The organism is Candidatus Poriferisocius sp. (assembly GCF_965204015.1).
In the GTDB taxonomy this organism is placed as follows: Bacteria; Actinomycetota; Acidimicrobiia; order Acidimicrobiales; family Bin134; genus Poriferisocius.
In genome coordinates, this window is the sequence record NZ_OZ241965.1 from 457,865 (window position 1) to 513,614 (window position 55,750).

The window sequence follows — 55,750 nt, forward strand, 5'->3', positions numbered from 1 at the left end:
AACATCGAGTTGGCCCTCATCTCCTGTGAGGACGACAGCGGCCAGCGGGCGCTGAAGGACTACCCCGAGCGGTTCATCCCCTCCATGAGCGTCGACCCTAACGATGTGATGGGCGAAGTGCGCCGCATAGATCAGCTCCACCGGGAGTGGGGCGTCAAGGCTGTCGGAGCGTTCCCCGCGGGCTGCTTTCCCCAGGTGCCCATCGACGACGCCAAGTTCTATCCGATCTACGCCAAGTGCGTGGAGCTCGACTTGCCCATCTTCGTGTGTGCCGGCGTGCCCGGCCCCCGGTTCCCGTTCTCGCCCCAGCACGTGGAGCGCATCGACCGGGTGATGTACGACTTCCCCGAGTTGACGTTCGTCACCCGCCACGGCTGCGAGCCCTGGGAGGACCTCGCCGTGAAGCTCATGTTGAAGTGGCCCGGCCTGCACTACTCCACCTCGGCGTTCGCCCCCAAGCACTACCCCGAGGCCATCATCCGCTACGCCAACACCCGGGGCGCTGAGAAAGTGATCTACGCGGGCTACTTCCCGATGGGATTGTCGCTGGAGCGGATCATGACCGACATGAAAGACGTTCCATTCCGGGACAAGGTATGGCCCAGCTTTCTGCGGGAGAATTCCCGCCGAGTGCTGAAGCTGGACTGACGATCCCGCCTGAACAACAAATAGGAGACAACCCGTGAGCGATCAGAGAGTCGAGCAGACCTGGGAGACGCCCTCATTGGAGGAGATCCCGGTCATCACCAAGATGCACGTGGAGGCCATGGAGTCCAGCGACGACCCCATGGTGTGGAGCCAGGCGGGTATGCACCACGTTCTGATCCGCACCGTCGGCCGCCGCTCGGGCAACGAGCACAAGGTGGCCCTGCCCTATTGGCGCGATCCCGACGGCCATCGCATCGTGGTGGCGTCGTTCGCCGGGGCCAAGGCCCATCCTTCGTGGTACTTCAACATCGCCGACAAGGAGGCCAACCCCGAGCTGCTGATCACCGAGGAGGGCCAGCAGTTCTGGGCGGTGGCCGACATCTGCGAGGGCGACGACTATCAGGCCACCTGGGACGGCTTAGTGGCCGACCGGGCCTGGTATGCCGACTACCAGGCCAAAGCCCCCCACCGCCAGATCCCCTTGGTGCGGCTCGTCGAGCAGCGCCCTGCTTAGGAGCAACCGCCATGCCAAACCAACCTGTCCGCACCCTGCCGCCCGCGGGGGCCATCCAAGACGAGCGCGAAATCGAAGCCGTGCTCGAGGTGCTGCGCTCGGGCGACCTCAACATCGGCGAGAACGTGGCCCGCTTCGAAGACGAGGTGTCCACGATATTGGGCAAGGAGCGGGGGGTGATGGTCAACTCGGGCTCCTCGGCGCTTCTGCTGGCCATCGGACTGCTCGACTTGGAGCCCGGTGACGAGGTCATCACCTCGGTGCTCACCTTCTCCACCGACGTTTCCTCTATCGTCCAATGCGGGCTGGTACCCGTGTTCGTCGACGTGGAGCCCGACACCTTCCAGATCGACGTGAACCGGATCCCCGAGATGATCGGCCCCCGCACCAAGGCCATCATGACCCCCAACCTGATGGGCAACTGCCCCGACTGGGACGTGATCCGGTCCATCGCCGATGAGCATGGCCTCAAGGTGATCGAGGATTCCTGCGACGTACTGGACACCCGGCTGCGGGGCACCCGCATCGGTGCCCGCAGCGACATCAGCCTCACCAGCTTCGCCATCTCCCACTCGCTCACCTGTGCGGGCAACGGGGGCATGGTGGCCATGGACGACGCCGAGATGCATGACAAGTGCCTGACCCGCCGGCGCTGGGGGCGGCGCTCGGAGTCGTACCTGTACGGCTCCCGTAAGGGCGAGGACACCCGCTGGGGCCCGCTGGACGACGGCACCATGTACGACCAGATCTTCATCTTCGACGATCTGGGCTACAACTTCGAGCCTTCCGAACTAGGCGCGGCCTACGGACTGGTGCAGCTCTCCAAACTCGAAGAGTTCAACGCCCGCCGGCGCCACGCCTTCGACCGCTATAACGACTTACTGGTCAACCACACCGACAAGGTGATCCTGCCTCGCACGACCCCTGAGCTGGACACCACCTGGATGCGCTATGGCTTCATCCTCCGTCCCGAGGCGGGGCACGACCGCACCGAGGTGCAGAACTTCCTGGAAGACCGCAACGTGCAGTCCCGCATGGTCTGGACCGGCAACATCTTGCGCCAGCCCGGCTTCTCGGGCATCGAGCACCGGGCCCCGGCCGACGGTTTCCCCAACGCCGACCTGGTGATGGACCACGCGCTGTGCATCCCCACCCACCACGGCCTGGGGTCAGACGACATCGGCTACGTGGTCGACACCCTGTCCGATTTGTTCGGCGGCTGAGCCACCCCCTTTGGGGCGCCGCGCTCAGCCGCCGGCGAACTGTCCCATGTCGAAGTAGTCCGACCAGCGGGCAATGCGCCCGTCGCGCACCTCGAACACTCCGCATACCGGCAAGGCAATTTGTCCGTCGCCAGTGTTGATGTAGTCGGTCCGCTCATTCAAGACCACGTTGCCGTTGGCTGCTTGATGGTGGGTCTCGAACACAATGCCCCCAGAAGCGGGGAAGAACCCCTCCAAGAACGCCCGGATGGCCTCTGCCCCCTCCAAGGGGTCCATCGGGACGTTGTGATAGACGGCGTCGTCAGTGAAGTAGGCCATCAGCTCGTCGGCATCGCCGTTGGCCCACGCGGCGCAAAACTGGCTCACCAGTTCGTTGGGATCGGTCGGCAGATCGGCCATCGCTCTCTCCTGTCGTCGGGAAGGTCCAGCATGGCCCGCCCCGCGCCTGCTCTGCCAAATGCGAAGAGGCTCTAGCGCACGGCTGAGCGATGTGCTATGTTACAAAACAGTCCAGTTAGCCTGTTTTTGGCAATCGACTTTAAGGGGGATCCCATGCGGACAGACACGATCAAATCGCTACGAGGCTGGAGGGTCATCGCCTTGCTCCTGGCTGTACTGGCACTCGTTGCCGTCAGCTGCGGAAATGACGATGACGACTCCCGAGGCTCGCAAACGACGATCACGATTGCAGTCAACGGATGGAACGGGGCTGCGGCGAACTCCGCAGTAGCCGCCCAACTGCTTGAGAATGAACTCGGATATGACGTTGTCCGCGTGGACATCGACGAGAACGCCCAGTGGCCAGCCATCAACACCGGCGACATCGACGTATCACTCGAAATCTGGCCTTCTGGACACGCCCAAGACGTCGTTGACTTCATCGACAACCCAGATGCAAACATCGATAACGCTGGACTGCTCGGACCCGTCGGCAAGATCGGCTGGTTCATCCCCACCTACATGGTGGATCAGCACCCAGAACTAGCTACATGGGAAGGGTTTGCCAACCCTGAGTTGGCGGGCATGTTCGCCACTGCGGAAACCGGCGACCTCGGACAGTTCCTGGGCGGCGACCCCAGCTTCGTGCAGTTCGACGAGGCGATCATCAACAACTTGGGCCTGCCTCTCCAGGTGGTCTACGCCGGTTCCGAGGCCGCAATCCTGGCCGCGGTTGATTCGGCCTACAGCCGTCAAGACCCGATCCTGGTCTACCTGTGGACGCCGCACTCGGCATTCAACAACTACGACCTCACCAATGTGCTCCTTCCCGAGTACACCGACGCATGCGGCGAGGCAGCGGCGAGCGCGCCCGAGGATGTTGACTGCGACTACCCGGCAGACGTGCTGTTCAAGATCATCAACACCGACCTGGCTGAGAACGCCCCTGATGCAGACGCATTCCTGAGGGCCATGAACTACACCAGCGCCGACCAGATCGCGATGCTGGCCGCCATCGAAAACGATGGCCTGTCAGTGGACGACGCGGCAGCCGCGTGGATCGAGGCCAACGAAAACGTCTGGAGCGCTTGGCTCCCCTCCTAGGCTCCAGCTGAGAACCGGTGCCGGCGGCTTGCGGGAGCTGCCGGCACCGGTTCTCTTTTCCTCTCTTTAGGAGCAGTCGTTGTACGACTTCATCATTGTCGGAGGCGGCTCTGCTGGCTGTGCGTTGGCCAACCGACTGAGTGCGGAGGCCGACAACAGCGTTCTGGTGCTGGAAGCAGGGCGGCGGGATTACAAGTGGGATGTGTTCATTCACATGCCCGCGGCCCTGGCTTTTCCCATCGGCAGTCGCTTCTACGACTGGAAGTACGAGAGCGAGCCCGAGCCCCACATGGGAGGCCGACGGGTCTATCACGCCCGGGGCAAGGTGCTGGGCGGCTCAAGCTCGATCAACGGCATGATCTTCCAGCGGGGAAACCCCGCCGACTACAACAAGTGGGCCGCCGAACCCGGCATGGAGAACTGGGACTACCGCCACTGCCTGCCGTACTTCAAGCGCATGGAAACCTGCCTGGCCGGTGGCGACCAATGGCGGGGTGAGGAAGGGCCGCTGGTGTTGGAGCGGGGGCCGGCCGACAGCCCCCTGTTCACCGCCTTCTTCAAGGCAGTGCAGGAGGCCGGGTACGAACTGACCGACGACGTCAACGGGTACCGCCAGGAGGGCTTTGCCGCGTTCGACCGCAACGTCCACCGGGGACGGCGGCTCTCGGCGTCGCGGGCCTACCTGCACCCGGTGATGCACCGCAAGAACCTCGAGGTGGAGACCGGCACTCTCATCAGCCGGGTGCTGTTCGAGGGCAACCGAGCGGTCGGCGTTGAGTACCGCCGACGGGGACGCCAGCACACCGCCCGGGGGGGGCAGATCCTGTTGTGCGCGGGGGCATTCGGCTCAGCCCAACTGCTTCAGCTCTCCGGAGTCGGGCAGGCTGGCCTGCTGGAGTCCTTGGAAATCCCGGTGGTGGCTGACCGGCCCGGGGTGGGAGAGAACCTCCAAGACCACCTGGAGGTGTACGTCCAGTACGCCTCCAGCCAACCGGTTTCCATGCAGCCCCATCTCAAGCTGTGGCGCCGGCCCTGGATCGGCCTGCAATGGCTGGCCCGAAAAGGGCCCGGGGCCACCAACCACTTCGAGGGCGGCGGTTTTGTCCGCTCCAACCCCGACGAGTCCTACCCGAACCTCATGCTCCACTTCCTGCCGTTGGCCATCCGCTACGACGGCTCGTCGCCGAGCAGCGGACACGGCTACCAAGTTCACGTCGGGCCCATGTACTCAGACGCCCGGGGCCATCTGCGAATCAAGTCGCTCGACCCCCGGGTGAAGCCGGCGATTCAGTTCAACTACCTCTCCACAGAGCAGGACCGGCGCGAGTGGGTGGAGACCATCAGAGTTACCCGCAGCATCATGAGCCAACCGGCGTTCGCCGCCTACAACGCGGGCGAGCTGTCACCAGGCCTCGAAGTCGCCACCGATGACCAAATCATGGACTGGGTCGCCCGCGACGCCGAGACCGCGCTGCATCCCGCGGGGACGGCTCGCATGGGGTGTGATGAACAGTCAGTCGTGGATCCCGCAACGATGCAGGTTCACGGAACCGAGGGCCTGGCGGTGGTGGACGCCTCGGTGATGCCCACCGTGACCAACGGCAACATCTACGCCCCGGTGATGATGATCGCCGAGAAGGCGGCCGACCTCATCTTGGGCAGCCAACCCCTAGCGCCCCAGGATGCCCCGGTCTACTCAGCCGAGTCGATCAAATCCCGGGCCGCTCCATGATCGGAAATCAGGCTGGAGACCAGGTCGATCACCTTGCTGCGTTCCTCCCCGGTGGGCGGCGCCAAACCGAACAGGTCGATGAGCCAGAGCCCGTCGCCGACGATCCGGGCCAGCAGGGCCCCAACCTCATCGAGCCCGTCGTCATGGCACAGCCGGTCCTGCCAACGCCGAAAAGTGGCCCGAGTGCTGTCCAGCAGGTCGTCGTCCACGGCGGCCGCGGCCAGAATCGACACCGCTGTGTCGGTGGCCGCCTTGGTCGGCTCCCGCACATAGTCGAGATAGGCCAGCGCGAACGCTCCCTGGCTGGCCTCGATGCCGTCGGCCAGCACGTTGAGCTCGTGGTCGAGCACTCCCATCACCTGATTGAGCAACCCGACAATCAGAGCGTCTTTGGAGCCGAAGTGATACAGGAATCCGCCCTTGCTGACACCGGCTCGGGCCGCCACCTTGTCAAGAGTCAGCGACGAGACTCCCTCTTGCTTGATGACGTCGGTGGCCGCTTGCAGTATCCGGTCGCGGGTCAGCACGGCCCGCTCTTGAACCGGCTGATTTCTGGGCCGCCCGGCAGCTTCTCCCATTGCCGGGTCAGGGTACCCCAAACCAATACCCGTCTGTTCGGACGGTAAAGTCTGGTCCGGGGGGCGGCGATGGACACAGCCAGCGAGACAGCCCAAGTCAAGGTCGAAGGCGTGTGGAAGGTCTTCGGGCGAAAGGCCCGCGAGGCTAGGGCAATGGCCAAGACCGGTGCCTCCCGGGAGGAGATCCAGACCGCCACGGGCAGCGTGGTGGCCGTTCGCGACATCACCTTCGAGGTGGCCCCGGGTGAGACGTTCGTGGTCATGGGCTTGTCGGGCTCGGGCAAGTCCACCCTCATCCGGTGCGTCTCCCATTTGGTGAAGCCCACCGAGGGAAGGGTCAGGCTGTGCGGCACCGAGCTCACCCGGGCCGACAGCGCCACCCTGCGAAACCTGCGCCGCCAGAAGATGGCGATGGTGTTCCAGCACTTCGGGCTGTTCCCCCATCGCAAGGTAGTGGACAACGTGGCCTACGGGCTCGAAGTCCAAGGAGTGGATCGCCAAGATCGCCAAGATCGGGCCCGGGAACTGCTGGAAACCGTCGGCTTGGACGGCTGGGGCGACCATTACCCCCAACAGCTCAGCGGCGGCATGCAGCAGCGGGTGGGATTGGCCCGAGCCCTGGCTGTAGACCCCGAGGTGCTGTTCTTCGACGAGCCGTTCTCGGCCCTCGACCCCCTCATTCGCCGGGACATGCAAGATGAGCTGATCGACCTCCAGATGAAGCTCCAACGGACCCTTGTGTTCATAACCCATGACTTTGCCGAGGCGCTGAAGCTGGCCGACCGCATCGCCATCATGAACGACGGCACCTTCGTGCAGGTCGGCACCCCGGTGGAGATCCTGACCAATCCGGCAGACGACTACGTGCGGGCGTTCACCCAGGATGCCCCAGTGGCCAAGGTCTTGCAGGCCTGTTCGCTGATGCGACCCCTCGACGGGACCGCAATCGAACCGGGATGGCCGCAGGTGTCGTTGACCACGCCGTTGGAGACTGCGCTCCCCCACTTGCTCGGGTCGACCCACCCCGTGGTGGTTTGCGATGAGCACAACACGCCGGTGGGCCTGCTCCACGGAGACGATGTCGCGGGTGTGATTTCTGAGAACCACCCATGACGGCAGTCGATGAGGCCCGTCGCATGGTCGGCGGGCTTCGAACCGGGACTGACAGTCGCCTGGCGCGCTTCATCCTGGCCGTCGGCACCATAATCGTGCTGGTACTGGTGTTTCGTCTGTCCACCAATTTCGGCGTCTTCCCCGACGACTGGGACATCGGACTGGCCGATCCCATCGATCGGGCACGGCGGTGGCTGATCAACAACCAGACCTCCCATTGGCTGTACACCGCGTTCTTGAACCCCATTACCGACGCCATCGACTGGGGGATCCGCCGTTTGGAATCCATTCTCAAGTGGTTTCCGTGGTACTCCTACCCGCTGTTCACCGGCCTCGGGCTGTGGTGGACCCGAGGGCGAGTGGCCGGAGTGCTGGGCTTGGCCAGCGTGGCTCTGATCGGAGTGGTGGACCTCTGGGAGGAGTCCTTCGCAACTCTCGCCCTGATGGGAGTGTCGGTGCTCATCTCCGTGGTCATCGGCATTCCGTTGGGTATAGCGGCTTGGCGCAGTGACGCGATGGCCAGAGTGGTACGTCCCACCCTGGACGCCATGCAGACCATGCCGGGGTTCGTCTACCTCATCCCGTTCGTGCTGCTGTTCGGGTTTGGGCGGGTCCCGGCCTTGATCTCCACGGTGATCTTCGCTTTGGCGCCGGTGGTACGGCTCACCGAGGTGGGGTTGCGCACTGTCCCTCAGGTAACCGTCGAAGCCTCGGAGATGTTCGGCGCCACCGAACGGCAGACCTTGCGGCTCGTTCGCCTCCCCCAAGCCCGGCCGGCCATTTTCGCGGGGATGAACCAAACCACGATGCTGGCCATGAGCATGGTGGTCATCGCCGCATTCATCGGCGCTGGTGGCCTGGGTCAAGTGGTGCTGCGGTCCATGCAGAGCATCAACGTGGGCAAGGCGTCGGAGGCTGGCATCGCCATTGTGATCATGGCCATCATTCTGGACCGCTTCTCCACCGGAATCGCCACCGCGGACCCGGGTCGCGATGCCCAGACCATTCGGTGGCTGGCCACCGCGGTGTCCGTGGTGGCCGTTGTCGGGGGCTTGCTGGGTCAAAACGAGTTCCCCGAATCACTGAACTGGCAATTCGCCCCCTATGTGAATGACGCTACCGATTGGGCTCGGGACAACCTTTACGACATCGGCGGATCGGGAATCGGGACCGGCCCGTTCAGCGACTTCGTGACCCTCGAATTCGTTACCCCGCTTCGCGAACTGCTCTCGAGCGACATCCCGTGGCCGGCCATGATCGGGATCGGAGTCGTCCTTGGCCTGTGGGCCCGGGGCATCCGTCTGGCCATCGGCATCGGAGCGGCTTTGTTCGCCATCGGGTTCTTGGGCATGTGGGCGCTGTCCATGGATACCTTGGCCCAGACCATCGTGGGGGTGGCCATCACCTTGGCCATCGGGGTGCCGGTGGGGATCATGACCTCGCACAACGATCTGCTGCGGACCGCCCTCAAACCGGTGTTGGACTTCTTCCAGACCATTCCCAGTTTCGTGCTGCTGGTGCCGGTGATCACCCTCTTCCACGTGGGCCGCATTCCCGGCATCATCGCCTCGGTGATCTACGCCCTTCCCGCCGCGGTCCACTACACCGACCTGGGGCTGCGCCGGGTGCCCTCGGAGATCCACGAGGCGGCCGAGAGCTTCGGCGCCACCCGCAGCCAGCGCCTCCGACGGGTGGAAATGCCGCTGGCCGCCCCCGAGCTGATGGTGGCCGTGAACCAGGTGATCATGCTGATCCTGGCCATGGTGGTTATCGCCGGCCTGGTCGGCGGGGGCGGCTTGGGTTTGGAGGCTGTTCGAGGGCTGCGGCGCAGCGATGCGGTCGGCCGGGGATTCGAAGCCGGCATCGCCATCGTGCTGCTGGCCAGCATCCTTGACCGGCTTACCCGGGCCATCGCCGACCGTCTCCGCCCTCCCGCCGCGGTCTAGAGGGCTACCGCTCCGCCAGCAGGCATCAGCTGCTTTCCTCAATCCACGCCGCGGTGGCCACCTCCTGTTTGGTCCCGTCAAAGGAGATGCGCTGGGTGGGCTCCACCTCGAGGATGACCCGTCGCGGGGAGTCCAAGAACCGGGCGAAATGCGCCCGCATCTCTTCATCCCGGTGCAGGGCGGCAGCCAGTTCCGGGTAGAACCAGGCCTTGGTCTCGTCGTCGTCGTGCAGACGGCAGATGCCCTTGTAGGTCACCGTCTGCCTGCGGGGCACCCCGGCTGCCCCGGTGCTGGTCACCACGACGCATACCCGGTGGTCGCGGCGCACCGCGCCGATGCGGGCCCGCTGGCCGCTGGCGGTGAGCCAGAACCGCCCCTGGCGCCAGATGAAGCTCATGATGACCCCCACTGGCCACCCCTCCTTGTTGGCCCAGATGAAGGTGCACTCGGTTTGGGCGGCCAGCATGGCCTCCTCGGCGTCGGTCTCCAACCCCCACCCCGTCACATCTTCGTAGTCGGCCACCGTCTCGGATTGGTGTTCGTCGCTCATCGGTGCCTCCGCCCGCTCAGCCTGTGGCCATTGTTTGTACTTGGGATCGGGCGATCTTGCCCAGAGGACTGCGGGGAAATGCCTCTACGAAGCAGATCTCGCTCGGAACCTTGAACGAGGCCAGATTGGCCCGGCACAGGTCGAGCAGGTCTTCTGCCGCCACTTCTACGCCGTTGGCCGACTGCACGAAGGCCACCACCACCTCGCCGAGGCGGTCGTCGGGCCGACCCACCACACAGCACTCCGCCACCCGGCTGTCGGCCCCCAACACCCGCTCGATCTCGGCGGGATAGATGTTGTTGCCGCCCCGGATGATCAGCTGGCTGCGTCGCTCCACGATGTACAGCTCGCCGCCGGAGTCGAACCGGCCCAGGTCGCCGGAGTGGACCATGCCGCCCCGCAACGTCTCGGCTGACAGTTCGGGGAGTCCCCAATAGCCCAGCATGGTGCGGTACACCCCGGCCCACGGACCGTCTCGACGGGGGCCGAAACAGATCTCCCCCACCTCGCCCACCGGCACGGGTTGGTCTTCGTCGTCGAGCACCTGCACCTCCACGTGGGGCAGCGGTCGCCCGCAACTTCCCTCGATGATGGGGCGGCCGAGGTCTTGGCGGGCCACCAGTGTCGGCCCCTCGGTGAGGGCATAGCTGGTGGCGGGCTTGGCCCCGAACCGCTCCTCGAACAGCAGCTTCACAGATTCGGGCATCCCCGCTCCCCCCACTCGGGGCTTGGTGACGGTAGCCAGGTCGTCGGGATGAACGTCGGGATGGGTCAGCAGGTCGTAGGCCACCGTTGGCACCACCGCAAAGTGGGTCACACCCTCCTGTTTGATCCACCGGGCCAGCGATACGGGGTCGTGGCGATCGGCAACGGCGCACGTGGCCAACGCCTGCACGGTTGTCAGCGGATTGAGGACTTGAAGGTTCAATATCGTCAGCGGCTGGACGCACAGAAACACGTCGTCGGCGTCGTAGCTGCCCCGGACCACGGCTACCGCCCCCGGCAACAGGGCATTGTGCTGGCTGTGCATCACCCCTTTGGGATTGCCAGTGGTACCTGAGGTGTAGGCGATTGCCGCTACCGCCAGCGGATCGACTTCAGGCCAGTGGTCGATGGGAGCGGTGGTGGCCAACAGTGACCGCCATTCGTCCAACCCGATGACGCGCCGCGCGCCGACTTCCTCTGAGGGATCGGCAGTCAGAAAGAGCCTAGGGTCGCAATCGTCGATCAAATGGCGCTTCTCGGGCGGGGCCAGAACAGTGTGGACTCCTACGAACACCGCGCCCCGGGCCCAGATGCCCATAAGCACAACCACGACGTCGATGTCGTTGGGCAAGCACACGGCCACCCGGTCGCCAGCCCGCACCCCCAGCTCGGCCAGCACAGCGGCGGTTCGGAAGACCTCGTCGGCCAACTCTGCGTACGTAAACCGCCCGCTGGCGCCCACGAGCGCGGTCTTCTGGGGTGCCGCGGCCACGGCCCGGTCCAACAACGGGCCCAGCGACAGGGGCTGGCTCAAATCGATCGGTGGGGCATCCGGCACCGGCAAGATGGTAGGCGCACAGCGTTCCATGCGAGCGACCTCTAATGTCGGGATATGAGCCTCTCTATCTCATTCGGCACCGGAAAGGTCCCCGAAGACCTGTCGACCTACGGAGCTTGGGCCCGCCTGGCGGAGGATTGCGGGTTCTCCATGGTCGTCGCCGGCGATTCTCAGTCGTTGTGGGCCGATCCGTTTATGACCCTCACTGTGGCGGCCAATAACACCGAGAACGCCCTGTTGGCCACCACCGTCACCAACCCGGTCACCCGTCACCCCGCGGCGGCTGCATCCACCGCCATGGCGCTCCAACAGATCTCCGGGGGGCGGTTCCGCTACGGGATCGCCTCGGGCGACAGCGCGCTGCTCAACATCGGCGAACGGCCGGCAACAGTGGACTATCTCCGGGACTACACCGCGGCGGTCAAGGCACTCAGCAACGGAGAGACGGCCCGATGGCAGGGCAGGGACCTGCACATGCGCTGGGGTCCGGCCCCCGTCCCGGTGTGGATCGCCGCTGAGGGCCCCCGCACCCAGTACATGGCCGGACAGATCGCCGACGGCGTGATCTTGTCCAACAGCCTGCCCGCCGACGTGTGCGAGATCGTACTGGGCAATATCGCCGACGGGGCCCGCTCGGTGGGCCGAGACCCAGACGAGATCGAGGTGTGGTGGTTTGCCAATCTGCTGTTCGCCGAATCAGAAGAGGCCGGCCTGGAGCAGATCAAGTTCCTGATCGCGGGTACCGCCAACCATGTGTACCGATTCCACATGGACGGCAAGGGCCTGCCCGAGGACATCAAGCCCAAGGTGGCCGCCATGATGGCCGAGTACGACAGCCGCCATCATGCCTTCGCCGACGGGGCCAACGTGAACGCCGGACTGGCCGACAAGCACGGCCTGACCGAGTTCCTGGCCAGCCGGGGCACCATCGCCGGCCCTCCTGAATACTGCGTCGACCGATTGACCGAGCTAGCCGAGCGGGGCGTGAATCGAATGGTGTTGGCCCAGTTCATGGACGACAAGGAAACCTGGATGCGGGCGTTTGCCCAGCACATCGCCCCCGTATTCTGCTGAGAACTACCCCAAGTTGAGCAAGTGGCCGAGGCGCTGTTCTTTGGTGCGGAGATAGTCCACGTTCTCGCTTCTGGGGGGCACTACCAGAGGAACCCGGCGGGCGATCTCCAAGCCGAAGGAGGCCAAGCTGTCGAGTTTGGCGGGGTTGTTGGTCATCAGCGCCGCTCGCGTGACCCCCAGCTCGGCCAGGATGGCCGCTCCGACGCCGTAGTTACGGTCGTCCACCGGCAGGCCGAGCTCCAAGTTGGCGTCCACCGTGTCACGCCCCTGGTCTTGAAGGGCATAGGCCTGCAATTTGTGCCCGATGCCGATGCCCCTTCCCTCATGGCCCCGCATGTACACCAGCACGCCGGTGCCGCAGGCCGCGATGGCGTCCATGGCCGCGTGCAACTGAGCCCCGCAGTCGCAGCGAAACGAGCCGAACACATCCCCAGTGAGGCATTCGCTGTGCACCCGCACCAAGACCTCATCGGTGCCCGTTATATCGCCGAGGGTGAACGCCACATGCTCCACACCGTCGTCCATCGACTCGAAGGCGTGGCAGGCGAATCGCCCCCATTTCATAGGCACCTCGGTGGTGGCTACCAGCCTGATCTTTGGTTGTTGTCTCATTAGCTGGCCCTGACAGTACCCCTGCCAGCAGCGAAACTGGCAGCCCAAGCGACATACGCTTTGGCCATGAGGTTCGGGGTGATGATGCAGACCACCGACCGATCGATGTCGCCGGTGAGGCTGGCTCAGGAGGCAGAGGCCCGAGGCTACGCCTGCATCTACCTGCCCGAGCACACCCATATCCCCACCAGCAGGCGCACGCCGCCTCCCACGGGCGAGGACGAACTGTCGGAGACCTACTTCCGGACCCTTGACCCCTACATTGCGCTAGCCGCCTGCGCCCAAGCCACCACAACTGTCGGGCTGGGAGTGGGAGTGGCGCTGCCCGCTCAACATGATCCCATCACCTACGCCAAGCAGTGCGCCACCCTCGACTGGATGAGCGGAGGCCGTCTGGTGCTGGGAATCGGCTACGGCTGGAACCACGAGGAAATGGAGAACCACGGCATCGATGTCCGCCGACGGCGGGCTCTGGTCAGAGAGCACATGCTCTGTGCTCAGGCGCTTTGGGGACAGGAAATAGCCGAGTTCCACGGGGAGTTCGTGACCATGGAGCCCTCGTGGAGCTGGCCCAAGCCCATTCAGCAGCCCCGCATCCGCACCATCATCGGCGCCGCTCCCGGTCCAACGACCTTCGCCCACATCGCCGAGTTCGGCGACGGCTGGATGCCCATCGGCGGCGCCGGCATGCGAGCCGCACTGGCCGACTTGGCCCAGGCCATGGCGGCAGTCGGGCGTAGCCTCGACGAACTGGAGCTCATCACCTACGGAACTCATCCCGACCCCGGCAAGCTGGCCTACTACCGAGACATCGGCATCACCGAAGTGGTGCTGCGGTTCCCCCACGGCGGCTCAGCCGACGAGGTGCTGCCGGTGCTGGACGACTACACCCGCTGGATCGAAGAGTTCGGGTAAAGAGGCTGTGCCTGATGGCCCGGCGATAATCCGCCAGGCTATTCCTCGCTGATGTCCAGCACTGTGCGGACCACGCCGCCGGTGTCTAGCTCGTCGAGGGCGGCGGTGACGTCGTCGAGGGGGCGATGCTGAGTGATCAGCTCGTCCAACAGGAGTTCGCCGGAGCGGTAGAGGTCGAAGATCCACGGGAAGTCCCGGGCCGGCGAGGAGTTGCCGTACATACTGCCGGTCAGCGCTTTGCCGAAGTAGATCTCGGTGGCATCGATGTGGAACGGGGTCCCGGCCGGCGGTCCGCCGACCATCACCGCCAACCCGCCCATGCCGATCGAATGCCAGGCGTTCATGTAGGTGGCTCCGGTGCCGATCACCTCGAAGGCGTAGTCGGCGCCTCGGCCCCCAGTTATCTCCATCACCGCGGCCACCGGATCGTCGTCGGATGCGTTCACGGTGTGGGTGGCCCCGAACCGCTCGGCCAACGCCAGCTTGTCGGCCAGCAGATCCACCGCCACAATCTCGGCCGCCCCCATGAGGCGGCAGCCCTGGATTACGTTGAGACCCACTCCGCCGCAGCCGTAGACCACACACGTGCTGCCCCGGCGCACCTGGGCGGTATTGACCGCCGAGCCCACTCCGGTGGGCACCCCGCAGCCCACCAGGCAGGCAACGTCCAGCCCCACGTCGTCGGGCACCGCCACTGCCTTGGAGAAGTGGACCACAGCGTGCTCGGCAAAAGAGCCCACCGTGCAGAACGAGTGGTGGATCTCGCCGTCTTTCTCGAAGCGATGGCCACCGTCGTAGTAGGTGCCGATGGGGAAGGCGGGCAGCACCTGACAGCGGTTGGCGAAGCCCATGGCACAAGACCGGCAGCGGCCGCAACTGGCCACCAACGACAGCACTACCCGGTCGCCGGGTTTGATCCCGGTGACACCCTCCCCCACATGCTCCACCACCCCGGCTCCTTCGTGGCCCAGGATCATGGGGGTCTCCCAGTCGCGGTTGCCGTGGTACACGTGAAGGTCGCTGTGGCAAACGCCGCTGTGGGTGATCTTCACCAGCACGTCTTGGGGGGCCAAGTTGCAGATGTCCAACTCGACGATGTCCAGCGGTGCATTCGGCTCCCGATACACCGCAGCCCGCGTCTTCATGGCTCTTCCTCCTCTTGGTGCGTCCTATTGGTTGGCGGCCAGCCACTCCCGCAGCTCCCGGACACCCCAGTGCCAGCGGTATTCCCCTATGCCCGGCTCGCCCTCATAGTCCCAGTCCACAAAGCCGTTGCACGAGAATGCGTTGGTGGACACCTTCTCGATGGTGCGGGCCACCCGGCCTTCAAAGCGGTGGTGGCGGCCTCGTTCGTCGGCGATCTCATACACCAGTGCGGTGGTGTGGTAGCCGTCCAGCTCAAATCGTCCGGTCCCCTCGGTGATGCGGACGATATCTCCCCCGTCCAGTAGGTAGCCGTGGGTGATGACGCAAGACTCGGGCGAGTCATTGCGGGTTTGCACGAGAAAATGAAAATCGTCTCCCCAGTGGCCGTCGTCGAAGTTGCCGCATCCCAAACGGGCCACTGATTCCCGGCGGGGTCCCCAGGAATGGTCCCGGTTCACCGCACAGTCCACTTCGAACCGCTCGCCGTTCACTACGACCTCCCCTGAAACGTGGAGAGTCTGATCGATATGGCCGTGGGCCAATTTGGCGTCGGCGCGCTGGATCGACCCGAACCCCTGTCCTGCCCCGGCAACCTTGGTCTCCCCCACCTCTACCGGCGGCATCAGCGCGGTGTACTCCAGGTCGAACACCGTGCCGTCGATGCCGTCGTAACGGACTTCCCAGCGTTGGAATGCCTCGGTCTGGCGCACCGAGATGCCGTTGTCCAGGTGGTAGTCGTCCAAGTTGTGAGGGGGCATCGGCATGGCGAAGCGATCTTCGTGCATGTCGTTGGCCAATGCCCCGGTGGCATCCAGCCCCCGGTTGGAGTACACGAACACGTTGGCCCCCACGATGCCCAGCGTGGGCCGCCACATAGAGCGCAAGTGCCCGACCATGGCCTCAGCGGGAACGAAGAAGCAGAACCAGTTGGTTTCCACCCAATTCCAATCACGAAACCGAGGCTCGTGCAAAAACCGGTCCCGCCGGCTCAACCGCGTTCCCGGCGCTTGGCTGCTCTCTCCCATAGCCCTTCGACCGTACTCCGCGAGCGAGCCCCGACGTTGCTGGGTGAGAAATCCGATGGTTAGTCGGGGCCCAGATCTAGGCCGGCAAAGCCGTTGGATCGGATCACCGTGATGGCCCAGAAGACAGCCAGCAGCCCGCCATACAGCAGCAACACGAATCGCATCGACACCAGGTCACCCAGGAAGCCGCCGATCAGCGAGCCGATCGGCAGCCCGGACAGCACCGACATCAGCCACACCGACATCACCCGGCCTCGATACTGCTCATCGACCTGCACTTGCAGGGCGCTGTTCACCGTGACCCCGTGGGCCATGTGGGCCGCACCGAACACGAAGTAGCCCAGCAATCCGAATGCCAACCACGGAGTGACCCCCACCACCAGCACTCCCAAGGCGTACACCCCGACGGCAGCCATCTCGACCCGGGAGCGAAGGTGGCGGTCGCCGAAACGGGTGACGTACAAGCCCACCACCAGCGATCCGAATCCGAAGGTGGCGGTGAGCCAGCCCAAACCGCCATCGCCGAGAGAGAACACGTCGTCGGCCACGCTGGCCACCAGGGCAAAAGCGAAGACCGCTCCGACGCAGGCCACAATGAACGAGGTGAACATCACCAAGCGCATGGCGGGACGGCGCCTGACGTATTCCAAACCGTGGCGGAACTGCAACCAGAACGGTTCTTGCTCGACCGGTTCCGCGGCCCGCAGCCTCATCGGAGCCATCAAGGCCAGACCCAGGGCGAAGCCGACAATCGTCACCGCGAAGGCCGGTCCCGGGCCCCAATACAGCAAGGTGATCCCGGCCATTGCCGGGCCCAGCGCCCGCCCGGCGGTGAACGACAGCGACACGAAGCGCACCGCCGACAGAAGATCCTCGGGCGGCACCAACAGCGCGGTCATCGCCTGGGTGGGCGCCCACTGGAACCCCGAGGCCACCCCCACCACCACCTGGAGGCCGATCATCAGCCAAGGGGTGAGGAGATCGGCGGCGAACAGCGCCAAAAACACCGCCGAGCAGGCCAACTGAGTGAAGAACGACCCGAACAAGATGGCCTTGCGGCTGATCCGGTCGCTCCAGATGCCGGCCACCGGGGTCATGAACAGCGAGGGGATCAGCACCGCGAACGCCGAGCTGCCCACCCACCAATTCGAGTCGGTCAGCTCGTTCATGTAGAAGGGCACGGCCAGCGACTGCATGAACTGGCCGGTTGTGGCGATGGATACCCCGATGAAGAACAGCAGGAACGAACGATGGGACAGAGCGCGAAGCGCAGAAGGCGGGGCTGGCACGATCTGCCGACAGTACTTGCCCCGACGATAAATCTGGTCGTCCGATCCCGGTGTGAGAACATCAGCCAGTGCCCCAGGATGAACGACAGCCTGAGCTGGTTCGCAACCGCCACGGCAGCGGTGCCTTCCGCCGCCGGCTGCGGATGATCGCCCCCGATGACAAGACAGTGGTGGTCGGCCTTGAGGACGACATGCACCACTACGAAGCGGCACTCACCCATGACGGCCAGCGCATCACCGAGGCGTCCGCCGCCGGACCCCGGATGCCCTGGGAACCGTGCTCGGGGGCACTCGACCAGCTCCAGGCCCTGGTGGGCTGCCCGCTGACCACCGCCGCATCGGAGGTGTTCTTCTGGACCGACATCCGTCAGCAATGCACCCACCTCTACGACGCCGCCGTGCTCGGGGTGCTCCACGCCGCCCGGGGGCGAGTCGGCACTCGCCAGTACGACGCCACCGTGCCCGATTGGGACCAGCCCCCGTTCGACGCCTGGATCGAGCGCGACGGGATCGAGGTCTACCGCTGGCGGATGGCTGCGACCCTGGAGATCGAGTCACCTGAGCCGTTCGGCGGTCGTCCACTCAAGGGTGGGTTCGTCCGCTGGTGCGAGCAGGTGCTCGATCCTGAGGCCGCCGAGGCCGCCTGGGTGCTCCAGCGCACCGTGTGGCTGTCGGGTGCCCGCCGGGTAGAGCTGGAGGACTGCGACAACGCCATCATCTCCGGGCTAGTCCCAAACGTCTGCTGGACTTCCCAACCCGAGCGCTATGACCTGGCGATCCGGCGCCGGGGCACGTTGCGCGACCACGGCCCCAGTCCCGACGGAATGCTCGTTGACATGCCCGCGCGCTGGCCGCAACTCCGCGCTACCTGAGAGACTCAGCGATATGGCAATGAGCAGAGCAGAAGAAAATCTGTTCGCCGAGCAGTTCCAATCCATCACCGCCAACATCGGCCGGGCCATCCTGGGAAAGCCCAATGTGCTGGATCTGGCTGTGACCTGTCTGCTAGCCGAGGGGCATCTGCTGATCGAGGACGCCCCCGGCGTCGGCAAGACCAGCCTGGCCAAGGCGCTGGCCATAACCGTGCAGGCCGAATTCGGCCGCATCCAGTTCACCCCCGATCTGCTCCCCTCCGATGTGGTGGGGGCCACTATCTGGAACCGGACGGCCAATACCCTGGATTTTCAGCCTGGACCGGTGTTCTCCGGCATTGTGGTGGCCGACGAGATCAATCGAGCCTCCCCGAAGACCCAATCAGCGCTATTGGAGGCTATGGCTGAGCGGCAGGTCACCGTGGACGGCACCACCCATGGCCTCCCCCGACCGTTCATGGTGATCGCCACCCAGAACCCGCTGGAGCACGAGGGCACCTACCCGCTGCCCGAAAGCCAGCTCGACCGATTCTTGATGCGTATCGAGGTGGGCTACCCCTCCAAACAGGCAGAGTTGGACATTCTCGAAGCCCATGGCGCCGACGGCCCGTTGGACACTCTTCGCCCCGTGGTGGACTCTCAAGCCGTCAGCGCGCTGGCCGACCACGCCAGCGCGATATTCACGGCCCCGGGGATCAAGCGGTATCTGGTGCAGATCGCCAACACCACCAGAGACCACCCCAGCCTCATCTTGGGGATGTCCACCCGGGCTACCCTCGCGTTGCAGCGGGCCAGCCGGGTGCGGGCGGCGTCTCAGGGGCGGGATTACGTGCTCCCCGACGATGTGAAGCAGCTGGCTGTGCCGGTCTTGGCCCATCGGCTGCTGCTGAACCCCCAAGCTCGGGCCCAGGGCACACCGCCCGCTCAAATCGTGGACGAAATCATGAGCTCGGTCCCGGCCCCGGTCGACTGACTGCCCACGCCCGATGGCAGATCGCCCCCCTACCTCGCCAGGGACGACCTCCCCGGTCGACTAGCAAGCCCCCGACCATGCTCACTCCAACGGGCTGGCTGCTTTTGGTCTTTTCCGCGCTTCTGGTGGGGGCGGGGCGGGTGTTCGGCACCAGCGAACTGCTGGCCGTGGGCATCGCCAGCATCTCGGTAGTCATCCTCTCAGTGGCCTATGTCCGAGTCCGCCAGCCCCTGCGGATAACGGCCCGATCGGTCAAACCCCAGCAAGTGCACGTCGGCGACGACTGCCACGCTCGCATTGAACTGACCAACCCCAGCCGCCTGCGGAGCCCGGTGCTGCGACTCGCCGACAGCCAGTCTTTCTCCACCGAGACCTCTACCGACCACTTCCTGTCGCTCGACATGCTGGCGGCCCCCATCCCGAGCCGAGACAAGCTGACGGTCTCCTACCGATTGCCCACAGTGAAGCGCGGGCAGCTCAAGACCGGACCGCTCACCCTGACGCTGACCGATCCGCTGGGCATTTCGACTCGGCACTTCGAGATCGGCGAGCCTGCTGAGGCCCTGGTCTATCCCGCTGTGGTCCCCATCAGACCGCCTCCCCGCCTGCCCGGCAATACCTTCGATGCAGTGCGGCGCAGCCCCATGGCCCAAAGCGGCGACGAGCTGTACGGACTGCGCCCATTCCAGCGGGGCGATGACCCGCGGCGCATCCACTGGCGGTCGTCGGCCCACCACGACGAGCTGATCGTCCGCCAATTCGAGGAGTTCTCCCACACCCACACCACCGTTCTTCTGGACACCAGGGCTGTCCTGCTGGATTTCCATTCGAAGGTAGGAGACGGGGAGCGATTCGAGGCCATGGTGTCGGCCGCGGCCAGCATCTGTCGGGCCAGCCAGCGCCGGGGAGACCAGGTTCGTCTGGTGACCACGGCGGATTTCGACAGCGGTTATGGGTCGGACTCTGCCCACTTGCACAAGATCTATCGGCATCTGACCTTGGTCAGCCCCGATTTCGGCAGCCTGTTCGGTGCCGTCGAATGGCTCAGTCGAGGCCAGGGCGGCGGACTCGTGGTATTGGTGGCGGCTGCGGTGGACGGAACCGAACCGGGGTCGCTGATGTCGTTGGGCTCGCACTTCAGCTCCAAGACGGTGGTGCTGTTCGCTAGTGCCGAGCCAGCCTCACCGGAGCAGACGCCCCCGGCGTTCATCCCCGACTCGACACTGCTGGTGGTGGACGAACCCTTGGGATTCGCCAACGTATGGACTGCCCATGCGGCCTCCAGCGAAGATCCCTCGACCTTGCCCAACCCGGCCGAGTCAACCACTCCCCATCCCCGTCCATGACCGCCCCTGCCAGATCGAACGGCCGATGGCCGACCGGGTGGGAATCCGCCATGGAAATCGCCGGACCGGTTCTGACCGCGGCCACCGCCTTCAGCCTCATCCGAGTCTTCGAAGGAGACGCCTGGATACTGCCCGTATTCGGGGCCGCCGCGATCAGCCATCTGTTGGCGCTGGCCATTCGTCGCATCGGCTGGGGATTGCTGATCTCATCTTTGGCCACCGCGGTCGGGTTGATCCTGACGGTTGCATGGTCCCACTACTGGGCCACCACCTTCTGGGGTTTGCCCGTCGGTGACACTTGGACTGCACTAGCCGACGACGTAGAGCAAGCCTGGACCTCCTTCGGCGACCTCAGTCCTCCAGTGGAGCCGGTGGACGGCTTCATCGTGAGCGCCATGGCCGCATTGTGGCTGCTGGCCTTCCTCAATGACTGGACTGCGATGCGAACGCGGACCTTGTTCGAGCCCATGGTGCTGCCGATTGCCGCCTTCGGCTTCGTGGGGCTGGTGGGCGACGACCAGAACCGGATTCTGACCATCGGGGTGTTCACTGCGGCCCTGCTGGTGTTCACCTCAGTGCACCGGGTGGCTGCCCGCACCGCGGATGCCGTTTGGCTGGGGGGTGAGGGCCGGGCGGCAACCGGGCGCCGGGCGCTATTGGCCGGGAGTGCGGCAATAGCCGCAGTGGCGTTGGCCGCAGGGGTCGCCGCCGGACCGGTGCTGGGCAGCGACGAAGACCCGATCATCGACCTTACCGAGACCATTGAGCGGGGCAGGAGGAGTGCAGGGAGGGTGGTGATCAGCCCTTTGGTGGACATCAGGGGCCGACTGGTAAGCCAGGCCGAGACGGTGATGTTCCGCGTCAGGGCCGATGAGCGGTCTTACTGGCGCCTCACTTCGCTGGACCAGTTCGACGGACGGGTGTGGACTTCCCGGGCCGACTACGCGGCTCGGCCCACGCAGTTGCCGTCGCTGTTCCAGTCGGGCTCCAGCGTGGAGGAATCCGTCCAGGAGTACAGCATCGAACGGCTGGGCGCGGTGTGGTTGCCCGCCGCGTTCGAACCCCGATCCTTGGTGGCGACCACCGGCGCCACCAGCGAAGCCGAAGTCACCAGCAACGACATCAGCAGCAACGGCAGCATGGGCACTGGCAACACCAGTAGTAGCGACATCAGCTATGAGCCCTCATCTTCCACACTCATCGTGGGCCCCTCACTGGCCAGCTCCAACGGACTCACCTACACCGTCTCGTCGGCGCTGCCCCGATTCGACCCCGAGGTTCTCAAGGCTATCCCCCTCGATGCGACCACCATCACCGAGGTGGCTTCCTATACCGCGCTGCCGTCCGACTTCAGCCCCCGGGTGAAAGCCCTGGCCAACCAGCTGACGACGGGGGCCGGATCAGGCTACGAGCAGGCTCTGGCTCTTCAGAACTTTTTCCGCAACGGTGGCTTCGTCTACGACGCCAATGTGGCCCCCGGCCACTCCGGAAACCGGATCGAAGAGTTTTTGGACACCCGAAGGGGTTATTGCGAGCAATTTGCCGGGACCTTTGCCGCCATGGCCCGGTCGCTGGGACTGCCGGCTCGGGTGGCGGTGGGCTTCACTGTGGGCGAGGCCGACCCGGCCGATCCCAACCTTTATGTGGTGCGGGGAAGGCACGCCCACGCCTGGCCCGAGGTCTATCTATCCGGTGTTGGCTGGGTCGCCTTCGAGCCCACACCGGGTCGGGGAGCCCCCGGCGCTCAGAACTACACCGGTTTGGCCGAAAACCAAGCCGTCAGCGGGTCCGATCTGGCGATGCTCGAGGAGGATTCGGCGACCGACCAGCCCGACGCCGTCGAACCCCCGATCGACTTCGAGAGCCTTATCCCCTCCGAGTTGGAGGATCTTGGCGGTGCGCCACCACCGGCCAGTAGCGGCCGCGGCGGGTTGACCTGGAAGACATGGATCTCCATCGCCGCCCCCCTTCTGTTCGTCTTGCTGATATTGCTCATTCCTTGGTTCAAGCGAATCCGGAATCAGCGGAGATTCCTGGGGGTGCAGGGCAATCGGGGGAAGATACGGCTGCTCTGGGAGGAGACGGTGGAGTCACTGGCCCTCATTAATATGGCCCCTCGGCTCGATGAGACATACGCCGAGTTCGCCCGCCGGGCCATCGAGCAAGTCCCGCTCCACAGTCCTGACTTGCGCCAACTGGGAGAGCTGGCCGCGGCCGCCACCTTCGCTCCCACCGAGCCCACCGACCGCAACCAGTGGCTAGCCCGGACTTGGTCGCTGTCGGTGCGAGCCGAAGTCAATTTCAGGGTAAGTCGCCGGCAGAAGCTGAGGGCCGCCTTCAATCCTCGACCGCTCATCGGTTCGCCGCGGCGGGATTGGCGCGGGCAAACCCCCTGATCTAGTAGTTCCTGTGCGTAGAGCTCGGGTTAGTCGCGCCCAGTTTGCTCGGCACCGCCGCGGCGCAAGCGGTTGACGATGCGACGGCCCGGCGACCGCAGATAGCTGCTCACTTCGCCCCGGCTGATGCTGTCGCTGATCTGCTGAAGCCCGAACCGTCCGAGCTGCCGCAGGTTGCTCCAGCCCCAAAGCGATGCGGCCAGCATGACCAGGAACCCCAGGAACGACAGCCAAAACGATGTGGAGAGCGTCAGAATCATGTACACCAGCCCGGCGATGAAGGCCAGGATGGCCAGCCGCAGATTGCGGGCCGGGTGGGTGAAGACCGTGGTCCGGCCGACCTCACGGGCCAGTGCCGGGTCGGTTTCATAAAGCTGTTCCTCTATTTCGCTGAGGATGCGTTGCTCGTCCTCGGAAAGTGGCACCCGTTTAGTGTCTCACAGGCCGGCTCTCCAGACAATGCCAGTTGTCTCCCCCAATCTTCTTACGCAGTTCCCTTGGATCGGGTATCAACAGCACCTCCAGGGCGAATGGCCCCCGATCCGAATCTGTCTCGAATGCGGTCGATTGCCAAGTCAACATCATGCCAAGAAGGGGCAGATGAGTCGGCAAAGTCTTCAAAAGAGAGCTGTCGTTGGTCGGAATCCTCCAACTCGGAAACGCCCACCCCGATCAAGCGCACGCCCGGAGCCACATCCACTGACTTCAGCAATTGTTTGGCCTCTCGAGCGAGTACCACCCCAGAATCGACTGCGCTGGCCAGAGTGTGCGACCGGGTGATGGTGCGAAAATCCCTGAAGCGGATCTTGACCGTGACCGTCTTCCCGGCCTTTCCCGCGGCCCGCAGCCGGGAGGCCACCGAATCGCTCAAGGCCACCAGTTCCACTCCGAGGTCCTCGTGAGTGTGCAGATCGCGGGCGAAGGTCTCCTCCCGGCTCATGGACTTGGCTGCCGTCTCGGGAATCACCGGACGGGGGTCCACCGCGTTGGCCAAGTTGTGCAGATGCTGGCCGTGGGCCTTGCCGATTGCCTCCTCCAGCCTCTCAAGTGGGAACTCAGCCAACTCCCCGATGGTGGCGATCCCAATCCGGTCGAGGTGGGCCAGTGTGGCTGGACCCACCCCCCAGATCTCGGTGACCGGGCGAGGGGCCAAGAAGGCCCGCTCCTGGCCAACCGGAACCTCGAACACCCCGACCCCCTCCGACGGCCCCGCGGGCGTGGGGGTGGGCTTGGCCAGCTTGGAGCCCAGTTTGGCCAAGAACTTGACGGCAGCCACCCCCACCGCGCAGTGGATGCCTTCCTCGTCGAGCACCTGCTTCCGGATCAGATGGCCGATCTCCACCGGGGAGTGATGGGCACCGGCAACGTCAAGGAAGGCCTCGTCCACCGAAAGGGGCTCGACCAGCGGGGTAAACGACCGCAGGATGCCCATGATGCGCCCGCTCACCTCCTGATAGAGCGGGTGGTCACCGGGCAAGAACACGATGTCGGGGCACAGACGGCGGGCCCGGGTGGCGGGCATCGCTGAGTGAACACCGTAAGCCCGGGCCTCGTAGGACGCCGATGCCACCACCCCTCGGCTGCCGGTACCGCCCACTGCCACCGGCAGGCCTCGCAGCTCGGGGCGTCGGAGTACTTCCACCGATACGAAGAAGGCGTCCATGTCCACATGCAGGATCGAACCCGACTGCGGACGAGGGCTTTCGCTCTGAGCCTTCCTCGTCATCGCCGACACGATCTACAACCGAGTCACCGTGAGGCCATCAATCTCAGCGCCGGTCACTTCGTAGCGGTAGCTCAGCATCTGCTCAGGGCGCCGACGCCACCATTCCAACAGCGGCTCGCGCACCCAGCGGGGACTCTGCACCAGGCGGGCTTCGCAATCGTCGGAGTCATAGAAGTCAGCGTGCTCCACGATGCCGTCAGGATCCTCCAGGACGATCTCGCCGTTCCAATCCACCGCCCGATGGGCTTCCACTCTGAGCCGCCACCTCAAGTCGGTGAAGTCCACGGTGATCTCATACAGCGGCCCTTCCCAAACGCTGACTTGGATCCCGGTCTCCTCCAGCACCTCCCGGCCCAACGCCTCGAGCATCGTCTCCCCTGGATCTACCACCCCGCCAGGAGTACTCCACTCCACTGAGTCATTCCGGCGCCGATTGCGCACCAAAAGCAACTGCTCCCCCCGCTGAACAACTCCCCCGGCCACCGCCCAATCCCGAACTCGCCCCGACACTGCCTCCGCCACTTCACCAGTATGGCCCGACCCAGCGACAGCACGCCCTGAGTTCAACTCAGCAACACAGGCTCAACGTTGCGGGGCCGATGGTTGCTCACTCCTACATCGGGAAATGGCTCGGACTCGTGGGGAGGCGAATTGGACTTGGATTTCCAGATTGGGAGATCGGCGCAAGGCTCGGGTGGCGGTCGTAACTCGTAGGTGCCGTTCTTGTTTCGATGCACAACCCAGCCGTCGTCGTGGATGCTGTGGTGGCAACTGGGGCAGACCAGCACCAGATTGTCGATATCGGTGAGCCCGCCTCGGAACCATTCGACGATGTGATGCACCTCGCACCAAGCAGCCGAACGGCCGCATCCGATGCAGTGCTTGTCCCTCACGATGAGAGCATCCCGCTGGGCGTCGGTAGCCGAGCGGTACTTGCGCCCCACCCACAGTTCCTGCCCCTGAGTGTCGAATATGGCAGGCAGGATGTCGGCGTTGCAGCCCAGCCGCAGAGCCTCAGACAGAGGCAGCGGCGTACCGTCGAGCAGGCGGGCATTGGCCAGTTTCTGGTTCAGCGAGTCCCAATCGGCCGTCACCACCAGGGTGGTGCCCTGCGGCTTGCGATCACCAGACTCGGCGCAGACCAGGTTCTCCAGGGCATCGGCTAGGCGCTGGTTGAACGTAGCCTGATCGGCCGCCGCTTGGTCGCTCTTGTCGTTGCGCAGACGTCGCTCCTCATCGGCCAACGCAGCCTCAATGCGATTCCCGGCTACAGGGTCGAACCGGCCGTTCAGAATGAACATTCCGTCGTCGGGCGACTTGAAGAAGCTCAAGTTGCGGCGCTCCCGTTGCTTGGCCATCAGCGACTTGCCGTCGTCGCCCGATTGCTCGTGCTGGTGGTCGCGCAACGTCCGAGAGAAGGTGCCGAAGTCTTGATGTCGGGCCGCTTCCACCAGCACGGTCTCATCAACAGGCCCCTGGGAAGCGGCCTTGGCGATCTGCTTGGCATGAGCCTCGGGAATCTCCCCCGCCCCCAACGCGTCCAGCGTCTCGGGAACCTGCGAAAACTGGGAGGCCGTCTCCACCTCCCGGCGGGCCTGCTGCTTGGAGGTCTGAAGCTCCTCCAAAGCCACCCGGCGGGCCAACCCCTCGCCTCCCCGGCTGGCATACTCCCCCAAAGCGGCCGTCTTCATCGCAGCCAGCCGAGCCTCGGCCCTCTTGATCAGCCCCAGCCGCTCCCGCAACTCCAACAGCGACAGCCCGGCAACGTCAACCGCCTCCGGCCAAACCGGCACCGACGGCCCACAACCGTTTTGAACATAAGCAACATGGCTCACATTTCGTCCAAAGTTCACTGTCGCGCCCCCAATAAGACGGCACGCAATCCCGGCGTACACCGCAGGGGCCAATGGAGAAGGTCGCCGCACTTGCGCAAGGCGGACTCCGACGCAGGGCTCGTGGGGGTCGTGATAGCGGGGGCAGGTGAGCCCTAACGCTGCCGATCAGCCTTGTCCTGCCTCGCATACTCAAAGACGAGTACGGCGACTGCGGTTGCCAGGGCGATGCTGGCGACCAGCACCGTGTACAGGCCGAACTGCACGCTCGCCTCACGCGGCTCGGGCCAGTCGCCCACCAGCCGCCGCAGCGACACCATGTCCACGACCGCGGTGGTGGTGATCGCCAGCGAGGACAGGGACGCCAGGACGAGCGACCACAACCTCTCGGTGTTCTTGTACACGGCGACGGCAACGACGGTGACAAATCCCAGGACGAACACCCATACACCATCGGCGGTCTCGTAACCCTCCACAGAACTCGCTGACGCCTCCCCGCGGACTCTGATCCACGGGAATACCACGCCCAACAGGACTACCAGAGCAGAGATCCTGGCCGTCTGGCACACAGCGGTGAAGGCGGTCTCGGTCATCTGCGATCTGGCATCCAGCGCATCGGCCCCCGCGGTGCTGTGGTCGGCTGCACGGGGCCCAGGCATGGGACAAGCATGCCATGCAGCGGATCCACACCCGGCCAGCCGGCTAGTCAGCGATTGCTGAGAAGGTTTTCCGAAGAAGACAGTTCGTCGAAGGTTTGACCGGTGATGTCGAGATGGAGGCTTAGCGGATAGGCGTCGACTTCAGTGCCGTCACCCCACGCCACCGCACCGGAATCGGCCACGATGTGCGCTGAGCGCCAAAAGTCCTGGTCAGACCCATGCATCAAAAACACCGCCAATCCCAAACGCCCTCTGTTCGCCCCTAGCACGAGGCCGAGAAATCCGAAGTGAGAATGGCCGGCTTCCTGACCGGGCACTGTGGATCTCCATTCCTTACCGCACCAGCTACTACAACAACGGAGAGTCGGTTTACAGCCAATCGCCCCGTAACATGGGCGGATGGTCGATCCGGGTTCGCCTGAGGAGCGCTCGGCGCTGCCTCCCAAGGGGGCGAGGTGGCTGGCGTTTGCGGCGATATTGCTTGGGGGGCTTTGCGGGGGGCTGATTGGGTTCGCTTACATCGACCTCCAGTGCGATGGCAACTGCGGCCTGTGGACTGGGCTCGGCGCTCTGGTGGGGGCGGTGGCCGGGGCGGTGGGACTGGCGGTGGTGGCCATCTTGACTCTGCGGGCTATGGACGAGTGGCGCCGCTTCGGCGGCCGCCGCCAAGACCGGGACACCTACTAGACGCAATCCCAGACTATTCAGGAGCAGACGACAGGGCGGCGACGGTTCGGTCGATGTCGCTGTCGTCCACGTCGAGATGGGTGACGAAGCGCACGATACCGGGAGCCAGTAGCCCGGCTCGGATTCCGGCCTGATGGAGATGGTCCAACAGGGCCAGCGCGTCGGGATGGCGAAACGCCACAACGTTGGTGTGGGGGCGCCCGCAGGCAGACTCGGCCTCGCCCAAGCGAGTACCGGGCCACCGCTCGGCAACCACGTCGCCCAACCGCTGGGCACGGGCGTGGTCGTCGGCCAGCCGATCGATGTGATGCTCTAGGGCGAATAGCCCGCCGGCGGCGATCACCCCGGCCTGCCGCATGGCTCCGCCCAGCCGCCGCCGGTGCAGACGAGCTTCGGTGACCAGATCGGCGGGCCCGGCTAGCAGCGAGCCCACCGGTGCCCCCAATCCCTTGGACACGCAAGACATGACTGTGGTCGCCACTTTGGCCAGTTCCTGAGCCGGAGTTCCCAACGCGATGGCGGCGTTGAACAGGCGGGCGCCGTCCAGATGCACGGGCGGCCCCAGTGCGGCAGCCGCGACCATTTCCCCAGCCCCCACGGCCAGACCACCAGAGGCGAGATGGGTGTTCTCGAGGCAGATCAGCGACACCGGAGGCCAAAAGCCGCCGTTTCCAGCCGCCACTGCCTCGGCCGCCGCATCGGCATCCAGTACTCCGCCGACATCGTCCACGGCGTAGATCTGAAAGGCGTTGTTCATGCCAGCAGCACCGCTCTCATAGGACATCAAGTGCTGCCGCCGGCCCACCACCACGTTGCTTCCCGCCACTCCGTGCAGCCGAAGGGCGATCTGGTTGCCCATCGTGCCCGACGGCACATAGACCGCGGCGGGCTTGTCGACCAGTTCGGCGAACCGCTCCTCCAAGCGATTGACCGTCGGGTCCTCCCCGTAGCGGTCATCCCCAACGGGCGCGGTGGCCATGGCCTGCCTCATGGGCTCCGTCGGCTGGGTCAGCGTGTCCGACCGAAGATCAACCACTCCGCGAGAAACCATCCCCATCAGCGTAGAGTTCATCTGTGCCAGAACCTGAACCATCTCCAATGCCAGGGACTCCTGCCTGGGACTACCTGGAGAAGCTGGCCGCCGACGCCGCCGAAGTGGCGGCATCGCTGCTGCGAGCCGAGACCGGTGCCCAACGCCAGATCACGGCCAAGTCTTCCCGCACCGACTTGGTAACCGACATGGACCTGGCCTGCGAGGCCGCCATTGTCGACTTCCTGACCGCTCATCGGCCCGATGACGGGGTTATGGGAGAAGAGGGCTCGGGTCGCGACGGCACCAGCGGGGTGCGCTGGATCATCGACCCCATCGACGGAACGGTGAACTTCGTCCACGGCCATGTGGGCTTCGGGGTGTCGGTGGCCGCCGAGACCGACGGCCAGGTGGTGGCCGGCGCAGTGATCGATCCAATGCTCGACGAGACCTTCACCGCCCACCGAGGTGGCGGGGCCCGCTGCAACGGAAGTCCCATCACCGTCCGCCCCGACGGCGACCCTGCTCTGGCCCTGGTGGCCACCGGGTTCTCCTACGCCCACGAACGGCGACCGCGCCAAGCCGAGGTGCTGGGGGAGCTGCTGCCCCTCATCGGCGACATCCGGCGAGTGGGTGGGGCGGCGGTCGACCTCTGCACGGTGGCCTGCGGCCGAGTGGACGCCTTCTTCGAGGTGGGGCTGAATCCGTGGGACTACGCCGCCGGAGCCCTCATAGCCGAAGAGGCCGGCGCGGTTGTCCAAGACCTGAAAGGCGGCCCTCCGAGCAGCGATTTCGTGTTTGCGGCTTCGCCGGGAGTGGCCGACACCCTGCTGAAACTGCTGCGGGAGGCCGAGGCCGACCAAATATAGGCCTTCCTGCCACGCATTTGGGCCGAAAATCGGGCACCATTCAAGGGTGGAAACCCGCATCTTGGCCATTGAGGACGACGAGAGGATTCGTACCGCGGTCCGTCTGGCTCTCGAAGACGAGGGCTGGGACGTTCTAGAGGCGGCCAACGGTCAGGAGGCGTTCGCCGCGTTCTCCGAGACGCCCGCCGATGTGGTGCTCATCGACATCATGCTTCCCGACATCGACGGGTTCGAGGTGTGCCGCACGCTGCGCCGGACCAGCGACGTGCCCATCATCATGGTGACCGCCCGAGCCGACACCCATGACGTGGTGGCCGGATTGGAGGCCGGGGCCGACGACTACCTGACCAAGCCCTTCGCTCCCAAGGAGCTCTCCGCCCGCATCCGCGCCCTGCTGCGCCGAGTGCGAATCACCGACACCGCCATGAGCGATCTCCGATTCGGCCAACTGGAGATCATGCCCGAGCAGGGGATGGTGACCGTCAGCGGCGAAGAGGCCCATCTCACCAAGACTGAGTTCCGACTTTTGGTCGAGTTGGCTACCAATTCCGGCAAGGTACTCAGCCGAGAAGTGCTCCTCGAGCGGGTGTGGGATCTCGGGTACTTCGGCGACGGCCGTTTGGTGGACGTGCACATCCGGCGGCTGCGCACCAAGATCGAGACCGACCCGGCCAACCCGCGCTACGTGGTCACCGTCCGCGGTTTGGGGTACAAGCTCCAGGCATAGGGACGAAGCTGATGCCGACGCGGCCGGGACCCCGCTCCCGCATTTGGCACCGAGCGGGCTCCCGGGCCCGGCGACTTGGGCTTCGCACTCGCATCATCTTGGCCTTCGTGTTCACCACCCTTCTGCTGTCGGCACTGCTCAGCGTGACCGTGTTTGCGCTGACCCGCCAAAACTTGCTCAACGGGCGCGAGAACGATGCCCTGGCCACGGTGGGGTTCAACGCCTCCACGGTCAGCCGCCGCCTCAATCCCGACATCGAGTCGGAAGCCCTCCAGAACCTGATCAGCACGCTGGCCACACCGGAAGGCTCCCGCCCGGTTCTTCGGGTGGGGGGCGACTGGTTCCAGCAGTCTTTCGAGTTCGAGTCGGGCGACATCGACGAGAGCCTGCGCCGCACGGTAGAGGGCGGGAGGCCGGCCCAGATGCGCTACCGGGTCAGGGGCGAGCCCTTCCTGGTGGTGGGCATCCCCATCCCCGACCGCAACGCCTCCTACTACGAGGCCACCCCGCTGGACGAGATTGAGGACACCCTGGGCTCACTGGGAATCATCCTGGCCAGCGCGGGCGCGGGTGTGACCCTGGCATCGGCCGGAGTCGGCTTTTGGGCCAGCCGCCGCCTGCTGCGCCCATTGGTAAGCATCGGCGAAGCCGCTCAGTCCATCGCCCAAGGCGATCTCAGCACTCGTCTGGAGGCCGGGGCCGCCCGAGAGCTGGCCGCGCTCACCGACTCGTTCAACGACATGGTGGGCGCCCTCCAAAACCGGATCGCCCAGGACGAGCGGTTCGCCTCTGAGGTGAGCCATGAACTGCGGTCGCCCCTCATGACCCTCTCCGCGTCGGTGGAGGTCATGAACACTCGGCGGGCCGAACTGCCCGAGCGGGCTCGAACCGCGCTAGACCTGCTGACCGAGGATGTCAACCGATTCGAGCACCTCGTAGAGGACCTGCTGGAGATCTCCCGATTCGATGTGGGCACCGCCGAACTGGACCTCGACACATTTAACCTGCTCGAGTTCGTTGAGAACGCGGTAGCGGCCACCAGCCCGGTGAACATCCCCATCCACTGCGATCCGGCCACCGCCCTTGTGCGGGTCCAAGCCGACAAGCGCCGGCTGATGCAGGTCATCGACAATCTCTTGACCAATGCTCAAAAGTACGCCCGGGGCGCCACCGGCATCGTCCTCCAGCATCAAGGACAGAACATTGAGATCGTCGTGGAAGACGCCGGGCCGGGCGTTTCCGCCGACGAGCAGGAACATATTTTCGACCGGTTCTCCCGAGGCCGGGAAGCAGGCGAGCGGGGGGTCAGCACTGGTGTGGGCTTGGGCTTAGCGCTGGTAGCCGAGCACGTGCGCCTTCACCAGGGTCGGGTCTGGTGTGAAGACCGGTTCGACGGCCTCCCAGGTGCTCGCTTCGTCGTCCACCTGCCCATCGCAGTCCTATGACCCGGCCAGCAGCACTCTGGCGCATCTGGGCGGGCCTGGCCGCAGCCCTGCTCTTGGCCGCAGCCTGCTCGGTGCCCGAGGACAGCCGACCCCGAGCGCTGGACTACTCGCTACTCCCCGATGACCTGGTGGCGGCTACCGCCACTCCAGAGCCGACTCCGCTGGTCACCCAGGAGGTGCTCATCTACCTGATCGACGAGAACAACCTGCTGTCTGCGGTAGCCCGCGACGTGGCCAGCCCGGCCCGCCCCATCACGGTGCTGGAGGCCCTGTTCTCCGCGCCCAACGAAGAGGAGTCCGAACAAGCCCTGTCCACGGCCCTACCGGCCGACGTCGAAGTGGTCGCCGTTGACATCGACCAAGCCAGCGACCTCGTCACCGTGGCCCTGGAATCAGAGGTCTTCGAAGAGCGCATCGAAGGCGAGAACCGCCAGCTGGCGGTGGCGCAGTTGGTGTTCACCGCCACCGAGACCACCGGAACCGCCCGCTTCTCCCTGCTGCTGAACGGCAACCCCGTGCCGCTTCCCACCGACAACGGCGAAAGCGACGTTCCGGTGACCCGCGGCGGTTTCCAGTCGGTCGACCCCGACTACCAGCCCGAACCCACGCCTGAACCCACACCGACCGAGACCCCCACACCCACCGAGACCCCCACGCCCACCGCGCCGCCCGAAACGCCCACCCCGACACCGACACCCACCGTCGCGGCAACTCCTACCCCCGAGCCCGGGCCCACCCTGCCGCCCGGGCTGCCCCCAGATTTCACCCTTGACTTCTCCTGAGACCGCGACCCTGAAGGTGAACGCTGGCTAGGGAAAGAAGGCCTTGGCCACGTCATAGAGAGCGGGGCTGACCGGCTTCAGCTCGGCCACCGCATCGGCCAATCGCACCCGGGCCATTTCCCCGCCTCTGAAGGCCACCATCGATCCCCAGTCCCCGTCGTGGACGGCGTCGATGGCCGCGATGCCGTACCGCGAGCACAGAACCCGATCCAATGCGGAGGGGGTGCCACCCCGCTGGACGTGGCCCAATACCGTCACCCGGGTGTCGAAACCGGTGCGAGCCTCAATCTCCGTGGCGACCAACTGGCCGATTCCCCCCAGCCGGGCATGACCGAACTGGTCGATCTCGGGCTCGGGCATCTCCAGGGTCCCCTCTATGGGCCGGGCACCCTCGGCCACCACCACAATGGACGCCCACCGGCCCCGCTGATGGCGCCGGGTGATGGCCTCGGCCACCGCGTCGATGTCGAAGGGCTCCTCGGGAATCAGGGTGAGCGTGGCGCCTCCGGCGATACCCGCCCAGGTGGCGATGTGCCCCACATGGCGGCCCATCACCTCCACCACCATCACCCGATCGTGCGACTCGGCGGTGGTGTGCAGTCGGTCGATGGCCGCGGTGGCCACCCCCACCGCGGTGTCGAATCCGAAGGTGAGCTCGGTGAGTCCGATGTCGTTGTCGATGGTCTTGGGAACACCGACGACGTTGGCCGCTCCGGCTTCATTGACTCCGACGCCCGCCGACAAGGTGCCTTCACCTCCGATGACGATCAAAGCGTCGGTGCCCGTCGCCCCGATGGTCGACCGCACCCGCTCGATCCCGTCCTCGTACATCCGGGGCGACATCCGAGAAGTGCCCAAAACGGTGCCCCCTCGGGGCAGAGTGCCCCGCATCCGCTCCACATCCAACTCGATGAAGTCGCCTTCGAGAACTCCCCGCCAGCCGTCAAGGAAGCCAAGCACGGTGTCGCCGTAATGGCGCTCGGCCTTGCGCACGATGGCCCGTATCACCGCATTCAGTCCGGGGCAGTCGCCGCCTCCGGTCAGCACGCCGACTCTCATGGGGGGCTAGCCCGCTAACCCAGCTTGGTCAGCGATTGGCGGAGCTGGCGGACGGCCTGTGCCGTTCGCTGCTCATTCTCGATGAGGGCGAACCGCACATGGCCCTCACCACCGGGGCCGAAACCAACGCCGGGAGACACCGCCACCCGGGCATCGCGAACCAGCCAGGAGGCGAATTCCACCGAACCCATCTCCCGGTAGGGCTCGGGGATTTTGGCCCACACGAACATTGTCCCCTTGGGAGGCTCCACCTCCCAGCCCATGCGGTTCAGCCCCGAGCAAAGGGCGTCTCGGCGGCTCTGGTAGATGTCGCACACCTCTTTGGGAAAACCGGGGGCCTCATTCAGGGTCACCGTGGCGGCAATTTGAATGGGCTGGAAGGTGCCGTAGTCCAGATACGACTTGAGCTTGGCCAACGCCGCCACCACCTGGGGATTTCCCACCATGAACGCCACCCGCCAGCCAGCCATGGAGAAGGACTTGGTCATGGAGTAGAGCTCTACCGCCACATCCTTGGCCCCCTCAACCTGCATGATTGACGGCGGCAAATAGCCGTCGTACCCCAGGTCGGCGTAGGCGAAATCGTGGACCAGCAACACATCGTGCTCTTTGGCAAAGGCCACGACGCCGGCCATGAACTCCAGGTCCACGCAGGCAGTGGTGGGATTGTGGGGGAACGACAGCACAATGATGCGGGGCTTGGGCCAGGAGTACTGCCACCGCTCCTGCATGGTGCCGAAGAAATCGGTTCCGGTGCTGAGCGGAATCTCCCGCACCTCGGCGCCGGTGAACAGCGGGGCATACAGATGTATCGGATAAGACGGCGACGGGACCAGGGCAGCGTCTCCCGGTTGCAGCAGGGTCCACATGAGGTGGGAGAACCCCTCTTTGGCCCCGATGGTGTTGATCACCTCGGTGTCGGGATCGAGATACACCCCGAACCGCCGGGCGTAGTACCCGGCAACGGCCTCGCGCAGCTTGGGGATGCCCCGGCTGGCCGAGTAGCGGTGATTGCGGGGGTTGTGGGCGGCTTCCGCCAGCTTTTCCACCGCAATATCGGGCGATGGAAGGTCGGGGTTGCCAAACCCCAGGTCGATGATGTCGTGACCGGCTCGTCGGCCCTCCACCTTCAGGTCGTTGATGATGGTGAAGACATACGGGGGCAGGTTGTTGATGCGGCGGAACTCCACGGGTTCAATCTACTTTCCAAAAGGTGGATTTAACTGGGTTTCTCTAGCTGAGTTTCCCGGCGCCGGATTCGGCTCGGCGGCGAAGGTTGTCCAGCGCGGTTCGCATGACGCGAGCCTCGGCTCGGCGCTTCACAAAGCCGGGCAGGGGCATCACCATCTGGACGGCGAGGTGGTAGGTGACCTCGGTGCGATCCGGCTCGCCGGCAACCGGGTTGAAGCAGTACTCCCCGTCGAGGCGCCGGGTCAGATCGCCTTGCACCAGGCGCCAGGACACCCGCAGCGGGTTGGACCCGTAGTAGTACTCCAGCAGGTAGTTGGTGCTGCGGCCCATGGCCGCGGCCCGAAACGACACCAAACCGCCCCGGCCGTCGTCGTCTCGCCGGATCACCTCGACCTGCTTCACCTCGGTGGCCCATTCCGGATAGGCCTCGAAGTCGCACACCACCTCAAAGCAGCGCTCTGGCGATGCTTCAATCGCAATGCTCTTGGTGGCCTGGTCAAACATCGTCACCGTTCCTGCTGGGATCGCTGCGTCCTTGAATTGTGCTGTCGGAGGGCCGGGGCGGGAAGGTCCCATGCCTGGCTCCCCATGCGCCAGACAAGCCCAGCGCATAGACGGGAACCAGGATACCGAACGCGGAGGCGGTAAAGGGACGCACCGAAGCGGCGGCCAGCGCCACGATCACCTCGACACCCAGCGCGGCCATCATCGAGAACCGCACCGAGCGGGGAGCGCAGCCAGCCAAAAAATACAGGCCGCCCACGCCGATCAGCTCGTAGCGGCTGCGCTGCAATGCCCGCTGAAAGGCCCACAGCATGGCCCAGCAGCCCAGCGCCAGCAGCGCGAGCGACACCACGGCAATGGGAACAGCCATTGGGTCGGGGAAGACAGTGGTGGCAACGGCCATCGCAGTGAACACCCAAGTCCCCGCCCAGCAGGCCCGGAGGAGGTCCCGGCCCTCGACTCCCGGTGGCACCAAGCGATGGCGCCATGCCATCAGCGGCCCTTCCCGCGGGCGATAACCTCGGCGATCACGGTTCGAAGTCGCTCGGCCATGTGGTCGTAGGAGAATTCGGCCACCGCCCTCAGCCGGCTGTCCAGCCCCATCTGGCGAAGGCGAACCCGATCCGACAGCAGGGCGTCCAACGAGGCGATCACCGCATCACGATGGCTGGGCCTGTCTACCACCAGGCCGGTCCTTCCGTGTTCCACCGCCTCGGCCGCTCCCCCGCTGTCTCCGGCCAGCTGCGGCACTCCAGCCGCGGCTGCCTCCAAGAACACGATGCCGAAGCCTTCCTGCTCCAAGCCTCCCCAGCGCTGGCGGCACATCATGGCAAACACGTCGGCGCAGCCGTAGAGGTCGGGCAAATCCGAGTCGGCCACCCGGTCGAGGAGGCGGGCGGGTGCGCCAGTGCGCCCGATGAGGCGGTCCAGCCGGGCCCGGTCGCGCCCCGCCCCGGCCACGGCCACAGTGAGCCCCGGATGCCGATCGGCCAAGCGGGCCGACGCGGCGATCAGCACATCCATGCCCTTGCGAGGCACCAAACGGCTGATCGACACCACGACCGGGGCGTCAACGGGTAGTCCGAATCGAAGGCGGGCTTGTCGCCGCTGGGCCGCATTCAGGGGTTTGAAGCGCTCGATGTCCACCCCCGGGGGCACGATGACTGCGGGCAGCGGTCGCCCTGCGGCCCTTTCGGCCTCAGCCACCGAGTACCGGCCGGCAGTGACAACCACTCGCGCGCCGCGCAGCACCTGAGCCAAGAGCTGCTTGGTGCCCGGCAGGCGTCCCGGAACGGTCACCTCAGCACCGTGGAGGATTACGCCATAGGGGTGGGGCAGGCGGGGGGCCAGCGCTCCCAAGGGAACGGCGGGGTCGTAGAGAACCAGTTCAGCGCCGATTTCGTCGGCTAACTCGGTGATCTCTTCGCCCATTTCGGGGGTGGGAAGAAGGAACTGGCGGGCAGATCGGATCACCTGGTGATTCTGCTGGGCATCCCATGCCGCGTCTCCGGGATGGGAGCGGGTCAGCACACAGACATCGTCAGGAGGCAGCCGGCGCCACAGCTCCCACAGGTAGTTCTGAATGCCCCCGAGTTTGGGGGGATAGTCGTTGGTGACCAGCAGGTGCCGGGCCATTGCTCAAACCGGCGTCACTGCGCCCGCACCCAGGCGGCGGGCGGCCCATTCTGCGTGGCGCGCCAGCATCGGATCAGGATCCGATAGATAGCGGTGCACTATGTCAATCACTTCAGGGTCGACCACTTCAGGATCGGCCCCCCGTCCGGAGTTGCCCAGTGCAATCAACGCGTTGCGCCGCACATAGCGAGGCTCCCGCCGGGGGATGTACCAGCGGCCGTAGCGGGCCATCAGCTCGTCGTCATCCAGCTCCAGCAGGTCCACCAGGTCGACCCAGGCAGCGTCATCATTGAGCCCTTCTCCCGCACCGGGGCCGTTCGACTCGGCTAGTCGGTTGGGCGGGCACACCTCCTGGCAGTCGTCGCAGCCGTAGATCCGATCGCCCAGCGCTTCGCGGAACTCGAGGGGGAAGTCTCCGTCAGCCTGCACCAGCCACGCCAAGCACCGCCGGGCGTCGACCACGCCCGGGGCCACAATGGCGCCGGTCGGGCAGCCGTCCAAGCAGCGGCGACACGGCCCGCACTGATCGGGAACCGGGGTCGAGGGTTCGAGCGCGGCGGTGGTGATCACCGTACCCAGCACGAACCAGCTCCCCAGTCCGGGCAGCAGGATATTGCTGTTCTTGCCGTACCATCCCAGCCCGGCCCGCCGAGCCGCCTCCCGATCGACCAGCGCATTGTCGTCGGCCACCACCACGGCCTTGTGCCCACCGCCCCGCAGCATCTCGGCAATGTGGCCCAGCAATGCTCGCAGTTTGGCGTAGTGGTCGCTTCGCGCGTAGGCAGCCACCCGCCCCGCGGCCCGGTCAGGCGCGGCCGGAGCAGAGCTGCGATAGCCGAGCGCGCCCACCACCAGGGACTGGGCACCAGGCACGGTTCTCGCGGCGTCGGTGGAACGGTCGGGGTTGCGGTAGGTGAAGGCCATTCCCCCGTGCAGTCCTCGCTCCCGCCGCTCCAAGAGCGTGACCCGGGTGGACTCGAACGGCTCCGCCGACGCCACCCCAACGGCGTCGAGTCCGGCGGCCAAACCAGCCGCGATCACCTCGTCGGCGTTGAGAACGCTCACCGGCTCATGAACCCGAAGGAATCGCCATCGGCTTCTACCTCAATCCCCATCAGCTTGAGCAACTTGCTGGGTTGCACGACGTTGGCCTTGAGGTTCCGAGCACCTTCTCGGACCCGGCCGTCATGGGAGACCACTACCAACGGCTGCGACAGCGGATAGTCGCGGCACCATTTGATGATGACGTCGTCGGCTTCTGTCCCTGGAGGCGAGAACCGGGGAGTCACCCCCAGTGAGCGGGCCGTGGTGGGGATGTAGTCGTAGTCGGTCTCGGTGCCGTCGAAGACCACCACAATCTCGGCCTCGGAGAAGCGGGCGCTCAACTCCTCCAGCTTCTGAAGCAACCGCACCCGCTGCTCTCGCACCGGCATGTCATGCCAGTTCTTGAAGGTCACGTTGTAGCCGTCCACCAGCATCACCACTTTGGGCGTCCGCAGCAGGTGCTCGGCGGCTTCCACCGTTTCTTTGAGTATGCCCGGAGGCAAGGGGATTGGCCTCTGAGAAGAGATCGGGGGCGGCGGCTCAGGCTCCAGCTCGGACGGGAGCTCGAACCCCGCCTCCCGAGCCATCGCCACTTCTTCCTCTGCGGCCGCCAACCGCTTCTTGAGGCTGCTGACTTCCTCTTCGTGCTGGATGCGCGAGTCCTTTAGCTCCTTGTTGACCCGGTCGATCTCCCTCTGTGCTTTTTTGAGCCTGTCGTCGGTTCGAGACTCTTTCCGCTGGATGCGCTCCAGGTTCTTTTGGATGGCGTCCCGATCCCCTCGAGTCTGGGCCAATTCGGCAGCCAGCCTGCGGGATTGCTCTTGGGATTGACGGGCCTCGGCACGGGCTTGGGTGGCCTCCAACCGGGCCCCATCGCGGTCGCGAACGGCCTTGTCCCGCTGACGCTCGGCCTTTTCCGAGGCTGCCTCGGCCTTTCGCAACTTCTGCTCCAGCACTTGGTGGCTCTGAGCGTCGGCGGCCATTTCCGACTGCTGCTCGGCAGCCGCGGACAGTTCGGCGCACTCCTGCTCCCAACCGTCCGGGCGGGCCAGCCACAGCCACCCGAGCCGGCCCACCTTTTCCTCGTTGACCGCCTCCACCACTCGCGCTCGGAATTCCTCGTCGTCTTCCACCACCTCCCGCACTTGCCCTAAGGCCCGCTCTGAGAACTTCTTGAACGTCAAGAGCTGCTTCAACCGGGCCGGCGGGTCAATCGAAGGCTTCTCCTTCTGTCCTTCCCGAGCCACCTCCACTGCGGCAATCAACGCTTCCCTCAATACTCCATTGGCAGGACTATCTCCCGTTCTCATCCTCATTCCTCCTCGGCCCGGGCTTGAATGGAGACTGAGACGAAGTCCTCTAGGACCTGCCCAGCCAGGCCGTCGTCTATCGACGCTGCGGCAGCCTCCAGCCCCTCGGCCAATGTGCCGGAGACCTCGGCTACCACCAGGGCGGCAGCCGCGTTGAGCGTCACGATATCCCGGTGCGCTCCCCTTTGGCCGTCGAACACCCGGCGCAGGCAGTCGGCGTTGACCGACGCATTCCCTCCCCTCAGGTCATCCAGGGATGCCGGTGCCAAACCAAGCTCTGCCGGGTCCGCTGTGTGGCGGCTCGTATCGCCTTCCCTCAGCTCCCAGATGTCGGTCGGGCCGGTAGTGGACAGCTCATCCAAACCGTCATGGCTGTGCACAATCATGGCCCGCTCCGAGCCGGTGGCGGCCAGCACCTCCAGCATGATCTCGGCCATCGCCCGGTCGCTGGTTCCCACCAGCTGGCGTCTGACACCGGCCGGATTGGCCAGCGGTCCCAGGAAATTGAATACCGTGCCCACCCCCAATTCCCGGCGGGGTGGACCGGCGTGGCGCATGGCCGGGTGAAATCGTGGGGCCAAGCAGAAACCGAAGCCGGTTTCGGTCACGCAGCGGGCCACCCCAGCGGGGCCGAGGTCGATGACCGCACCCAGCTCTTCCAGCACATCGGCTGAGCCGCACAGCGACGACGCCGACCGATTGCCGTGTTTGCACACCCTGGCCCCCGCCCCCACGGCCACCAGCGCCGCCGCGGTGGACACGTTAATACTGCCGCTGTGATCGCCGCCGGTGCCGCACGTGTCGATGAGGCCGGCGGCATCCAATGGGACTGCTTCCGAAGCGGCCCGCATCGCTGACAGCAGGCCGACAAGTTCCTCGGCGGTCTCCCCCTTGGTGCGCAGGGCCATCACGAACCCGCCGATCTGCGCCGGGGTCGCCTCTCCGTTCAGTATTTCGGTCATGGCGGCATTGGCTGCGTCGGTGGAGAGGTGGCCGCCTTCCGTCAACTGGCGGAATAACCCGGCCCACCCTCCGTGTTCGTCCAGGTTCACCGTCTTAGTGTGGACCATCATCCCCGCCCTGCCACAATCTCTTTCATGAACTTCTGCGTCATCGATGTGGGCACCAGCAGCATCCGCTCGGCAGTGACCGATGGGCATCGGGTGGTCTGCTTCCGCCAGCAGCGCACGCCGCCCGACATGCCTGAGCTCGGACTGGTGGAGTTTGACGCCAACGAGATGGCATCGGTGATTCTGCAAACCGCCACCGAGGTAGTGGAGGAGGTGGGCGGCGTGGAGGCCGTGGCCGTCACCAATCAACGGGGATCGGCGGTGGTGTGGGACCGCGAAACCGGTGAGCCAGTGGGCCCGGGCCTGGGCTGGCAGGACCTGCGCACGGTGGGCGAGTGCCTGGCCTGGCAAGCCGAGGGTCTTCGGCTGGTACCCAATGAGTCGGCCACCAAGCTGGTATGGCTGCTCGACCAGCATGACCCTGATCGGACCCGAGACCTGTGCTTCGGCACGGTGGACACCTGGGCGGTGTGGTGCTTGTCGCAAGGCGCCAGTCATGTGGTGGATCCCTCCAATGCGGCCATGAGCGGAATGTTGAGCGACGACGGAAGCCGCTGGTCCGACGAGATCACCGAGCAAATCAGGGTGCCCTCTAGCTGCCTACCCCGAATCGTGGACTCCACCGGGGTGGTGGGTGCAGCCACCGCTCTACCGGGTGCCCCTCCCATCGCCGGGATCATCGGCGACCAGCAGTCGTCGCTGATCGGACAGCGCTGCGTGCTCGAGGGTCTGGCCAAGCTCACCTTCGGCACCGGCGCCTTTCTGGACGTGTGTACCGGCCCCGACCGGCCGATCGCCGACAAGCGCAGCGACCGGGGAACGTTTCCCATCGTGGCCTGGCAGGAGGACGGGGCGATCGTCTGGGGCGTGGAGGCCATGATGATCGCCGCCGGCTCCAACCTGAGCTGGCTGATCGACGACGTGGGCCTGCTGGACGACGCTGCCCAGTCGACTGAGCTGGCCGGAAGCGTGGCCGATTCCGGCGGGGTGGTGTATGTACCGGCCCTCTACGGCCTGGGCACCCCGCACTGGGACTTCGGGGCTCGGGCCGCGCTGTTCGGCATCACCGGGGGAACCACCGCAGCCCACATCGTGCGGGCGGTGTTCGAGGGCGTGGCCCACCGGGCCGCCGATTTGCTGGAAGCCGCCGAGGCCGACAGCGGCCATCAGATCGAGCGGATCCGAGTGGACGGAGGGATGTCACAGAACCCGGTGTTCAACCAGATCCTGGCCGACACTCTCAGCCGCACGGTGGAGCTGTGCCCGGTGCCTGAGGGAACCGCGCTGGGCGCCGCGGTGTTGGCCGGGAAGGCTCTGGGCCAATGGTCGAGCTGGCCGGAGGTGGCCGATTCGTGGTCGCCTCGAGCGGTGATCGAGCCGGAGGCGGCCATCGACCGCGACCGCTGGCACGACGCGGTAGGGCGCGCCGCCCGCTGGTATCCCGAGCTTTCCGACATCGGTCTGTAAGGCCCGCAGCGCCCCAGCATCACTGGCGGGTTCACGAAAACCCTCTCGCCCCCGCGTGATCGGGCTGGCAGACTAGGGCAACGGTGAGTCGGCCGGGTGGCCGCGGCATTGAGGCCTGGGGTTCCGGGAAGCGATGTCGAGGAAGGTCGGGACTCCGCAGGGCAACGGTGCTGGCTAACGGCCAGTCGGGGCGACTCGAAGGAAAGTGCCACAGAAAACAGACCGCCGATGGCCCGGACTTTCGGGAACGGTGATCCGGCAACGGTGATCCAGACCCGGATTTCCGGGCACAGGCAAGGGTGAAACGGTGCGGTAAGAGCGCACCAGGGGCCGGGGCGACCCGGCTCGCTCGGCAAACCCCACCGGGAGCAAGGCCAAGCAGGGGACATGGTGGCCCGCCGCCCCACCAGGGGCAGTCCCCGGGTAGGCCGCGTAGATGGATGGCCGCCTACGGTCCGAAAGGACCCGGACAGAATCCCGCCTACAGGCCGACTCACCGTGCAGTCTCATCTCGAATTGGCGCATCTGGAATTGGCGCATCAGAGCCGCCGCGGCCGGGTGCTGCCCATCTGGCCTCGATCCAGGCGGCCCTGGGTGCAGAGCAGGCGCAACCGCTCCCGGTCGCTAAGGCCGTAGCGGCGAACTGCCCACGCCCCGACGGCCAGCCCGATCAGCTCTAGCACGATTAGCGCGGCCCAGGGCTTGAAGTCGGGCAAGTCGGCGCTATCCACCCGAACCCCGAAAACCGGCCACCAGAAAAGCTCGGTGCGCAACCAGGCCCCATCCAGCACCAGGTACAAGAACAGTCCGATGGGCAGTCCCAGCCACCGGCGTCGAGCCAGACGGCGTCCTCGGGTGACCAGCATCACCACCACCAGCACCGCCAGCGGGGCCAGCAGGGTGTGCAGCGCCCACGGACCACCGGCCAACAGCTCCACCATCGGCAACACCGATCCCAGCATCACCATCCGGTAGTCCAGCGCCGGGCTGTCGAACACCAAGGCCACCAGCACGAAGCTGAGAGCCAAGAACCAGAAGAACACCGGGCCTTCCCGATCAGGTCCGCACCAGAATGCGGCCGCACTCCTCGCAGTAGCACACCTCGTCGGCCGGTGCGTGGCGAATGCGGTCCAACTCCATGGCCGACAGGCCGAGGTGGCAGCCCTCGCAGGTGCCATTGCGGAGTCGGGCCACCGCCACCCCGCCCATCCGTTTCCGCAGGTCCTCGTAGCTGGCCAGAGCCGTTTCGGGAATGTCGACGGCCTCCGTTGAGCGGGCGGAGTTCTCCTGGTCGATCTCGACCTGGACGACAGCTTCAGCCTCGGCGAGCTGCTCTCGCGAGCCAGCCACCTCCGCCTCGGCGGCCACCGAGCCAGCAGCCAGGGCCTCCACCTCGGCATCGACCTCCTCGATCGCTTCCATCAACTCCAAGGCATCGTTCTCCATGTCGGAGCGTCGGGTTCGCAATCCGTCCACCTCTTCTTGAAGGGTCAGCAGCTCCCGGGTTCCGGTCACCTCCCCCGAGTACAGCCGGTCGTTCTCCCGCTTGATCCGCTCCTCCAAGACGGCCAACTCGTCCTCGTTGCGCTTGAGATTCCGCTGCAACTCCAGGCGGCGAACCTGCACCGCCTCCCGCTGGTCGTCGATCTGCTGACGGGCCCGTTGGCTGGCAGCCAACCCAGCCCGCTCGGGAAGGGTCTCAAAGCGATGGCGGAGCTGGTCGATCCGGGTGTCGTGGTCTTGCACTGACAGCAACCGCTGGAATTGATCGTCGCTCACGGTGCGATCCTAGTAATCAGGCTTCGGGATCAGTCGCCGTGGCCGGATCGGGGCCGTCGACGGATTCGGACCCCACGTCGGAGCCGGGGTCGCCCGGCGAGTCCGAGCCGGATCCGGGACCCACGCAGGTATCGGCGACACCGTCATCGTTTGAGTCCAAGGGGAACTGACCGTCGAGGCACTCCACTTCGATGGGCGTGGGGGTTCCGCAGTACAGCGGGATGGGTTCTCCGCCCTCCACCGCGAACTCGCTGAACCCGCAGGGCTCGACTCCCTCGGTGACCAACAGGTCCACGCAGGCGTCGTGGGTGCCGTCGTCGTCGGTGTCCACCGGCACGATGATGGGCACGATCACCTCCGGGTCTTCGGGCTCAAGTGGCGTCGCGCAGGGAACGCCCACGGTGAACACGTCCTCCAGCTCTATCAGCTCGCTGATCCGGATCTCGTTGGGACAGCTGGGGAAGTCCACCACCTCCAGGCCCTCGTGATGGCTGGTCATAAACCGCCCCCACGCCACCGCGGGATAGGAGCTGCCGGTCACCTTGCGCATAGGAATGCGCTCGTTGGGGTTCCCCAGCCACACCGCAGTGGCCAGATGGGGGGTGAACCCCACGAACCAGGCGTCGGCCGACTCCTCGGTGGTGCCGGTTTTGCCGGCGGCAACCTGGAGCGGCAACTGGGCCCGTCGCCCGGTGCCGTTGACCATGTTGTTCTCCAGCACGTCGGTGGCCCAGCACGCCGAGCGCTCCGACACCACCCGCTCGCCCGACAGCTCATGGGCATAGAGCACGTTGCCCTGGCGGTCGACGATCCGCTCGATGAAATAGGGCTCGTAGCGGATCCCACCGGTGGCCATCACCCCGTAGGCCGACGCCATATCGATGGGGTGGACTTCCTCGGAGCCCAACGGAAGCGACGCCACCGGCTCCAACTCAGTGGTGATTCCCATCTTCGATGCGGTTTCGATGACCGGCTCAATGCCCGCCACCCGGCCCAGCCGCAAGAACGCGCAGTTGGAGGAGACCCTGATCTGATCAGTAATGGTCTGTACATCACCGGGCGAGCTGGCGAAGTTGTTGGCCACATAGGGGTCGGGCACGCCGCCGGGATTGGGAATCTGGCAGGGTCCCCGCCCGCTGATCCGGTCGCTGGGCTGGTAGCCCTGTTCGAACAGGGTCATCATCACAAACGTCTTGAACGCCGACCCCGGCTGGCGGGAGCCCTGGGTGGCCAGGTTGAACTCCTCTTCATCTTGGGCGAATCCCGGTCCGCCCACCACCGCTCGCACCGCCCCGGTATCGGGCTCAAGGGCGGCCAGCGCCATGGTGGCCTCCACGCCGCCGTGTTCTCCCTCGTTGTACTCAACCAACGTGGCCGCAACCGCGTCCTCCGCCTGTCGCTGGGCGACCGGGTCAAAGGTGGTGTAAATGCTGAGGCCGCCGTTGAACACCAGGTTGAAGCGATCCTCAGGACTCCCGCCCAAATACTTGGGGTCGTCGAGGAGCTGCTGCTTCACCTCCTCCACGAAATAGCTCTTGGGAGGCAGCTCGATCTCGTTGACCGCGGTGGGCAGCGGCTGGAGGTGGAACAGGTCGGCCTGCTCTTCGGTGATGTAGCCCAGCACAGCGAGCCGGTTGAGCACGATCCGCCGCTGGCGCAATGCCCGCAGGGGGTTGTTGATGGGGTCGTAGCTGCTGGGATTGCTGATGAGCGCGGCCAGCAGCGCAGACTCCCCCCAGCCCAGATCGGCGGCGTCCAGCCCCCAGTACACCTCGGCAGCGGCCTGCACGCCGTAGGCACCCTGGCCGAAGTACACCGTGTTCAGGTACAGGTTGAGGATCTCGTCTTTGCCCATCTCCCGCTCTAAACGCTTGGCCATGGCCATCTCCTGGAGCTTGCGCTCGGCTTCCACCTTGTTGCCCACCACCAGGTTCTTGATGAGCTGCTGGGTGATGGTGGACCCGCCCTGGGTGATGCCCCCGGCCCCGACGTTCTCCAGGCCGGCCCGGAATACCGCGCTGAGGTCGATGCCGGTGTGCAGATAGAAGTTCTCGTCCTCGATGGCGATAACCGTGTGCTTCACCTCTTCGGAGATGTCGTCGAGGTCCACCAACACCCGATTTTCCACGTAACTGAACACGTCGATGATCTGACGGTTGGCGTCGTAGACGTAGGAACGAATGGCCAGTTCGTTCAGACTGACATCCTCGGTCAGGTTGACCTCCACCGGGGTGGACTCCCACGACCTCAGCACGTCGGTGGTCGGGGGCCAGACCACGAACAAGGTGGCGGCCAAGGCCAGCGCCAGCATGGGCATGAGCACAGCGAGCCGGAGCAGGTGGGACAGCCACCTCAACAAGTCCTTCACCTGACCCCAAACGCTATCGGTTGCGAAACGGGGTCTGGGGCGCGCTCAGTAGCTGCCGCCCAATTTGGTGTGGTCCCAGCTGATGGTCTTCTCGGCCTTGACCACCACGGCGGTGCGCTTCAAGGCCATGTGTTCGGCTGCTTTGGACAGCATCTCCCGGTCGACGCCGGGGTTGTTGCGGACCATCACCTCCAAGGCATAGCCGTGCACCACTTCGGGGTCGGTGTGCAGCTCGGCGTGCCCGTTGATGGCCACGCCGCGGAGCTTGTCGTATTCGAGGCCGTCCTCCATCAAGAGGGCGATGCGGCTGTCCCGCTCCAGGTTCTTGATCTTCTGCGACTTGGTGTAGGTCTCGAACACGATTTCACCGTCCACCACCGCGAACCACAGAGTGCTCAGATGGGGCGTCCCGTCTTGGTTGATGGTGGCTACCTGGAGGCTCTTCTGCTCCTCGATGAAAACCTCGAGCTCTTCGGGGTTGAGGCGGATCTTGTCGCGTCGGTTTGCCATGTTCTCAGCTTCGCATACTGTCCGGGCTTAACGCATGAGCATGGGGATCCCGGCCGACATGCCGGGGTCAATGGCCATCTCAGTCCCGGTGAAGTACGCCGCTGCCCGGCTTGCCAGAAAGACAGTGGTCGGCGATATGTCTTCGACTCTTCTACAGCGGGGGATCGCGGCCCAATTCGGTGAGGACAACCACGTTGCCTTCCAGGTGAAACAGCCGAACGCCCTCGAAGCTTTGGCCCCGCGCCGTCCCAGTGATCACTACAACCTGTCCGTCGAATTGGGAGGTCACTAATCGAACCTGCCTAGGGGCTCCGGCGAATAGACCTCCTAGATCAGCTTGGGCGGATCACGGTCGAGCCGTCCCTCGCCGACCAACTCGGTGAAGCTGAGCCAGGCGTAGCCCTCATCGGAAGTCTCACACTGGCTGGCGAACAGCGCCAAAATCCGACCGTCGGCCTGCCTCGCTTTGGCGAGATCAACTCGCGCGATGTGCTGCATGTAGACCAGCGAATCGTTGTCGGTCTCGAACATGGCGCGAACCTCCACGTCGGTCACACCGGCAATTGCCACATAGCAGCCATTGGCCCACTTCGAGCGCGCATTGACACCCTCGCCCTGCCAGACGATCCCGCGAAGGGTCGAGACCGACCGTGTTCCTTCCGGTTCGCCATCGAAGCTGAACAGCCCGTCGGGGAAGGCGTCGACAATCAGAGCGCCGAGCGGTCGGAGTTGCAAACAAATCCTGATTCTCCTCTCATCACCGAGACCGGCCGGCAGTAGTACGGCTAGCGAGCCGTCCGGAGAACATTGCTCGCCCCACGGAAACAACTGCCTCAACCAGCAGTTCGGCCGCCCGACGCTTGGCTCGTCGGCACTCCTCCTGGCACTAGTTGTAATGCCCATAGAGGTTGTGGACGCGTGAGGCGGGTGTGCCGCCGATGGCGGTGTGGTGGCGGTGGAGATTGTAGTGGTGGATCCAGGTTTGGAGTCGGCGTCGGCGGTCGGGTTCTGATCTGAATGTGTAGTTGTAGAGGAACTCGTCTGCGATGGTGTGGTTGAAGCGCTCGGCTTTGCCGTTTGTCTGGGGCCTGTAGGGGCGGGTGAAGGTGTGGTCGATGGCTTGTCGGGCGAGGTGGGCGGCGAATTTCTTGGACCGGAAGTTCGCCCCGTTGTCGGTGATGATCTCGTCTACGGCCACGCCGATGGAGCGGAACCAGATGCGGGCCCGCTCGAAGAAACCGCACAGGGTGTCGGCGGTCTCGTCGTCGAGGGCCTCGACGTAGGCGAGGCGGCTGTGGTCGTCGACGGCGACGTGGAGGTAGCTGTAGCCGACCCTGGGGCGGCGGCGGGCTCCGCGGGCCGGGGTGTTGGCCCTGCCGTGGGCTCTCCACCCGCCGCCGGGCGGCACCTTGTCGACTTTTTTGACGTCCAGATGGACCAGGTCGCCCGGATGGGGGCGCTCATAGCGGCGTATCACCTTGCCGGTGGGCCGGTCGATCCAGCTGAGCCGGTTGAGCCCGTTTCGCACCAGGATCTTGTGCACCGTCGACGCCGGCACCCCCAACCGGGCGCCGATGCGGGCCGGACCCCACCGCTTTTGGCGGCGCAGCCGGCACACCCGCTCCTCCACAGCGGCGCAGGTGCGACGAGGCGACCGGCGCGGGCGAGACGACCGGTCCTTGAGCCCGGCCTCGCCGTGGGCCACCCAGCGGCTCCACCACTTGGCCACCGTGGACCGCGACAGGCCCATCTGGGCGACCACATGGGCCTGGGGCATCCCGCCCTCGATCCGCTGGACCATCAACAAACGCCCAGCCGGGGTGAAAGGTGCATTAGCGTGCGACATCGAGCCTCCCTTGCTCAGTGCGGTAGTACGCAACCACCACACTGGCATCGGAGGCTCACCCAATAGCGGAGCTACCTGCCCGAGCTAACAACCTCTGTGGACAGAACAACTAGTCCGTCTTCCATATCAGGGTGGCCATGCGGCCTAGGCGGCCGCACAGCTCCAGTTCCAGGGATCGAGGCCCTCGGCCATCGAGGCCGCGGTGGCCACGCCGGCGCTCAGCACAGCTCCAGGGCCGCCACAGCCGGCGCTGAGCGCCCCAGCTTGATCAGGTTGCCGGTTGGGCCCCTCGATGGCGGAGCGGACGACTAGCGTTCGGCTCAGCGGCCATGCAGCGACCAGTAATAGGCCACGACGACCTCGTTGAACTCCTGGGCAGTGAGCCTCCCGGCACCGAAGTCGCTGAGCGCCTGGTCGAACTCCGCTTTGTCGATCTTCGCATCGCCGTTGGCGTTATAGCGTGTAGCCGCACCCGAGACAACCGGTGTCGGCGTCGGCGTGGGCGTGGGCGTCGGTGTCGGCGTGGGCGTCGGCGTGGGCCTGGTGTTGGAATCTATAGACGTGGGATCGTTAACTTCTAGCCATTGCCTGATGTTCCAGCAAGCTGCGACCACCAATCCACTCATGGCGGCACCAGTAACCAGAGCAGGCGCTGCTGCAACTCCCGTTGCTGCCAGCACAGCGGTTACAGCGACTCCCGTAGCCCATTGAGTAGCCTGGTTGCGGCAAATACCTTGCGTTCCAGCCTTAACGGATGCTTTCAGCGCTTGCTCAAAACCGTTGGTTATTGCAGTTCTGATTTCGCCTCTAATATCAGAACTCTTACCGACTACAATCTTTCCGTTTTCGACCACGTATTCCACACCGCCAATAACAACTTTTCCGGCGTTGACGACATGTTCAACACCGTTGACAACAACTTTTGTGACTGTGCCTGCAATGTCTACCGGGGTGGCTTCTTTGAGTTTGGGCCTATGGCAGTCGTGGGTTTCGTCCTGTTTTTCCCAAACGGCTAGCTCATAGAGCGTGCGGGTAGTTGTTCCCACTGAATTCAAGTCGGTTGTTGTCGCACCGGTGGTTATGTGTATCCACATCGGGCTAGGCAACGGCGGAGAGTAGTAGCCAGCTAGGCAAGGGTGGGCATCGTGGGTGGTGGTGCTTTCGTATTCTCCAGTTCCGACCGTGCGGTATCGAGTTTCGTATTTTGCCTGGGTTCCGTAGACCGGAATTTGCTCGTAGTTGTAGACATCCCTGGTCTTCGTGACGGTGCGGGTTCTCGTCTCATCACCGTAGACCGGAATTTGCTCGTAGTTGTAGACATCCCTGGTCTTCGTGACGGTGCGGGTTCTCGTCTCATCACCGTAGACCGGAATTTGCTCGTAGTTGTAGACATCCCTGGTCTTCGTGACGGTGCGGGTTCTCGTCTCATCACCGTAGACCGGCTGGTTCTCGTAGTTGAAGACTTCTTCGGTTTTTGTGTAGGGCGGAATCCTGGTTTTCTTGTAGCCGGTGAACCTCTTGGTGACAACATCCTCATACTGCGGAACATTCACATAGTTGAAGGCCGGAACGTCGACATAGTTGAAAGCCGGGACCATTATGTAGCGCGGATCGACCCGAACCTGGATGCAACCGCCTCCTGGACCGCCAACGCATACTGTCTCATAGTTGAAGACTTCTTTTGACCTGGTAAAAGGTGCGACCCGCTCTTTTTTGGTGTAGGGCGGGACCCTCACCTGCTTGTTGCCTATGAACCTCTTTGTGACAACATCCTCATACTGCGGAACATTGACATAGTTGAAAGCCGGAATCGAGATGTACCGCGGGTCAACCCGGACCTGCTGATAACCCACAATCACCTGAACGGTGTATTCCTCTTCGTCCTCGTAGGTCTCTGTGAACGGCGCTATCCGGTCGCCGTTCTTGTAACCGGTGACCACCTGAACGGTGTATTCCTCTTCGTCCTCGTAGGTCTCTGTGAACGGCGCTATCCGGTCGCCGTTCTTGTAACCGGTGATGCCTTGAACGGTGTATTCCTCTTCGTCCTCGTAGGTCTCTGTGAACGGCGCTATCCGGTCGCCGTTCTTGTAACCGGTGACCACCCGCTCCTCGCCCACCTTGACCTGGTAGGGCTCCCTCCTTGTGATTTCTGTTCTCGTGGTGGTCGGATCGTGAGCGCTGGCAGTAGCGGGCAACAATGCTGCCGCAACACAAAACACGGCAAACAGACTGAGAAAACGGCGGGCCATTGGGCGGCCTCCTTCGGGCGGTCGGGTAATTCCGACTACAGAAACCCGCGGCCAAGCCCGAAGGAGACCAAGGTCAAGCCCAATCCATATCGGAGGGGACGAGCCAATACCCGAGCCGCTAACACGCTTGACCGCAGGGGAAAACCCCACGGGTTTCTGTAGTCGGAGCCAACTCTATACCTACTTTTGAGGCGTCCGCAAGCGCTGCCAGCCCGATCTCCCCCAAATAGCTTTGTATAAAGCCGAATAGGTGTTAGGTTGGCTGTATGGCCCCCGCTTGGGAACTCGACTGATGCCCCGCTTGTCGCCGCTCGTGCGCCAGCAAAGGGCCGAAGCGCTGGCGGCGGTCGCCTCTATAGGCCGCCAGGTCGCTGCCGACACAGAAGCGCTGACAGCCGCCATGAGCCACGCCAACAGCGTCGGCTGCTCCTGGCACGAGATCGCCCGCCATGCCCCCGTGAACCGGGCTACCGCCCAACGCCGAGTCAAGCGGTGGCAGCAAACCCCCAACACAACCGAAAGGCAGCCATGAGCCCCCAACCCACAACGCCACACCAAACACCGCCCACGATTGCACCGCCCGCAGGCCGCCGCTTGGTCGTTTTTGCGGCGGTCGTTATAGCTCTAGGGGGGGCGCTGTTGCCAGTAGCGCCGGAACTGACCATAACCCTTATGGGTCTGCTTGCGGTCTGCTGCCTCGGCTTCTCGGCCCGCTATGCCGTGTTTTGGCTCAAGCACCGCCCGCTGCCACGCGATTACGACGACAAGGGCAAGCCCAAACCGAACAAAATCGAGGATTTGCTGCTCGTTGTATTTGCGCAATTACCACTCTTGGCTTGGGCATTATTGAAGGGTGGTAGCGGGTTGAACGTGTGGTGGCTACTGGCAGTGGCGCTTATGGCACCCTTCTATGCTCTCGGTAAGTTTGCCCTGTTCCGCTGGTGGCTTCCCCGCAAAATTAGCCGGTGAGCTGGGGCGGGTCGCCTAGTTCGGCCAGCGCCGGTTAATCCACCGGCTAGCGGATTCGTCCAGCACGGCAACCACAAAGCGAACCAGCATCCCCAACAAGAGAGCCGCAACCAAACCGGCTATGGCGCTGGCAACAACAGGCAGCCCCACAGACTCAAACTGACCCCAGAACCAGCGTGGGGTAGCCAGAACGGCAAGAAGGAACGCTAAAAGGGGAGACATGGCTTCTAGAACAGCACCCAACCTCTCACGCGGCCAGCACCAGGGCAGCGATGCGCATGCCGCTCCGCTCTGAATAAGCTTCCATGTCCATCAATCACCCCACGGCACGATATCGGTTCATCGCAGACCCCAAATCGCAGGTTAGGAGGTTGTGCTGACTGACCGAGCGGAAGGATCGCGGCTACCGGATGGGTAATCACTCGTCCAACAATGCCCGGGCCCGGCGAGCCAGCGGCTCGTCCACCATCTGGCCCTCGAAGGCCACCGACGCCTCGCCCCGGGCTTGAGCTTCCTCCCACACGGCCAATAGTGCCCGGGCCCGCTCCCGCTCCTCAGGTGATGGGGAGAAACACTGGTTGGCCAGCGGCACCTGGGAGGGGTGGATGCAGAGCTTGCCGCTGTAGCCGATGGATCTTCCGACTGCGGCGTCGGCCAAGAAGCGCTCGTCGTCGCCGAACGCGGCCACCACCTGGTCAAGCACCGGCACTCTGGCCAGCCGGGCGGCCAGCGCAACCTGGGAGCGGGCGTACAGCACCTCGAGGCCCTCGTCGGTGCGGACGCCGCCCATGTCGGTGATGAAATCCTCGGCCCCGAAATAGGCCCCGCATATACGGGGGTGCCGCAACATGCGATCGATCCCAGCCACGTTGGCCACCCCGGCGGCAGTCTCGACACCAACCAAGAGCCTGAGGTGATTTCGGCCGGCCTCAATCAGCGCATCGAGCACTGGATCGACCTGGGCACCCATCTCCAGCTTGGGCACCACGATCCCGGTCAGTTCCTCGTCCAGGCCTTCGGCCACGTCCGCAGCAAACCATTCGGTGCCCAGCGGATTGACCCGAACGAAGATGGCCAGATCAGGGTGCAAGCGGCGCAGCTCGGCAGCCGAGGCCCGAGCCTGGACTCGAGCCTCGGCTTTGGCCGCGGGGGCTACCGCGTCCTCCAAGTCGAGCACCACTCCGTGGGGGTCGCTACGGGGCAGCTTGGCGCACACATCGGGGCGGCTGGCTGGGGCGAACAACAAGCTGCGCATCCGGGGCAGCGGAGCCAAGACGTCGGCTCGTTTACGGCGGGGGCGAGGCTCTTGATCCTCTGTCGGGGGGTTCTCGGTCATGCCAGCTCCGGTCGGTTGCGGAAATGGTCCAAGGCCTCGGGGTTGGCCAGGGCCTCAATATTGACGATGGGCCGCCCACGCACGGCGTCGCGCACCGCCAATTCCACTGTCTTGCCGCTACGGGTGCGGGGAATGTCGTCCACCGCGCAGATCACCGCAGGTACGTGCCGGGGGGTTGCCCCGGTTCGGATGGCGGCCCGGATGGCCGCCTCCAGAGCATCGTCCAGCAGCACGCCCTCGACCAGCTTCACGAACAGCACCACCCGGGTGTCGCCGTCGACGGGCTGGCCCACCACCACGCTTTCGACAACTTCGTCCATGGCGTCCACCAGGCGGTAGATCTCGGCGGTACCGATTCGCACCCCGCCGGGGTTCAACGTGGCGTCTGAGCGACCCGAGATCACGAATCCGCCGTGCTCGGTGGCGCAGATGTAGTCGCCCTGGTGCCACCGTCCCCCGAATCGCTCGTAGTACGCGGCCCGATATCGCTCTTCGCCTCCCTCGCCCCAGAACCGGAGGGGCTGCGAGGGGAAGGGCGACGAGCACACCAGCTCGCCGAACTGACCCGGCCCGAGCGGCGAACCATCGGCATCGAGCACTTCGATGTCCAGCCCCAGGGCCGGCCGCTGGATCTCGCCCGACCACACCGGGTTGGTGGGGTCTCCGGCCACCAGGCAACCGCACAGGTCGGTTCCCCCTGAAATGGAGGCCAGATGGACATCGGCTTTGACCTGGTCATACACATAGTTGAACCCGTCGGGTGACAGCGGCGAGCCGGTGGAGCAGATTGTGCGCAGCGTACCTAAGCCATGGGTGCGGCGGGGCGACATCTCGGCCTTGCGCAGCGAGTCGATGTAGCGGGCCGATGTTCCGAACAACGTGACTCCGGCCCGGTCGACCACGTCGAACAAGGCATCGAGGCTCGGATGGGCGGGGTTGCCGTCCCACACCACCGCAGCGGCCCCCGACGCTAGGGCCGAGGCCAGCCAGTTCCACATCATCCATCCGGTGGTGGTGAAGTAGAGCACCCGGTCGCCGGGGCGCACATCGCAATGGAGCTGGTGCTCGCACAGGTGCTTGAGCAGGATGCCGCCAGCCCGGTGGACGATGCACTTGGGCCGACCGGTGGTTCCCGAGGAGTACAGCACATATAGCGGATGGTCGAAGGAAAGCTGCTCAAAATGGATCGGCTGGGCGGGATGGGGCTCGAGCCAGGCGTCGAAGTCCACGGTGCCTTCTGGCGGGTTCTCGTCAAGACCCAGGCGGTTCAGCACCACGGTGGCCGCGACAGTGGGAAGGCCGGCTCGAATCTCAGCGAGGCGGTTGCGGCAGTCGAATCGCTGGCCTCCATAGACGTAGCCGTCTACCGCAATCAGCACAGCCGGTTCGATCTGGCCGAAGCGGTCGAGCACCCCGGCGGTGCCGAAATCGGGAGAGGTGGACGAGAACACCGCCCCCACCGAGGCCGCGGCCAGCATCACCGCATAGGCCTCGGGAACATTGGGCATCCAGCACGCCACCCGGTCGCCGGAACCCACCCCTTGGGCCCGCATAGCGCCAGCCAGCCGGGATACCAGCGCCCGCAGCTCGCCTCGGCTGGTTTCGGAATGGGCGCCGGACTCGTCGGCGAACACCATGGTGATCTCATCGTCGGCGCCCGCCAACAGGTTCTCGGCAAAGTTGAGCCGGGCACCGTCGAAGAACCGCACGTCGGCCATGTGCTCGGCCTCCACCACCGGCGCACTCCCCCGCTCCGAGGCCACCACCCCGCAGAAGTCCCACACCGCCGACCAGAAGCCGCCCAAGTCGTCCACCGACCACCGGTGCAGCCTCTGGAATCCCCCGTCGGCCCCGATGTCGATCCCCACCCCGGCAGCGAAGCGGGCCAGGTTGGTCTGGGCAGCCTGATCCCCATCGGGCGCCCAAAGCGGCTGGCTGCTCATGGTCAGACGATATTGGGCTCGGACAGCCACCACCACCAGGCCACAGCGGCAACCGCTCCCGCGACCAGGGCGACGAGGAAGGCCCGCTTGGCCAGCTTGTACAGGAACACCATCGAGGCCACGATGGCGACGACCACTGCCGCCAGCGCCAGTTCGGGGTTGGACGTGGCGAACTCAATCAGCTCGTCGGGAATGCGGTCCCGCACATCGGCGGGCACGCAGTCCAGGGCCCGCTCGGGGAGCTTGTCGATCGACCCGTCCCGCAGCTTCTCCAGCAGATCAGGATCGACGCAGTCCAGCCCCTCAGGCAGCTCACCCGCGGGCATCAGGGGGCTTCAGCAGACTCCGCCCGGCTTTCCAAGCGTCCCTCGAGTCGGCCCACTCGACCGACCAGATCGACGATTGCCCCGGTGAGCTTTTCAAAACCAGCCCGGGTCTCCTCCCGCTGTGCAGCGAACTCCCTCTCGGTGTAGACCCTCAGCTGGGCGATGTCGGCGCGACGACACCGGTCCAGATACAGCATCAACGTGATGATTACCCCCAGCATGACAATGATGGCTTGTTCCATATCAGTTCTCCGAAATGAACTGCTTGCGGGGGAAGGTGAGAAAACTATACCGGGCCGGAAGCGGTTACCGGCGCAGATCAGCGAGCTTCACCAGCTCGGGCTCGATGC

The 55,750-nt window shown here is 65.0% G+C and carries 57 protein-coding genes and 1 other RNA gene (2 of these 58 cut by a window edge); 23 read left to right on the forward strand and 35 right to left on the reverse strand.

Translation table 11 applies throughout. From position 1 onward, the window contains the following. The 3 genes in view from ACOGJC_RS02100 to ACOGJC_RS02110 are tightly spaced (at most 34 nt apart) and all read left to right on the forward strand, a layout consistent with a single transcriptional unit that may run on beyond the window. Positions 1–648, forward strand: the 3' portion of a protein-coding gene (locus tag ACOGJC_RS02100) for an amidohydrolase family protein (protein WP_419846861.1). The gene continues 219 nt to the left of window position 1, outside the view; the window shows 648 of its 867 coding nt (coding positions 220–867); its start codon lies off the left edge, out of view; the stop codon is at positions 646–648. 34 nt (positions 649–682) lie between these two features. Continuing rightward, positions 683–1,162 carry a nitroreductase/quinone reductase family protein gene (locus tag ACOGJC_RS02105; RefSeq protein ID WP_419846862.1) on the forward strand — a complete coding sequence of 160 codons (480 nt, stop codon included), beginning with the start codon at positions 683–685 and terminating at the stop codon, positions 1,160–1,162. Positions 1,163–1,173: 11 nt separating this feature from the next. Next, positions 1,174–2,385 (forward strand): DegT/DnrJ/EryC1/StrS family aminotransferase, encoded by a 1,212-nt coding sequence (locus ACOGJC_RS02110; RefSeq protein ID WP_419846863.1) that lies wholly within the window; start codon positions 1,174–1,176, stop codon positions 2,383–2,385. A gap of 24 nt (positions 2,386–2,409) precedes the next feature. Here the strand turns inward: ACOGJC_RS02110 and ACOGJC_RS02115 are convergent, their stop codons facing one another. Next, positions 2,410–2,784 (reverse strand): SgcJ/EcaC family oxidoreductase, encoded by a 375-nt coding sequence (locus ACOGJC_RS02115; RefSeq protein ID WP_419846864.1) that lies wholly within the window; start codon positions 2,782–2,784, stop codon positions 2,410–2,412. Between the two features lie 153 nt (positions 2,785–2,937). On the opposite strand from ACOGJC_RS02115, the gene ACOGJC_RS02120 reads away from it, so the two are divergent. Both ACOGJC_RS02120 and betA read left to right on the forward strand, forming a co-directional pair. Further along, the gene (locus tag ACOGJC_RS02120; protein WP_419846865.1) at positions 2,938–3,927 is read left to right on the forward strand and encodes a glycine betaine ABC transporter substrate-binding protein; all 990 of its coding nucleotides are present in this window, start codon (positions 2,938–2,940) and stop codon (positions 3,925–3,927) included. Positions 3,928–4,006: 79 nt separating this feature from the next. Beyond that, the gene (gene betA, locus ACOGJC_RS02125; RefSeq protein ID WP_419846866.1) at positions 4,007–5,659 is read left to right on the forward strand and encodes a choline dehydrogenase; all 1,653 of its coding nucleotides are present in this window, start codon (positions 4,007–4,009) and stop codon (positions 5,657–5,659) included. Here the strand turns inward: betA and ACOGJC_RS02130 are convergent. Next, the gene (locus ACOGJC_RS02130) at positions 5,620–6,237 is read right to left on the reverse strand and encodes a TetR/AcrR family transcriptional regulator (RefSeq protein WP_419846867.1); all 618 of its coding nucleotides are present in this window, start codon (positions 6,235–6,237) and stop codon (positions 5,620–5,622) included. The genes betA and ACOGJC_RS02130 overlap by 40 nt on opposite strands. Before the next feature lie 69 nt (positions 6,238–6,306). Here ACOGJC_RS02130 and ACOGJC_RS02135 point away from each other — a divergent pair, with 69 nt between their 5' ends. Continuing rightward, positions 6,307–7,350 (forward strand): quaternary amine ABC transporter ATP-binding protein, encoded by a 1,044-nt coding sequence (locus ACOGJC_RS02135; protein ID WP_419846868.1) that lies wholly within the window; start codon positions 6,307–6,309, stop codon positions 7,348–7,350. After that, entirely contained in the window at positions 7,347–9,296 is a 1,950-nt protein-coding gene (locus ACOGJC_RS02140) for an ABC transporter permease (RefSeq protein ID WP_419846869.1), read from the forward strand. The genes ACOGJC_RS02135 and ACOGJC_RS02140 overlap by 4 nt, the downstream gene beginning before the upstream one ends. Before the next feature lie 25 nt (positions 9,297–9,321). Here ACOGJC_RS02140 and ACOGJC_RS02145 read toward each other — a convergent pair whose 3' ends face one another. Continuing rightward, entirely contained in the window at positions 9,322–9,846 is a 525-nt protein-coding gene (locus tag ACOGJC_RS02145; RefSeq protein WP_419846870.1) for a pyridoxamine 5'-phosphate oxidase family protein, read from the reverse strand. A gap of 16 nt (positions 9,847–9,862) precedes the next feature. After that, positions 9,863–11,389: a class I adenylate-forming enzyme family protein gene (locus ACOGJC_RS02150; protein WP_419846871.1), complete on the reverse strand. Its 1,527-nt coding sequence runs from the start codon at positions 11,387–11,389 to the stop codon at positions 9,863–9,865. 54 nt (positions 11,390–11,443) lie between these two features. Between ACOGJC_RS02150 and ACOGJC_RS02155 the strand changes: the two genes are divergently transcribed. After that, positions 11,444–12,463 carry an LLM class flavin-dependent oxidoreductase gene (locus ACOGJC_RS02155; protein ID WP_419846872.1) on the forward strand — a complete coding sequence of 340 codons (1,020 nt, stop codon included), beginning with the start codon at positions 11,444–11,446 and terminating at the stop codon, positions 12,461–12,463. A 3-nt stretch (positions 12,464–12,466) separates the two neighbouring features. On the opposite strand, the gene ribA is transcribed toward ACOGJC_RS02155, so the two are convergent. Further along, positions 12,467–13,075 (reverse strand): GTP cyclohydrolase II, encoded by a 609-nt coding sequence (ribA, locus tag ACOGJC_RS02160; protein ID WP_419846873.1) that lies wholly within the window; start codon positions 13,073–13,075, stop codon positions 12,467–12,469. A 66-nt stretch (positions 13,076–13,141) separates the two neighbouring features. Here ribA and ACOGJC_RS02165 point away from each other — a divergent pair, with 66 nt between their 5' ends. Further along, a complete protein-coding gene (locus tag ACOGJC_RS02165; protein ID WP_419846874.1) occupies positions 13,142–13,990 on the forward strand; it encodes an LLM class F420-dependent oxidoreductase in 849 nt (282 codons plus the stop codon). 38 nt (positions 13,991–14,028) lie between these two features. On the opposite strand, the gene ACOGJC_RS02170 is transcribed toward ACOGJC_RS02165, so the two are convergent. From ACOGJC_RS02170 to ACOGJC_RS02180, 3 genes are all read right to left on the reverse strand, one after another. After that, entirely contained in the window at positions 14,029–15,135 is a 1,107-nt protein-coding gene (locus tag ACOGJC_RS02170; RefSeq protein WP_419846875.1) for a Zn-dependent alcohol dehydrogenase, read from the reverse strand. Between the two features lie 24 nt (positions 15,136–15,159). Continuing rightward, entirely contained in the window at positions 15,160–16,074 is a 915-nt protein-coding gene (locus ACOGJC_RS02175) for a DUF7065 domain-containing protein (RefSeq protein ID WP_419846876.1), read from the reverse strand. A 146-nt stretch (positions 16,075–16,220) separates the two neighbouring features. Beyond that, on the reverse strand, positions 16,221–17,450 hold the full coding sequence (locus ACOGJC_RS02180) for an MFS transporter (RefSeq protein WP_419846877.1): 1,230 nt from the start codon (positions 17,448–17,450) through the stop codon (positions 16,221–16,223). Between the two features lie 68 nt (positions 17,451–17,518). Between ACOGJC_RS02180 and ACOGJC_RS02185 the strand changes: the two genes are divergently transcribed. The 4 genes from ACOGJC_RS02185 (at position 17,519) to ACOGJC_RS02200 (ending at position 23,037) form a co-directional block, all read left to right on the forward strand. Continuing rightward, complete coding sequence (locus ACOGJC_RS02185) at positions 17,519–18,322, forward strand: DUF2889 domain-containing protein (RefSeq protein WP_419846878.1); 804 nt, start codon at positions 17,519–17,521, stop codon at positions 18,320–18,322. 19 nt (positions 18,323–18,341) lie between these two features. Further along, a complete protein-coding gene (locus tag ACOGJC_RS02190; protein ID WP_419846879.1) occupies positions 18,342–19,295 on the forward strand; it encodes an AAA family ATPase in 954 nt (317 codons plus the stop codon). A 77-nt stretch (positions 19,296–19,372) separates the two neighbouring features. Further along, positions 19,373–20,641 carry a DUF58 domain-containing protein gene (locus ACOGJC_RS02195; protein ID WP_419846880.1) on the forward strand — a complete coding sequence of 423 codons (1,269 nt, stop codon included), beginning with the start codon at positions 19,373–19,375 and terminating at the stop codon, positions 20,639–20,641. A gap of 50 nt (positions 20,642–20,691) precedes the next feature. Then, complete coding sequence (locus ACOGJC_RS02200) at positions 20,692–23,037, forward strand: transglutaminaseTgpA domain-containing protein (RefSeq protein ID WP_419846881.1); 2,346 nt, start codon at positions 20,692–20,694, stop codon at positions 23,035–23,037. Between the two features lie 29 nt (positions 23,038–23,066). Here ACOGJC_RS02200 and ACOGJC_RS02205 read toward each other — a convergent pair whose 3' ends face one another. The 6 genes from ACOGJC_RS02205 to ACOGJC_RS02230 all read right to left on the reverse strand — a co-directional run bounded on the left by ACOGJC_RS02205 (position 23,067) and on the right by ACOGJC_RS02230 (position 27,571). Next, positions 23,067–23,462: a DUF3040 domain-containing protein gene (locus ACOGJC_RS02205; protein WP_419846882.1), complete on the reverse strand. Its 396-nt coding sequence runs from the start codon at positions 23,460–23,462 to the stop codon at positions 23,067–23,069. A 59-nt stretch (positions 23,463–23,521) separates the two neighbouring features. After that, complete coding sequence (locus ACOGJC_RS02210) at positions 23,522–24,763, reverse strand: DNA polymerase IV (RefSeq protein WP_419846883.1); 1,242 nt, start codon at positions 24,761–24,763, stop codon at positions 23,522–23,524. 12 nt (positions 24,764–24,775) lie between these two features. Then, a complete protein-coding gene (locus ACOGJC_RS02215; RefSeq protein ID WP_419846884.1) occupies positions 24,776–25,285 on the reverse strand; it encodes an NUDIX hydrolase in 510 nt (169 codons plus the stop codon). A gap of 41 nt (positions 25,286–25,326) precedes the next feature. Next, positions 25,327–26,556 carry a DUF222 domain-containing protein gene (locus tag ACOGJC_RS02220; protein WP_419846885.1) on the reverse strand — a complete coding sequence of 410 codons (1,230 nt, stop codon included), beginning with the start codon at positions 26,554–26,556 and terminating at the stop codon, positions 25,327–25,329. Positions 26,557–26,750: 194 nt separating this feature from the next. Then, positions 26,751–27,254: a hypothetical protein gene (locus ACOGJC_RS02225; protein WP_419846886.1), complete on the reverse strand. Its 504-nt coding sequence runs from the start codon at positions 27,252–27,254 to the stop codon at positions 26,751–26,753. A gap of 47 nt (positions 27,255–27,301) precedes the next feature. Then, positions 27,302–27,571, reverse strand: a complete 270-nt coding sequence (locus tag ACOGJC_RS02230; protein ID WP_419846887.1) for a hypothetical protein — start codon at positions 27,569–27,571, stop codon at positions 27,302–27,304. A gap of 82 nt (positions 27,572–27,653) precedes the next feature. On the opposite strand from ACOGJC_RS02230, the gene ACOGJC_RS02235 reads away from it, so the two are divergent. Then, on the forward strand, positions 27,654–27,941 hold the full coding sequence (locus ACOGJC_RS02235) for a hypothetical protein (RefSeq protein ID WP_419846888.1): 288 nt from the start codon (positions 27,654–27,656) through the stop codon (positions 27,939–27,941). A gap of 13 nt (positions 27,942–27,954) precedes the next feature. Here ACOGJC_RS02235 and ACOGJC_RS02240 read toward each other — a convergent pair whose 3' ends face one another. Further along, positions 27,955–28,992: a threonine aldolase family protein gene (locus ACOGJC_RS02240; RefSeq protein WP_419846889.1), complete on the reverse strand. Its 1,038-nt coding sequence runs from the start codon at positions 28,990–28,992 to the stop codon at positions 27,955–27,957. Between the two features lie 47 nt (positions 28,993–29,039). On the opposite strand from ACOGJC_RS02240, the gene ACOGJC_RS02245 reads away from it, so the two are divergent. Genes ACOGJC_RS02245 through ACOGJC_RS02260 form a run of 4 tightly spaced genes read left to right on the forward strand, consistent with a single transcriptional unit; the run spans position 29,040 to position 32,794 of the window. Then, a complete protein-coding gene (locus ACOGJC_RS02245) occupies positions 29,040–29,840 on the forward strand; it encodes an inositol monophosphatase family protein (protein ID WP_419846890.1) in 801 nt (266 codons plus the stop codon). A gap of 46 nt (positions 29,841–29,886) precedes the next feature. Beyond that, positions 29,887–30,567 (forward strand): response regulator, encoded by a 681-nt coding sequence (locus ACOGJC_RS02250; RefSeq protein WP_419846891.1) that lies wholly within the window; start codon positions 29,887–29,889, stop codon positions 30,565–30,567. Between the two features lie 11 nt (positions 30,568–30,578). Further along, positions 30,579–32,012: a sensor histidine kinase gene (locus ACOGJC_RS02255; protein ID WP_419846892.1), complete on the forward strand. Its 1,434-nt coding sequence runs from the start codon at positions 30,579–30,581 to the stop codon at positions 32,010–32,012. Continuing rightward, entirely contained in the window at positions 32,009–32,794 is a 786-nt protein-coding gene (locus ACOGJC_RS02260; protein WP_419846893.1) for a GerMN domain-containing protein, read from the forward strand. The genes ACOGJC_RS02255 and ACOGJC_RS02260 overlap by 4 nt, the downstream gene beginning before the upstream one ends. A gap of 27 nt (positions 32,795–32,821) precedes the next feature. On the opposite strand, the gene ACOGJC_RS02265 is transcribed toward ACOGJC_RS02260, so the two are convergent. From ACOGJC_RS02265 to trpD, 8 genes are read right to left on the reverse strand one after another with little or no spacing between them, the layout of a single operon-like run. Continuing rightward, the gene (locus ACOGJC_RS02265) at positions 32,822–33,853 is read right to left on the reverse strand and encodes a 6-phosphofructokinase (RefSeq protein ID WP_419846894.1); all 1,032 of its coding nucleotides are present in this window, start codon (positions 33,851–33,853) and stop codon (positions 32,822–32,824) included. A 14-nt stretch (positions 33,854–33,867) separates the two neighbouring features. After that, a complete protein-coding gene (locus tag ACOGJC_RS02270; RefSeq protein ID WP_419846895.1) occupies positions 33,868–35,043 on the reverse strand; it encodes an aminotransferase class I/II-fold pyridoxal phosphate-dependent enzyme in 1,176 nt (391 codons plus the stop codon). A 43-nt stretch (positions 35,044–35,086) separates the two neighbouring features. Continuing rightward, entirely contained in the window at positions 35,087–35,548 is a 462-nt protein-coding gene (locus ACOGJC_RS02275) for an SRPBCC family protein (protein ID WP_419848181.1), read from the reverse strand. After that, the gene (locus ACOGJC_RS02280) at positions 35,541–36,041 is read right to left on the reverse strand and encodes a hypothetical protein (protein WP_419846896.1); all 501 of its coding nucleotides are present in this window, start codon (positions 36,039–36,041) and stop codon (positions 35,541–35,543) included. The genes ACOGJC_RS02275 and ACOGJC_RS02280 overlap by 8 nt, the downstream gene beginning before the upstream one ends. Next, a complete protein-coding gene (locus ACOGJC_RS02285) occupies positions 36,041–37,183 on the reverse strand; it encodes a glycosyltransferase family 4 protein (RefSeq protein ID WP_419846897.1) in 1,143 nt (380 codons plus the stop codon). The genes ACOGJC_RS02280 and ACOGJC_RS02285 overlap by 1 nt, the downstream gene beginning before the upstream one ends. Positions 37,184–37,186: 3 nt before the next feature. Next, entirely contained in the window at positions 37,187–38,248 is a 1,062-nt protein-coding gene (queG, locus tag ACOGJC_RS02290) for a tRNA epoxyqueuosine(34) reductase QueG (protein ID WP_419846898.1), read from the reverse strand. Next, positions 38,245–39,537, reverse strand: coding sequence for a hypothetical protein (locus ACOGJC_RS02295; protein WP_419846899.1), 1,293 nt, complete (start codon positions 39,535–39,537; stop codon positions 38,245–38,247). Before ACOGJC_RS02295 ends, queG begins: the two co-directional genes overlap by 4 nt. A gap of 2 nt (positions 39,538–39,539) precedes the next feature. Further along, complete coding sequence (gene trpD / locus ACOGJC_RS02300) at positions 39,540–40,610, reverse strand: anthranilate phosphoribosyltransferase (protein WP_419846900.1); 1,071 nt, start codon at positions 40,608–40,610, stop codon at positions 39,540–39,542. Between the two features lie 24 nt (positions 40,611–40,634). On the opposite strand from trpD, the gene ACOGJC_RS02305 reads away from it, so the two are divergent. Then, entirely contained in the window at positions 40,635–42,074 is a 1,440-nt protein-coding gene (locus ACOGJC_RS02305) for an FGGY family carbohydrate kinase (protein WP_419846901.1), read from the forward strand. 84 nt (positions 42,075–42,158) lie between these two features. Then, an RNA gene (rnpB, locus tag ACOGJC_RS02310) (RNase P RNA component class A) lies at positions 42,159–42,574 on the forward strand. 39 nt (positions 42,575–42,613) lie between these two features. Here rnpB and ACOGJC_RS02315 read toward each other — a convergent pair. The 4 genes from ACOGJC_RS02315 to ACOGJC_RS02330 are packed head-to-tail and all read right to left on the reverse strand — an operon-like array spanning position 42,614 to position 46,731. Next, positions 42,614–43,117: a hypothetical protein gene (locus ACOGJC_RS02315; RefSeq protein ID WP_419846902.1), complete on the reverse strand. Its 504-nt coding sequence runs from the start codon at positions 43,115–43,117 to the stop codon at positions 42,614–42,616. Positions 43,118–43,130: 13 nt separating this feature from the next. After that, positions 43,131–43,853, reverse strand: a complete 723-nt coding sequence (locus tag ACOGJC_RS02320; RefSeq protein ID WP_419846903.1) for a zinc ribbon domain-containing protein — start codon at positions 43,851–43,853, stop codon at positions 43,131–43,133. A gap of 16 nt (positions 43,854–43,869) precedes the next feature. Continuing rightward, positions 43,870–46,221, reverse strand: coding sequence for a transglycosylase domain-containing protein (locus ACOGJC_RS02325; protein ID WP_419846904.1), 2,352 nt, complete (start codon positions 46,219–46,221; stop codon positions 43,870–43,872). 45 nt (positions 46,222–46,266) lie between these two features. Then, positions 46,267–46,731 (reverse strand): pyridoxamine 5'-phosphate oxidase family protein, encoded by a 465-nt coding sequence (locus tag ACOGJC_RS02330; protein WP_419846905.1) that lies wholly within the window; start codon positions 46,729–46,731, stop codon positions 46,267–46,269. 34 nt (positions 46,732–46,765) lie between these two features. Here ACOGJC_RS02330 and ACOGJC_RS02335 point away from each other — a divergent pair, with 34 nt between their 5' ends. Beyond that, positions 46,766–47,023, forward strand: a complete 258-nt coding sequence (locus ACOGJC_RS02335) for a hypothetical protein (RefSeq protein ID WP_419846906.1) — start codon at positions 46,766–46,768, stop codon at positions 47,021–47,023. Between the two features lie 35 nt (positions 47,024–47,058). Here the strand turns inward: ACOGJC_RS02335 and ACOGJC_RS02340 are convergent, their stop codons facing one another. The 3 genes from ACOGJC_RS02340 to ACOGJC_RS02350 form a co-directional block, all read right to left on the reverse strand. After that, positions 47,059–47,559, reverse strand: a complete 501-nt coding sequence (locus tag ACOGJC_RS02340) for a DUF3237 family protein (RefSeq protein ID WP_419846907.1) — start codon at positions 47,557–47,559, stop codon at positions 47,059–47,061. 58 nt (positions 47,560–47,617) lie between these two features. Then, positions 47,618–48,577 carry an IS481 family transposase gene (locus ACOGJC_RS02345; RefSeq protein ID WP_419846908.1) on the reverse strand — a complete coding sequence of 320 codons (960 nt, stop codon included), beginning with the start codon at positions 48,575–48,577 and terminating at the stop codon, positions 47,618–47,620. A 320-nt stretch (positions 48,578–48,897) separates the two neighbouring features. Continuing rightward, the gene (locus ACOGJC_RS02350; protein WP_419846909.1) at positions 48,898–50,826 is read right to left on the reverse strand and encodes a hypothetical protein; all 1,929 of its coding nucleotides are present in this window, start codon (positions 50,824–50,826) and stop codon (positions 48,898–48,900) included. 292 nt (positions 50,827–51,118) lie between these two features. On the opposite strand from ACOGJC_RS02350, the gene ACOGJC_RS02355 reads away from it, so the two are divergent. Both ACOGJC_RS02355 and ACOGJC_RS02360 read left to right on the forward strand, forming a co-directional pair. Beyond that, on the forward strand, positions 51,119–51,358 hold the full coding sequence (locus ACOGJC_RS02355; RefSeq protein WP_419846910.1) for a hypothetical protein: 240 nt from the start codon (positions 51,119–51,121) through the stop codon (positions 51,356–51,358). A 107-nt stretch (positions 51,359–51,465) separates the two neighbouring features. Continuing rightward, positions 51,466–51,795, forward strand: coding sequence for a hypothetical protein (locus tag ACOGJC_RS02360; RefSeq protein ID WP_419846911.1), 330 nt, complete (start codon positions 51,466–51,468; stop codon positions 51,793–51,795). Positions 51,796–52,213: 418 nt separating this feature from the next. On the opposite strand, the gene ACOGJC_RS02365 is transcribed toward ACOGJC_RS02360, so the two are convergent. The 5 genes from ACOGJC_RS02365 to ACOGJC_RS02385 form a co-directional block, all read right to left on the reverse strand. Further along, the gene (locus ACOGJC_RS02365) at positions 52,214–53,131 is read right to left on the reverse strand and encodes an HpcH/HpaI aldolase/citrate lyase family protein (RefSeq protein WP_419846912.1); all 918 of its coding nucleotides are present in this window, start codon (positions 53,129–53,131) and stop codon (positions 52,214–52,216) included. Continuing rightward, on the reverse strand, positions 53,128–55,074 hold the full coding sequence (locus ACOGJC_RS02370; protein WP_419846913.1) for an acetoacetate--CoA ligase: 1,947 nt from the start codon (positions 55,072–55,074) through the stop codon (positions 53,128–53,130). The genes ACOGJC_RS02365 and ACOGJC_RS02370 overlap by 4 nt, the downstream gene beginning before the upstream one ends. 2 nt (positions 55,075–55,076) lie before the next feature. Continuing rightward, positions 55,077–55,400 carry a hypothetical protein gene (locus tag ACOGJC_RS02375; protein WP_419846914.1) on the reverse strand — a complete coding sequence of 108 codons (324 nt, stop codon included), beginning with the start codon at positions 55,398–55,400 and terminating at the stop codon, positions 55,077–55,079. Next, positions 55,400–55,642, reverse strand: a complete 243-nt coding sequence (locus ACOGJC_RS02380; RefSeq protein WP_419846915.1) for a hypothetical protein — start codon at positions 55,640–55,642, stop codon at positions 55,400–55,402. Before ACOGJC_RS02380 ends, ACOGJC_RS02375 begins: the two co-directional genes overlap by 1 nt. Positions 55,643–55,706: 64 nt before the next feature. After that, positions 55,707–55,750: the 3' end of a DUF1214 domain-containing protein gene (locus tag ACOGJC_RS02385; protein ID WP_419846916.1), read on the reverse strand. It continues 1,072 nt past the right edge of the window; 44 of the gene's 1,116 nt are visible here — the last part of the coding sequence; the start codon falls outside the window, past its right edge — the gene reads right to left on this strand; its stop codon occupies positions 55,707–55,709.

Bases quoted from the DNA above. Each gene is read 5' to 3' on its own strand.
- ACOGJC_RS02110 (WP_419846863.1), top strand. From the start codon at position 1,174: ATGCCAAACCAACCTGTCCGCACCCTGCCGCCCGCGGGGGCCATCCAA.
- ACOGJC_RS02115 (WP_419846864.1), bottom strand. From the start codon at position 2,784: ATGGCCGATCTGCCGACCGATCCCAACGAACTGGTGAGCCAGTTTTGC.
- ACOGJC_RS02120 (WP_419846865.1), top strand. From the start codon at position 2,938: ATGCGGACAGACACGATCAAATCGCTACGAGGCTGGAGGGTCATCGCC.
- ACOGJC_RS02130 (WP_419846867.1), bottom strand. From the start codon at position 6,237: ATGGGAGAAGCTGCCGGGCGGCCCAGAAATCAGCCGGTTCAAGAGCGG.
- ACOGJC_RS02135 (WP_419846868.1), top strand. From the start codon at position 6,307: ATGGACACAGCCAGCGAGACAGCCCAAGTCAAGGTCGAAGGCGTGTGG.
- ACOGJC_RS02140 (WP_419846869.1), top strand. From the start codon at position 7,347: ATGACGGCAGTCGATGAGGCCCGTCGCATGGTCGGCGGGCTTCGAACC.
- ACOGJC_RS02145 (WP_419846870.1), bottom strand. From the start codon at position 9,846: ATGAGCGACGAACACCAATCCGAGACGGTGGCCGACTACGAAGATGTG.
- ACOGJC_RS02155 (WP_419846872.1), top strand. From the start codon at position 11,444: ATGAGCCTCTCTATCTCATTCGGCACCGGAAAGGTCCCCGAAGACCTG.
- ribA (WP_419846873.1), bottom strand. From the start codon at position 13,075: ATGAGACAACAACCAAAGATCAGGCTGGTAGCCACCACCGAGGTGCCT.
- ACOGJC_RS02165 (WP_419846874.1), top strand. From the start codon at position 13,142: ATGAGGTTCGGGGTGATGATGCAGACCACCGACCGATCGATGTCGCCG.
- ACOGJC_RS02170 (WP_419846875.1), bottom strand. From the start codon at position 15,135: ATGAAGACGCGGGCTGCGGTGTATCGGGAGCCGAATGCACCGCTGGAC.
- ACOGJC_RS02190 (WP_419846879.1), top strand. From the start codon at position 18,342: ATGAGCAGAGCAGAAGAAAATCTGTTCGCCGAGCAGTTCCAATCCATC.
- ACOGJC_RS02195 (WP_419846880.1), top strand. From the start codon at position 19,373: ATGCTCACTCCAACGGGCTGGCTGCTTTTGGTCTTTTCCGCGCTTCTG.
- ACOGJC_RS02200 (WP_419846881.1), top strand. From the start codon at position 20,692: ATGGAAATCGCCGGACCGGTTCTGACCGCGGCCACCGCCTTCAGCCTC.
- ACOGJC_RS02210 (WP_419846883.1), bottom strand. From the start codon at position 24,763: ATGACGAGGAAGGCTCAGAGCGAAAGCCCTCGTCCGCAGTCGGGTTCG.
- ACOGJC_RS02225 (WP_419846886.1), bottom strand. From the start codon at position 27,254: ATGCCTGGGCCCCGTGCAGCCGACCACAGCACCGCGGGGGCCGATGCG.
- ACOGJC_RS02235 (WP_419846888.1), top strand. From the start codon at position 27,654: ATGGTCGATCCGGGTTCGCCTGAGGAGCGCTCGGCGCTGCCTCCCAAG.
- ACOGJC_RS02240 (WP_419846889.1), bottom strand. From the start codon at position 28,992: ATGGTTTCTCGCGGAGTGGTTGATCTTCGGTCGGACACGCTGACCCAG.
- ACOGJC_RS02245 (WP_419846890.1), top strand. From the start codon at position 29,040: ATGCCAGGGACTCCTGCCTGGGACTACCTGGAGAAGCTGGCCGCCGAC.
- ACOGJC_RS02255 (WP_419846892.1), top strand. From the start codon at position 30,579: ATGCCGACGCGGCCGGGACCCCGCTCCCGCATTTGGCACCGAGCGGGC.
- ACOGJC_RS02260 (WP_419846893.1), top strand. From the start codon at position 32,009: ATGACCCGGCCAGCAGCACTCTGGCGCATCTGGGCGGGCCTGGCCGCA.
- ACOGJC_RS02265 (WP_419846894.1), bottom strand. From the start codon at position 33,853: ATGAGAGTCGGCGTGCTGACCGGAGGCGGCGACTGCCCCGGACTGAAT.
- ACOGJC_RS02275 (WP_419848181.1), bottom strand. From the start codon at position 35,548: ATGTTTGACCAGGCCACCAAGAGCATTGCGATTGAAGCATCGCCAGAG.
- ACOGJC_RS02280 (WP_419846896.1), bottom strand. From the start codon at position 36,041: ATGGCATGGCGCCATCGCTTGGTGCCACCGGGAGTCGAGGGCCGGGAC.
- ACOGJC_RS02285 (WP_419846897.1), bottom strand. From the start codon at position 37,183: ATGGCCCGGCACCTGCTGGTCACCAACGACTATCCCCCCAAACTCGGG.
- ACOGJC_RS02295 (WP_419846899.1), bottom strand. From the start codon at position 39,537: ATGAGAACGGGAGATAGTCCTGCCAATGGAGTATTGAGGGAAGCGTTG.
- trpD (WP_419846900.1), bottom strand. From the start codon at position 40,610: ATGATGGTCCACACTAAGACGGTGAACCTGGACGAACACGGAGGGTGG.
- ACOGJC_RS02305 (WP_419846901.1), top strand. From the start codon at position 40,635: ATGAACTTCTGCGTCATCGATGTGGGCACCAGCAGCATCCGCTCGGCA.
- ACOGJC_RS02330 (WP_419846905.1), bottom strand. From the start codon at position 46,731: ATGGCAAACCGACGCGACAAGATCCGCCTCAACCCCGAAGAGCTCGAG.
- ACOGJC_RS02335 (WP_419846906.1), top strand. From the start codon at position 46,766: ATGAGCATGGGGATCCCGGCCGACATGCCGGGGTCAATGGCCATCTCA.
- ACOGJC_RS02345 (WP_419846908.1), bottom strand. From the start codon at position 48,577: ATGTCGCACGCTAATGCACCTTTCACCCCGGCTGGGCGTTTGTTGATG.
- ACOGJC_RS02350 (WP_419846909.1), bottom strand. From the start codon at position 50,826: ATGGCCCGCCGTTTTCTCAGTCTGTTTGCCGTGTTTTGTGTTGCGGCA.
- ACOGJC_RS02355 (WP_419846910.1), top strand. From the start codon at position 51,119: ATGCCCCGCTTGTCGCCGCTCGTGCGCCAGCAAAGGGCCGAAGCGCTG.
- ACOGJC_RS02365 (WP_419846912.1), bottom strand. From the start codon at position 53,131: ATGACCGAGAACCCCCCGACAGAGGATCAAGAGCCTCGCCCCCGCCGT.
- ACOGJC_RS02370 (WP_419846913.1), bottom strand. From the start codon at position 55,074: ATGAGCAGCCAGCCGCTTTGGGCGCCCGATGGGGATCAGGCTGCCCAG.
- ACOGJC_RS02375 (WP_419846914.1), bottom strand. From the start codon at position 55,400: ATGCCCGCGGGTGAGCTGCCTGAGGGGCTGGACTGCGTCGATCCTGAT.
- ACOGJC_RS02380 (WP_419846915.1), bottom strand. From the start codon at position 55,642: ATGGAACAAGCCATCATTGTCATGCTGGGGGTAATCATCACGTTGATG.